The 54,811-nt window shown below is 71.2% G+C and carries 58 protein-coding genes and 1 pseudogene; 22 read left to right on the top strand and 37 right to left on the bottom strand.

Features of this window, described 5'->3' with window-relative positions; translation table 11 throughout:
• Positions 1-101 precede the first annotated feature (101 nt).
• From SGA01_RS20185 to SGA01_RS20175, 3 genes are read right to left on the bottom strand one after another with little or no spacing between them, the layout of a single operon-like run.
• Entirely contained in the window at positions 102-467 is a 366-nt protein-coding gene (locus SGA01_RS20185; protein WP_141297846.1) for an iron chaperone, read from the bottom strand.
• Positions 468-476: 9 nt separating this feature from the next.
• Complete coding sequence (locus tag SGA01_RS20180; protein WP_141297845.1) at positions 477-824, bottom strand: hypothetical protein; 348 nt, start codon at positions 822-824, stop codon at positions 477-479.
• Complete coding sequence (locus SGA01_RS20175; RefSeq protein WP_141297844.1) at positions 821-1,135, bottom strand: hypothetical protein; 315 nt, start codon at positions 1,133-1,135, stop codon at positions 821-823. Before SGA01_RS20175 ends, SGA01_RS20180 begins: the two co-directional genes overlap by 4 nt.
• A 165-nt stretch (positions 1,136-1,300) precedes the next feature.
• Between SGA01_RS20175 and SGA01_RS20170 the strand changes: the two genes are divergently transcribed.
• A complete protein-coding gene (locus SGA01_RS20170; protein ID WP_141297843.1) occupies positions 1,301-1,567 on the top strand; it encodes a GntR family transcriptional regulator in 267 nt (88 codons plus the stop codon).
• A gap of 11 nt (positions 1,568-1,578) precedes the next feature.
• On the opposite strand, the gene SGA01_RS20165 is transcribed toward SGA01_RS20170, so the two are convergent.
• Positions 1,579-1,830, bottom strand: coding sequence for a hypothetical protein (locus tag SGA01_RS20165; RefSeq protein WP_141297842.1), 252 nt, complete (start codon positions 1,828-1,830; stop codon positions 1,579-1,581).
• Positions 1,827-2,180: a hypothetical protein gene (locus tag SGA01_RS20160; RefSeq protein ID WP_141297841.1), complete on the bottom strand. Its 354-nt coding sequence runs from the start codon at positions 2,178-2,180 to the stop codon at positions 1,827-1,829. Before SGA01_RS20160 ends, SGA01_RS20165 begins: the two co-directional genes overlap by 4 nt.
• Positions 2,181-2,304: 124 nt before the next feature.
• On the opposite strand from SGA01_RS20160, the gene SGA01_RS20155 reads away from it, so the two are divergent.
• The 5 genes from SGA01_RS20155 (at position 2,305) to SGA01_RS20140 (ending at position 7,495) form a co-directional block, all read left to right on the top strand.
• The gene (locus SGA01_RS20155) at positions 2,305-2,760 is read left to right on the top strand and encodes a nucleoside deaminase (RefSeq protein ID WP_141297840.1); all 456 of its coding nucleotides are present in this window, start codon (positions 2,305-2,307) and stop codon (positions 2,758-2,760) included.
• Between the two features lie 106 nt (positions 2,761-2,866).
• Positions 2,867-2,992 carry a hypothetical protein gene (locus SGA01_RS42150; protein WP_255325226.1) on the top strand — a complete coding sequence of 42 codons (126 nt, stop codon included), beginning with the start codon at positions 2,867-2,869 and terminating at the stop codon, positions 2,990-2,992.
• A 238-nt stretch (positions 2,993-3,230) separates the two neighbouring features.
• Positions 3,231-3,698 carry a group II truncated hemoglobin gene (locus SGA01_RS20150; RefSeq protein WP_141297839.1) on the top strand — a complete coding sequence of 156 codons (468 nt, stop codon included), beginning with the start codon at positions 3,231-3,233 and terminating at the stop codon, positions 3,696-3,698.
• Positions 3,699-3,882: 184 nt separating this feature from the next.
• Positions 3,883-5,943 (top strand): hypothetical protein, encoded by a 2,061-nt coding sequence (locus SGA01_RS20145; RefSeq protein WP_141297838.1) that lies wholly within the window; start codon positions 3,883-3,885, stop codon positions 5,941-5,943.
• 4 nt (positions 5,944-5,947) lie between these two features.
• Entirely contained in the window at positions 5,948-7,495 is a 1,548-nt protein-coding gene (locus tag SGA01_RS20140; RefSeq protein WP_229918159.1) for a type 1 periplasmic-binding domain-containing protein, read from the top strand.
• A gap of 13 nt (positions 7,496-7,508) precedes the next feature.
• On the opposite strand, the gene SGA01_RS20135 is transcribed toward SGA01_RS20140, so the two are convergent.
• The 8 genes from SGA01_RS20135 to hemL all read right to left on the bottom strand — a co-directional run bounded on the left by SGA01_RS20135 (position 7,509) and on the right by hemL (position 15,903).
• Positions 7,509-8,039, bottom strand: a complete 531-nt coding sequence (locus tag SGA01_RS20135; RefSeq protein WP_141297837.1) for an SRPBCC domain-containing protein — start codon at positions 8,037-8,039, stop codon at positions 7,509-7,511.
• A 49-nt stretch (positions 8,040-8,088) separates the two neighbouring features.
• Positions 8,089-9,168: a c-type cytochrome biogenesis protein CcsB gene (gene ccsB / locus SGA01_RS20130; RefSeq protein ID WP_141297836.1), complete on the bottom strand. Its 1,080-nt coding sequence runs from the start codon at positions 9,166-9,168 to the stop codon at positions 8,089-8,091.
• Complete coding sequence (resB, locus tag SGA01_RS20125) at positions 9,165-10,871, bottom strand: cytochrome c biogenesis protein ResB (protein ID WP_141297835.1); 1,707 nt, start codon at positions 10,869-10,871, stop codon at positions 9,165-9,167. Before resB ends, ccsB begins: the two co-directional genes overlap by 4 nt.
• A gap of 5 nt (positions 10,872-10,876) precedes the next feature.
• On the bottom strand, positions 10,877-11,614 hold the full coding sequence (locus SGA01_RS20120; RefSeq protein WP_141297834.1) for a cytochrome c biogenesis CcdA family protein: 738 nt from the start codon (positions 11,612-11,614) through the stop codon (positions 10,877-10,879).
• Between the two features lie 4 nt (positions 11,615-11,618).
• Positions 11,619-12,224, bottom strand: a complete 606-nt coding sequence (locus tag SGA01_RS20115; RefSeq protein ID WP_141297833.1) for a TlpA family protein disulfide reductase — start codon at positions 12,222-12,224, stop codon at positions 11,619-11,621.
• A 90-nt stretch (positions 12,225-12,314) separates the two neighbouring features.
• Positions 12,315-13,565, bottom strand: a complete 1,251-nt coding sequence (locus tag SGA01_RS20110; protein ID WP_141297916.1) for a polysaccharide deacetylase family protein — start codon at positions 13,563-13,565, stop codon at positions 12,315-12,317.
• 209 nt (positions 13,566-13,774) lie between these two features.
• Complete coding sequence (locus tag SGA01_RS20105; protein WP_141297832.1) at positions 13,775-14,479, bottom strand: histidine phosphatase family protein; 705 nt, start codon at positions 14,477-14,479, stop codon at positions 13,775-13,777.
• Positions 14,476-15,903: a glutamate-1-semialdehyde 2,1-aminomutase gene (gene hemL, locus SGA01_RS20100; RefSeq protein WP_229918156.1), complete on the bottom strand. Its 1,428-nt coding sequence runs from the start codon at positions 15,901-15,903 to the stop codon at positions 14,476-14,478. Before hemL ends, SGA01_RS20105 begins: the two co-directional genes overlap by 4 nt.
• Positions 15,904-16,052: 149 nt before the next feature.
• Between hemL and SGA01_RS20095 the strand changes: the two genes are divergently transcribed.
• Positions 16,053-16,673, top strand: coding sequence for a hypothetical protein (locus tag SGA01_RS20095; protein ID WP_141297831.1), 621 nt, complete (start codon positions 16,053-16,055; stop codon positions 16,671-16,673).
• Positions 16,674-16,806: 133 nt separating this feature from the next.
• On the opposite strand, the gene SGA01_RS20090 is transcribed toward SGA01_RS20095, so the two are convergent.
• On the bottom strand, positions 16,807-17,376 hold the full coding sequence (locus SGA01_RS20090) for a hypothetical protein (protein WP_141297830.1): 570 nt from the start codon (positions 17,374-17,376) through the stop codon (positions 16,807-16,809).
• Positions 17,377-17,443: 67 nt separating this feature from the next.
• Positions 17,444-19,446 (bottom strand): annotated as a pseudogene (locus SGA01_RS20085) (APC family permease).
• A 108-nt stretch (positions 19,447-19,554) separates the two neighbouring features.
• On the opposite strand from SGA01_RS20085, the gene SGA01_RS20080 reads away from it, so the two are divergent.
• A complete protein-coding gene (locus SGA01_RS20080) occupies positions 19,555-19,971 on the top strand; it encodes a MerR family transcriptional regulator (RefSeq protein ID WP_055642854.1) in 417 nt (138 codons plus the stop codon).
• 64 nt (positions 19,972-20,035) lie between these two features.
• Here the strand turns inward: SGA01_RS20080 and SGA01_RS20075 are convergent, their stop codons facing one another.
• Positions 20,036-20,872, bottom strand: coding sequence for a substrate-binding domain-containing protein (locus SGA01_RS20075; protein ID WP_141297829.1), 837 nt, complete (start codon positions 20,870-20,872; stop codon positions 20,036-20,038).
• Positions 20,873-21,136: 264 nt separating this feature from the next.
• On the opposite strand from SGA01_RS20075, the gene SGA01_RS20070 reads away from it, so the two are divergent.
• Complete coding sequence (locus SGA01_RS20070; RefSeq protein WP_141297828.1) at positions 21,137-21,385, top strand: hypothetical protein; 249 nt, start codon at positions 21,137-21,139, stop codon at positions 21,383-21,385.
• A gap of 28 nt (positions 21,386-21,413) precedes the next feature.
• Here the strand turns inward: SGA01_RS20070 and SGA01_RS20065 are convergent, their stop codons facing one another.
• Positions 21,414-21,998, bottom strand: coding sequence for a TIGR03086 family metal-binding protein (locus tag SGA01_RS20065; RefSeq protein WP_141297827.1), 585 nt, complete (start codon positions 21,996-21,998; stop codon positions 21,414-21,416).
• A 129-nt stretch (positions 21,999-22,127) separates the two neighbouring features.
• Here SGA01_RS20065 and SGA01_RS20060 point away from each other — a divergent pair, with 129 nt between their 5' ends.
• Together SGA01_RS20060 and SGA01_RS20055 are read left to right on the top strand one after the other, a co-directional pair.
• Positions 22,128-22,982, top strand: a complete 855-nt coding sequence (locus SGA01_RS20060) for a helix-turn-helix domain-containing protein (RefSeq protein ID WP_141297826.1) — start codon at positions 22,128-22,130, stop codon at positions 22,980-22,982.
• 15 nt (positions 22,983-22,997) lie between these two features.
• Positions 22,998-23,537, top strand: coding sequence for a GNAT family N-acetyltransferase (locus SGA01_RS20055; protein ID WP_141297825.1), 540 nt, complete (start codon positions 22,998-23,000; stop codon positions 23,535-23,537).
• Here the strand turns inward: SGA01_RS20055 and SGA01_RS20050 are convergent.
• On the bottom strand, positions 23,534-23,983 hold the full coding sequence (locus SGA01_RS20050; protein WP_141297824.1) for a GNAT family N-acetyltransferase: 450 nt from the start codon (positions 23,981-23,983) through the stop codon (positions 23,534-23,536). The two genes, SGA01_RS20055 and SGA01_RS20050, sit on opposite strands and share 4 nt — an antisense overlap.
• 123 nt (positions 23,984-24,106) lie before the next feature.
• On the opposite strand from SGA01_RS20050, the gene SGA01_RS20045 reads away from it, so the two are divergent.
• On the top strand, positions 24,107-24,958 hold the full coding sequence (locus tag SGA01_RS20045; protein ID WP_141297823.1) for an NAD(P)H-binding protein: 852 nt from the start codon (positions 24,107-24,109) through the stop codon (positions 24,956-24,958).
• An 81-nt stretch (positions 24,959-25,039) separates the two neighbouring features.
• Positions 25,040-25,777: a Mut7-C RNAse domain-containing protein gene (locus SGA01_RS20040; RefSeq protein WP_141297822.1), complete on the top strand. Its 738-nt coding sequence runs from the start codon at positions 25,040-25,042 to the stop codon at positions 25,775-25,777.
• Between the two features lie 33 nt (positions 25,778-25,810).
• Here the strand turns inward: SGA01_RS20040 and SGA01_RS20035 are convergent, their stop codons facing one another.
• On the bottom strand, positions 25,811-26,296 hold the full coding sequence (locus SGA01_RS20035; protein ID WP_055642846.1) for a MarR family winged helix-turn-helix transcriptional regulator: 486 nt from the start codon (positions 26,294-26,296) through the stop codon (positions 25,811-25,813).
• Between the two features lie 34 nt (positions 26,297-26,330).
• Positions 26,331-26,780: a hypothetical protein gene (locus SGA01_RS20030; RefSeq protein ID WP_141297821.1), complete on the bottom strand. Its 450-nt coding sequence runs from the start codon at positions 26,778-26,780 to the stop codon at positions 26,331-26,333.
• 229 nt (positions 26,781-27,009) lie between these two features.
• Between SGA01_RS20030 and SGA01_RS20025 the strand changes: the two genes are divergently transcribed.
• Positions 27,010-27,774, top strand: a complete 765-nt coding sequence (locus SGA01_RS20025; protein ID WP_057950471.1) for an SDR family NAD(P)-dependent oxidoreductase — start codon at positions 27,010-27,012, stop codon at positions 27,772-27,774.
• Positions 27,775-27,826: 52 nt separating this feature from the next.
• Here the strand turns inward: SGA01_RS20025 and SGA01_RS20020 are convergent, their stop codons facing one another.
• Positions 27,827-29,020: an RtcB family protein gene (locus SGA01_RS20020; RefSeq protein ID WP_141297820.1), complete on the bottom strand. Its 1,194-nt coding sequence runs from the start codon at positions 29,018-29,020 to the stop codon at positions 27,827-27,829.
• Positions 29,021-29,194: 174 nt separating this feature from the next.
• On the opposite strand from SGA01_RS20020, the gene SGA01_RS20015 reads away from it, so the two are divergent.
• The 3 genes from SGA01_RS20015 (at position 29,195) to SGA01_RS20005 (ending at position 32,407) form a co-directional block, all read left to right on the top strand.
• A complete protein-coding gene (locus SGA01_RS20015; RefSeq protein WP_141297819.1) occupies positions 29,195-30,145 on the top strand; it encodes a DUF3558 domain-containing protein in 951 nt (316 codons plus the stop codon).
• Positions 30,146-30,267: 122 nt separating this feature from the next.
• On the top strand, positions 30,268-31,005 hold the full coding sequence (locus SGA01_RS20010) for a DUF3558 family protein (RefSeq protein ID WP_141297818.1): 738 nt from the start codon (positions 30,268-30,270) through the stop codon (positions 31,003-31,005).
• 121 nt (positions 31,006-31,126) lie between these two features.
• Positions 31,127-32,407 (top strand): DUF2637 domain-containing protein, encoded by a 1,281-nt coding sequence (locus tag SGA01_RS20005; RefSeq protein WP_174867392.1) that lies wholly within the window; start codon positions 31,127-31,129, stop codon positions 32,405-32,407.
• 82 nt (positions 32,408-32,489) lie between these two features.
• Here SGA01_RS20005 and lysS read toward each other — a convergent pair whose 3' ends face one another.
• Positions 32,490-34,214 (bottom strand): lysine--tRNA ligase, encoded by a 1,725-nt coding sequence (lysS, locus tag SGA01_RS20000; RefSeq protein ID WP_141297816.1) that lies wholly within the window; start codon positions 34,212-34,214, stop codon positions 32,490-32,492.
• Positions 34,215-34,387: 173 nt separating this feature from the next.
• Here lysS and argS point away from each other — a divergent pair, with 173 nt between their 5' ends.
• Positions 34,388-36,166: an arginine--tRNA ligase gene (gene argS, locus SGA01_RS19995; protein WP_141297815.1), complete on the top strand. Its 1,779-nt coding sequence runs from the start codon at positions 34,388-34,390 to the stop codon at positions 36,164-36,166.
• Positions 36,167-36,224: 58 nt separating this feature from the next.
• On the opposite strand, the gene SGA01_RS19990 is transcribed toward argS, so the two are convergent.
• Positions 36,225-36,494, bottom strand: a complete 270-nt coding sequence (locus tag SGA01_RS19990; protein WP_141297914.1) for a DUF1876 domain-containing protein — start codon at positions 36,492-36,494, stop codon at positions 36,225-36,227.
• Between the two features lie 109 nt (positions 36,495-36,603).
• On the opposite strand from SGA01_RS19990, the gene SGA01_RS19985 reads away from it, so the two are divergent.
• The gene (locus SGA01_RS19985) at positions 36,604-37,380 is read left to right on the top strand and encodes a DUF4253 domain-containing protein (protein WP_141297814.1); all 777 of its coding nucleotides are present in this window, start codon (positions 36,604-36,606) and stop codon (positions 37,378-37,380) included.
• 22 nt (positions 37,381-37,402) lie between these two features.
• Here SGA01_RS19985 and hemB read toward each other — a convergent pair whose 3' ends face one another.
• The 6 genes from hemB to SGA01_RS19955 form a co-directional block, all read right to left on the bottom strand.
• Positions 37,403-38,407, bottom strand: a complete 1,005-nt coding sequence (gene hemB, locus SGA01_RS19980; RefSeq protein WP_141297813.1) for a porphobilinogen synthase — start codon at positions 38,405-38,407, stop codon at positions 37,403-37,405.
• Between the two features lie 157 nt (positions 38,408-38,564).
• On the bottom strand, positions 38,565-40,235 hold the full coding sequence (locus SGA01_RS19975; RefSeq protein WP_055642836.1) for a bifunctional uroporphyrinogen-III C-methyltransferase/uroporphyrinogen-III synthase: 1,671 nt from the start codon (positions 40,233-40,235) through the stop codon (positions 38,565-38,567).
• Positions 40,232-41,218: a hydroxymethylbilane synthase gene (gene hemC, locus SGA01_RS19970; protein ID WP_141297812.1), complete on the bottom strand. Its 987-nt coding sequence runs from the start codon at positions 41,216-41,218 to the stop codon at positions 40,232-40,234. The genes SGA01_RS19975 and hemC overlap by 4 nt, the downstream gene beginning before the upstream one ends.
• Complete coding sequence (locus SGA01_RS19965) at positions 41,215-42,579, bottom strand: glutamyl-tRNA reductase (RefSeq protein WP_055642834.1); 1,365 nt, start codon at positions 42,577-42,579, stop codon at positions 41,215-41,217. Before SGA01_RS19965 ends, hemC begins: the two co-directional genes overlap by 4 nt.
• Positions 42,576-43,370 carry a redox-sensing transcriptional repressor Rex gene (locus SGA01_RS19960; protein ID WP_141297811.1) on the bottom strand — a complete coding sequence of 265 codons (795 nt, stop codon included), beginning with the start codon at positions 43,368-43,370 and terminating at the stop codon, positions 42,576-42,578. Before SGA01_RS19960 ends, SGA01_RS19965 begins: the two co-directional genes overlap by 4 nt.
• 272 nt (positions 43,371-43,642) lie before the next feature.
• On the bottom strand, positions 43,643-43,921 hold the full coding sequence (locus SGA01_RS19955) for a glutaredoxin family protein (RefSeq protein ID WP_055642832.1): 279 nt from the start codon (positions 43,919-43,921) through the stop codon (positions 43,643-43,645).
• A 91-nt stretch (positions 43,922-44,012) separates the two neighbouring features.
• Between SGA01_RS19955 and SGA01_RS19950 the strand changes: the two genes are divergently transcribed.
• From SGA01_RS19950 to SGA01_RS19940, 3 genes are all read left to right on the top strand, one after another.
• On the top strand, positions 44,013-44,975 hold the full coding sequence (locus SGA01_RS19950) for an HAD family hydrolase (protein ID WP_141297810.1): 963 nt from the start codon (positions 44,013-44,015) through the stop codon (positions 44,973-44,975).
• Between the two features lie 474 nt (positions 44,976-45,449).
• Entirely contained in the window at positions 45,450-46,241 is a 792-nt protein-coding gene (locus SGA01_RS19945) for an ECF subfamily RNA polymerase sigma factor, BldN family (RefSeq protein WP_055642830.1), read from the top strand.
• A 312-nt stretch (positions 46,242-46,553) separates the two neighbouring features.
• A complete protein-coding gene (locus tag SGA01_RS19940; protein ID WP_141297809.1) occupies positions 46,554-47,816 on the top strand; it encodes a DUF5667 domain-containing protein in 1,263 nt (420 codons plus the stop codon).
• 154 nt (positions 47,817-47,970) lie between these two features.
• Here the strand turns inward: SGA01_RS19940 and SGA01_RS19935 are convergent, their stop codons facing one another.
• The 8 genes from SGA01_RS19935 to SGA01_RS19900 form a co-directional block, all read right to left on the bottom strand.
• Positions 47,971-49,047: a lysophospholipid acyltransferase family protein gene (locus SGA01_RS19935; RefSeq protein WP_141297808.1), complete on the bottom strand. Its 1,077-nt coding sequence runs from the start codon at positions 49,045-49,047 to the stop codon at positions 47,971-47,973.
• 15 nt (positions 49,048-49,062) lie between these two features.
• Positions 49,063-50,121, bottom strand: a complete 1,059-nt coding sequence (locus SGA01_RS19930; RefSeq protein ID WP_057950472.1) for an NAD-dependent epimerase/dehydratase family protein — start codon at positions 50,119-50,121, stop codon at positions 49,063-49,065.
• A gap of 138 nt (positions 50,122-50,259) precedes the next feature.
• The gene (locus tag SGA01_RS19925) at positions 50,260-50,358 is read right to left on the bottom strand and encodes a 30S ribosomal protein bS22 (protein WP_003948845.1); all 99 of its coding nucleotides are present in this window, start codon (positions 50,356-50,358) and stop codon (positions 50,260-50,262) included.
• 165 nt (positions 50,359-50,523) lie between these two features.
• A complete protein-coding gene (locus SGA01_RS19920) occupies positions 50,524-50,733 on the bottom strand; it encodes a helix-turn-helix domain-containing protein (RefSeq protein WP_015034391.1) in 210 nt (69 codons plus the stop codon).
• A 127-nt stretch (positions 50,734-50,860) separates the two neighbouring features.
• On the bottom strand, positions 50,861-51,676 hold the full coding sequence (locus SGA01_RS19915) for a phosphatase (RefSeq protein WP_141297807.1): 816 nt from the start codon (positions 51,674-51,676) through the stop codon (positions 50,861-50,863).
• Positions 51,677-51,762: 86 nt separating this feature from the next.
• The gene (locus SGA01_RS19910; RefSeq protein WP_141297806.1) at positions 51,763-52,938 is read right to left on the bottom strand and encodes an acetoin utilization protein AcuC; all 1,176 of its coding nucleotides are present in this window, start codon (positions 52,936-52,938) and stop codon (positions 51,763-51,765) included.
• Positions 52,907-54,109: an MFS transporter gene (locus SGA01_RS19905; RefSeq protein ID WP_141297805.1), complete on the bottom strand. Its 1,203-nt coding sequence runs from the start codon at positions 54,107-54,109 to the stop codon at positions 52,907-52,909. Before SGA01_RS19905 ends, SGA01_RS19910 begins: the two co-directional genes overlap by 32 nt.
• A 43-nt stretch (positions 54,110-54,152) precedes the next feature.
• Entirely contained in the window at positions 54,153-54,800 is a 648-nt protein-coding gene (locus tag SGA01_RS19900; protein ID WP_141297804.1) for an HAD family hydrolase, read from the bottom strand.
• Positions 54,801-54,811: the final 11 nt, after the last annotated feature.

Raw genomic sequence — 54,811 nt, 5'->3', positions numbered from 1 at the left:
CTCACCCGGCCCCGCCAAGGGCCCCACACCCGCCGAGCCGCCCGCCACGCGCCCCCTGACCGCCCCCGCGCGCCGGTTCACTCCCCCGGGAGGCCCTGAGGTCAGCAGACGGCGCCCGGCGCCGTCGCCACGGCCCTCAGCAGGTCCCGCACCAGATCGAGATCGACGTCCTCCGGCTTACGGAAGCGCAGACAGCCCTTGCCCATGTCCCGGCCGGCCAGCCGCTCCTCGAACGCCTCCCGGACGTCGCTCCGCATGAGGTAGAAGGAGATGTACTGCTTCTGGCTCGCGAAGGCGATCTCGGCGGCGCCCTCGCGCATGTACGTGGGCATGCCGTACGCCATGACCTCGTCGAACCCCTTGAGCTCGGCCCGGCACAACCGCCGCAACCCGGCCAGCGCGTCCCTGCGCCCCTCCGGCACCTCGGCCAGATACGCGTCGACGTCCACCGCACTGCTCTGCACCATGCGGCGAGCCTATTCCAGCCGGTTGAGCGCCGCCGGATGGCAGAGACACCCGCACACGAGGTATCGGACTCCCTGTACGCCGCTGTCGCGCGGTTCGTGGTCCCCGCAGCGGTCGTGGCGGCCGACGATGCAGCGGGGCGACCGGAACTCCGGCTCGGGCGGGGACGCGAGGGCACGGGCCAGCAGGGACACGGTCACCGCGTCGACAATCTCCGGTGTCACCCACCAGCCGTCGCCCGCCCGGTCGCGGTGCGGACCGTCGTGCCCCACGGCGAGCACGCAGACGGAGCCGCCCCACACCGGCCGCACCGCCTCGGCGACGTCGCACACGGACCGCCGTGCGCCGCAGCGGCTCATCGGGCGCTCCCGGCGTGGATGTTGCGCTGGTCGACGTCCACCCCGACCGTCGCCAGCCACAACGCACGCCGCCGCCTGCGCTGCTCCGCCCGCAGGTAGGGCCGTTCCAGCGGCGACCGGGAGCCGTCGAGGAGCTGCGTCTGCTCCTGGGCGTAGGGAGACCGCCGGGCGGACGCACGATGCCGGGGTGCGCGCGCCGATGCCGCGGGGCGGGGCCGGTGGCGGCCGGTGGGCGGGAGGGTGAGCATGAGCAGCCCGAGCAGTACGGGGATCAGCGCCCTGCCCAGTAGGCGCGCGATAGGGTTCCGCACGTCATCAACTCCGTTGGTAGTTGGTGGCCATGCCCCGGGAGGTCTAGCCACCTCGCCGGGGTCTTCGCTTGCCCGAGGAACCTAGCGCTTCCTCACAGCCCTCTGTAGACAAGTAGAGAGAGATCCATCCGATCGTGTAGATGCACATCGCTCTAGGTTGGACACATGAGCGATAACTCCGCGCCGACCGGCCCCCTGGACCCCCAGAGCGCCACCCCGCTCTACGTCCAGCTGGCCGAGATCATCGCCAAGCAGATCGCCTCCGGCGCTCTCGCTCCCGACCGCCCCATCCCCTCCGAGAACCGCTTGGCCGAGGAGTACGGCGTAGCCCGGCTCACCGCGCGGCGCGCCACTCAGGAGCTCCGGGATCGCGGGCTCGTGATCACCGTGCGCGGCAAGGGCTCCTACGTCACCCCCACCAGCGGCGGCTGAGGGCGCGCGCCTCAGACGTACGTCACCTGGAGGACGTATCCGCATTCGTGGCGCGGGACCAGAAGGAATACGAACATCCCGCCGGGTACGCGCACGTGTTCGCTCCTCGGGTTGTCCCCCTGGAACGAGGAGCCGTCGAGGTAGAGGGCTTCCGCGGCTCTGACCAGCTCATCGGCGCTCTTCTCCACTTCGGCGACGAAGGCCGGCGGCGCTCCCCCGATCACGTACTCCTCGTCGGGGTCGTACTCCCACCTCCAGCTCACCCGCCTACCGCCTTGTGCGCGGCACGGATGATGTCCCCGGCCGTTCGTACGTACCGGCGGCTCTCCTCCGGGTCCTCGGAGATCCGGGCCAGGTATTCGGCGCGGCGCAGTTCGCGCGCGGTGTCGGGGAACCGCTCGATCTCGATGACGGCGGCCCACTGGATCAGGAACATGCGCAGGGGCGTGATGCCGCTCTGCTCTATGGCCTCCGTCACGGCGGCGCGCTGGCTGGCGTCCATCTCCGGCAGCCGCTCGGGAGCGACGACCGCGAGGGCTGCCCGCAGAGCGGAGGGAGTCTGCTCGGGGCGCGGGATGAGCTCTCCGGTGTGGTCAGGCTGTGTCGTCACCATGTCCTCCAAGGGGTGCCCCGGTCAGCGTATCCAGCCGCAGCGTGACGCTCGCGCCGACCGCGCGACGCGATGCGCGGAGCCGAGCAGGCGTGATGCCTCCCGACCGGCGGGGAAGGGTTCCCGCATGGACCAGGAACTGGCACGGCAATGGCTGACCACCGCCCTCGACGAAGCCCGGGCCGGGCTCGGCGAAGGCGGGATCCCCATCGGGGCCGCGCTCTACGGGGCCGACGGGGTGCTCCTCGGGCGGGGGCACAATCGGCGGGTGCAGGACGGGGACCCCTCCCTGCACGCCGAGACCGCCGCCTTCCGGGCCGCCGGGCGGCAGCGCTCGTACCGGGGGACGACGATGGTGACCACCCTGTCCCCGTGCTGGTACTGCTCCGGTCTCGTCCGGCAGTTCGGGATCTCGCGGGTCGTCGTCGGCGAGGCGGAGACCTTCCACGGCGGGCACGACTGGCTGGCGGCGCACGGCGTCGAGGTGGTCGTGCTCGACGATCCCGCGTGCACGGCCCTCATGCGGGACTTCATCGCCGCGTACCCCGCCCTCTGGCACGAGGACATCGGGGAAGAGGCTTAGGGCCTCTCACGAAAGCCTCGGCCACCTTGCCGTGCGACCACCGCTCAACCTTCCGGGCCGTAGCGAAGTCTGAAGGGGAAACGCAGGCCGAGGAAAGAAGGATTCGATGGACGAGATCCTGATGACGGCATTGAAGTGGGCCGCTCGCGGCGTGGGACTCGCACTCGACTACATCAACCTGCGCGCGGGGATCGAGCAGTTCCGACGCGACGCGCGAAGGAACGGACGCTAGATCCCACCCTCGACCGCGTGCCGCTGCTCGCGGTCGCCCTTGCCGCACTTCGGTGCCGGCCCGCCGCGCGAACCGCGCTTCCGCCGGTCGCGGACCGCGTCCCTCCGGCGGTCCGGAGGGGCAGTCGGGGCGCCCCGGGCGGAGGGACACCCGCCCCGCCGAGAGCGAACATCCTTGGATTCAGGGCAAGTTGGGTGAAAGCTGAGGTCCCGCGTCCCGGATTCCGGAGGTCGTCCGCATGAGCACCGATCCCGCACAGCACCCCACCACCCTGTACGAGGCCGTCGGCGGCGCCGACGCGCTGCGGCGGCTCTCCGAGAGGTTCTACGAGGCGGTCCTCGCCGACCCCCTCCTCGCACCCGTCTTCGCCGACTTCACCGCCACCCACGTGGAGCACGTGGCCGTGTGGCTCGCGGAGGTCTTCTCGGGGCCGGCCGGCTTCACGGCCGAGCACGGCGGGCACCAGGCCCTGCTCCGCGCCCACCTCGGGCTCGGCATCACCGAGGAACAGCGGCTGCGCTGGATGGAGTTGATGACGGCGGCCGTGGAGAAGGAGCTGCCGGACGACGACCTGCTGCGCCGCCGGGTCGTGGAGTACTTCGACTGGGGCACGAAGATCGCGAAGGACGTCTCGGCCTCGGCCCCGGGCACCGACCTCGGCGACCCCGGCCCCACCCCGCGCTGGGGCTGGGACGGCCTCGCCTGATGCGCCCGCCCCGGTGAGAACCCGCACTCCACCGGGCACATCCTTGGCGGGAGCACCCTGAAGCGCGGCCCGCACGGCAACCTCGCAAAGGCTGGCGTGTTCCCAACACCCTGTCGATATCCTGGACTTGAGATGTGACGGGGCGCATCTCGTGGGGTAGCAGGGGGAAGCAGGGGGGTGGCGGGTGGACAGGGAGCTCTACGGCCGCGAGGCGGTCCTGCACGACAGCGGTCTCGTCGCACGGCTCAGCGGGCTCACCCGGCACGGTGCCACGCGGGTCGCGTACGAGCACGGCGACGATCCGCCGGTCACGGTGTTCACGGGCGGGCGCGGCATGGGGAAGACCGCCCTGCTCAAGGAGGTCCGCAACCGGTACAGGGGCTACACACCGCTGGCCCTGCTCGACTGCGCGCACGTCGAGCCGCCCGCCGACCACGGCCCCGGCTGGAGCCAGGTCACCGGGGCGCTCACCGAGCTCGCCGTACAGCTGTCGCCGAAGGTGCTCGCCGCGAAGCCCGTGCAGTTCCCGCGGCTCTCGCTCGGGCTCGTCGCCGTCGCCTCGCTCGGCTGGTCCCAGGAGGACGACGAGCGGGCCAGGAACGACCTCCTCCGGCTCGGACCTCTGCTCGCGACCGTCGACGCGACGAAGGGCGCCGCCGGGAACTGGGTCGCCAAGGTCCTCTCCAAGCTGGCCGCCAACTTCGCGGAGGCCACCGCCCCGATGGCCGGGGTGCTCGCCGAGGCGACCGTGGAGACCGTCCTCGAAGAGGTCTTCGGCCGCTTCCAGCGCGCCTCCGAGAACTGGTACGGCAGCTATCGCAACGCCGGCGGCCGGGGCAAGGCCGGCCTCCGCCAGCTCGCGATCGACTTCGAGCAGGGCGGCCGGCGCCGCCGCGAGGCCGAGGACTTCCTCGTCGGCGCCCTCACCGAGGACCTGCTCCACGCCTATACGGGCCTCCGGCGCGGCACCCGGATCGGCAGACCGCTGCTCCTCCTCGACAACGCCCACGAGGAGCTCGGCCGGCAGCTCGTCGAACCGATCCTGCGCGCCCGCGCCGACGGCCGCCGCGACCGCGTCGTCGTCCTCGCCGCCTCCCGGGTGCGCGAGCACGAGGGGCTGCGGCACGCCACCCGGACCCGGCTGCCGGAGACCGCGCACCGCGCGCCCTGTCCGCGCGGGACGAGCGTCGGCTCCGGCATCCTCGCCGTCGAGCTCACCCCGCTCTCCCCCGCCCAGACCCGCACCGCCTTCGACCGCCAGGACCCGGCCGGCCGCACGCCCGCCGAACTGTCCCGCGCCGTGCACCGGTTGACCGGCGGACGGCCGCTCGGCGTGGCGCTCCTCGGCCGGGCCGCCGGCGAGGCCCCCGCGGAGCTCAGGGCCGGCCTCACGCCGGGCGGGCTCCTCGACCTGACGGTGGAGCTGCGCGAGGACGCCCCGCCGGTGCCCGTCGCCCCCACCCTCCTCGCCGAGCTGCTGCCGGTGCGCCGCCCCGGCCCGTACGCGGTGCTCGCCGCCGCCCACGACGAGGAGTCCGCGCGGATGCTCGCCCACGCCCGGCTCCAGGGCGAGTCCCTGGACGGGGACGTGGCGCTGCGCGTCCGCGACACGCTCCGCTCCGAGGACTGGCAGGAGGGTCCGCGCCACTTCGTCGCCGACCCCCTCCTGCGCACCCTGCTCCTGCACCGGCTCCGCTTCGAGGACGACGACGACCCGCGGTACGCGGCCTGGCGCGCGGTCCACGAGACCCTGCACCGGCACTACGGCCCCGAGCCGGGCCCGTACCGGCTGCACCACGACCTCGCGCTCGGCCGCACCGAGGAGGCCGTCACCCACCTGCGGGCCACCTTCCCCGAGCAGGACGTCCTCGGCTGGCTCGGGCGGCTGCGGTTCGTCGCCGCCGCCCCGTACCCGCGCGAGCGGAACCGGCCGGGGCCCGACCCGCGCCGGGCCATCGCCCTGGGGCAGGCCCCGTCCGGCGACCTGCCCGCCGGGCTCGACGCGGACGGCACCGAACTCCACCTTTCCGTACGGCGGTTGCTGCACGCCGTATGGCTGCTCACCGATCCGCTCGCACTGCCCGACGACGACGTGGCCGACCGGCTCGCGCACGAGCTGCGCAGGCTCTCCGGCCGCCATCTGACGGGCAGCGGTTCGCTCTGGGACGCGGCCACCCACTGGCCGCGCGACATCCGCGCCTGGCGGGAGCTCTCGCTGCCGCCGGGCCGCGAGGACGGAGTCTGACGCCATGCCCGACCGTCTGACCGACCGGCTGCGCCGCCGCGTCCGCACGCCCCGCCAGAAACTCGTCACCGGCCTGCTCGGGACCGTCCTCGTCGTCGGCCTCGGCGGATACGGGATCGCCCGGCTCACCACCCCGGAGGACCGTTCCTGCGCCGCCGGCGTCGAACGCCCGGAGGGCAGCTCCGAGTGCGTCGGCGTCAACGGCGACGGCCACGCCTTCGGCATACCCGAGCTCGCCGAGGTCGCCGGGGCCATCGGCAGCGAGAACGCCACGCTCAAGCCCGGCGAGTACGCGACCGTCGCCCTGCTCCTGCCCCTGACCTCCCCCGACGGAGGCATGCGGACCAAGGTCCTCCACGAGGTCCAGGGCGCCTACGCCTACCAGTACCGCGCCAACCACGAGTCCAACAGCCAGACCCCGAAGATCCGGCTCGTCCTCGCCAACACCGGCCGGGGCAACGCCCACTGGAAGGCCACCGCCCAGCAGCTCTCCTCGATGACCGGCGCGCCCGACCGCCTGCGGGTCGTCTCCGGCGTCGCCACCTCCTCGACCGAGATGCGGGAGGCGGTGACCGCGCTCACCGGAGCCGGGATCGCCGTCGTCGGCACCACCATCACCGCCGACGACATCGCCAACGGCCCCGGCGCCGGGAAGAACCGCTACCCCGGCCTCGCCCGCGTCTCCCCCACCAACAGCGACGAGGCCAAGGCCCTCGCCCACTTCGGCCGGGTCGACGCAGCCAAGGCGCTCCTCGTCCAGGACACCCGCAGCGGCGACCACTACACGGACACCCTCAAGTCCGCCTTCGCCGCCTCCCTCAAGGGCGCGCCCTACGAGCCGCAGCTCTTCACCTCGCCGCCCGACCCGACCGACGAGGGCACCACCGCCAACACCTTCCGCCAGATCACCCACCTGATCTGCGACACCCGCGCCGAGACGGTCTTCTTCGCGGGCCGCCACACCCAGCTCCGCCAGTTCATCAACGCGCTGGGGTCGCGCGGCTGCACCGACCGCGCCTTCACGATCCTGACCGGCGACGAGGGCTCGTACCTGGGCGCCGACAAGAAGCTCGACCGGGACGCGCTCAGGACGAAGCTGACCGTCCGCTACGCCTCGCTCGCCCACCCCGACGCGTGGAAGCCGGCGCCGGGGCGGCCCGTCCCGGCGACGGGCGGTTCGGTGGTCGCGTACTCGACCTTCGAGACGGACATCGCCCGCGCCTCGAAGAAGCCGGTGGCGCTCGCGGACGGGCAGGCCATCGTCGCGTACGACGCGATGGCGACGGCGGTCCACGCGATCCGCCAGGCCACCCCGCGCGACGCCCAGTACCCGGAGCTCTCGGACGTGGTCACGCAGTGGCCGCAGGTGAAGGGCTCGCTGCGGGTGCAGGGCGCGAGCGGCTGGATCTGCCTCGACAACTACGGCAACCCGTACAACAAGGCGGTCCCGATAGTGGAGCTGGCCCCGGACGGCTCGCAGCGCTTCGTCCAGATCGCCTGGCCGGAGAAGAACCCCCCGAGCACGTCCTGCCTGCCGCCGAAACGGGGCTGACGAGGACCGTCCGTCACGGCACCCACTTCGGCCAGGGCGCCTCGTCGCGTTCATAGAGCGCCCGCAGTTCGCGCCAGCGCTCGGGCGACCACGCGGCCCAGTCCGTCCGGCGGCCGTCCAACGCGGCGGAGAGCCGCTCGAAGTGGTCGTGCCACCCCGCCAGGCAGTCCAGGCGGTACTCCCGCGTCCCCCGGAACTCGTTGGTGAAACGCAGCACGGTCGACCCGCCGCCGCCGGACCCCGGCTCCAGATGGAACCGGATCCGGCCGTGCGGCGGATCGACCGTGTACTCGGCGACGTATTCGGGGTCCCAGGCGGTCACCGACCCCGAGACCTCCGTCTCGCTGTTGAGCCAGCGGAGCGTGACCCGGCCGCCGAGCCGGGGCTCCAGCGGATCCGCCGCGCACAGCCAGCCCGGCAGGCCCTCGGCAGTGGCGACGGCTCCCCAGACCTCCGCGGGCGGATGCGGGAGCTCCATCACGTACCGCAGCAGATGCGTGTCGCCGTCGTGGGTCTCGCACCTGCCCCGGGGTATCTCGCTCATACCTCAAGCGTGGCCCCGGGGTCCCCCACCCGCTACTCCACTCCCGCCGCTACTCCACGCCCGCGTAGGAGTGCTTGCTGGTGACGAAGATGTTGACGCCGTAGTAGTTGAAGAGGAAGCAGCCGAAGGCGATGAGCGCGATGTACGCGGCCTTCCGCCCCTTCCAGCCGGCCGTGGCGCGCGCGTGCAGGTACGCCGCGTAGCCGACCCACGTGATGAAGGACCAGACCTCCTTGGCGTCCCAGCCCCAGTAGCGGCCCCACGCGTCGCCGGCCCAGATCGCGCCCGCGATGATCGTGAAGGTCCACAGCGGGAAGACGGCGGCGTTGACCCGGTACGAGAACTTGTCGAGGGAGGCCGCCGAGGGCAGCCGCTCCAGGACGGAGCGGGCGAAGGCGCTCGGCGTGCCGCCGCTCGCGAGCTTGTTCTCGTACGAGTCGCGGAAGAGGTACAGGGCGGTGGCGACGGCCGCGAGGTAGAAGACCGCGCCGCAGAAGATCGCGGTGGAGACGTGGATCCACAGCCAGTACGAGTCGAGCGCCGGCACCAGCTGGTCGCTGGGGGTCTTCAGCCAGGTGGTGGCCAGGCCCAGGTCGAGCAGGACCGTCGTGACCAGCGGGAGGCCGATCCAGCGCACGTTCTTCTTCGCGAGGAGGAAGGCCAGGTACGTGCCGACCGCCACCGTGGAGAAGGTGGTGGAGAACTCGTACATGTTGCCCCAGGGGGCGCGCTGCACGGCGAGGGCCCGGCTGACCACGCCCGCCGCCTCGACCGCGAAGGCGAGGACGGTGAGGGAGACGGCGATCCGGCCGTAGAGGTCGCCCTGGACCGTGCCGCCGGCCGCGCCGGGGCCGTCCGGGACGTCCCGGGTGCCGGCCGCGGAGCGGGTGACGATCTTCGGCTTGTCGAGGACGGACGTGGTGCCGCCCTGCTTGACCTGGACGGTCACCGAAGGGGTCGACGCCTGCTGCGTGAGGGCGGCGGCGGTGCGGCCGACCTTGCTGCGGCTGCCGAGGACCCACTCGGCGATGTGCGCGAAGAAGGCCAGGGTGTAGACGGCCATGGAGGAGTAGATGAGCAGGTCGCTCATCTTCGCCAGGCTCTCGTTGGTGGTGGCGGCGAGGATCACTTGTCGGCCTCTTCCGAAGGGGCAGGGTCTTCTGCGGGTTCTTCCGCGGGTTCCGGTGCTGGGGCGGAGGGCGGCGTCTGCGCCGCGAGCGTGACCGCGAGGTCACCCAGCTCCTCGGGAAGCTTGGCGGACTCGCTCCGGCCGAGGCCCGCCATCTCGACGACGGTCACGCCGTCCTCGCCCCGTACGGCCCGGACCCAGACCCGGCGCCGCTGGATGAAGAGCGAACCGGTCAGACCGGCGATCGCCGCGATCGCGCCCGCGAGGGCGAGGCCGTTGCCCGGCTGCTGCGAGATCTGGAAGCTCGCCCACTCCTTGATGTCCTTCTCGAAGGTGATCGAGCCGGCACCGTCGGGGAGCGTCATGCTCTGGCCGGGCGCGAGCCGCTTGGCGAGCTTGTTGCCGGACTCGTCCGTGAACTGCTTCAAATTGGACTTGTCGAGCTGGTACACGTTCTGCGGCAGACCGGAGTCCACGCCCAGGCTGCCGTAGTAGGCGGTGAGTGCCATGGCCGGGGAGACGAGCGCCGGGAACTGCGAGAACATCGTGCCCTGGCCGGCGCCGGCGAAGGTCGGCACGAAGAAGGCCTGGAAGCCCAGCTGGTCCTTCTTGCCGTTCTTGTCGCGGTAGCCGTCCATCACCTTGATCGCGCCGGTGGACGTGATGTTGTTGTCGATCGGCAGGAGCGGCACGGCGCCGTGGAAGACGGTCTTGCCGCGGCCGTCCTTGACCGTGACGACGGGCGCGTATCCGTGGGCGATCAGATAGACCTTGGAGCCGCCGACCTTGAGCGGCTCGTTGACCCGGATGACGGCCTTCTTCTCCGTGCCGCCGCCCTCGGAGTACCTGACGGCCGCCTCGAAGGTGCGGGGGGTGCCGCGCTGCGGGCCCTTCGTCTCGTACGTGCCGTGGAAGGAGTCGAGGGTGAAGCCGAACGGCTCCAGCTCGTCGAGGCCGAACTGCGAGCCGGACTTGAAGTCGTCGTACTGCGTGAGCGTGTTGGAGAAGCCGTCGCCCTCGACGATCAGCTTGCCGCCCTCGGACTTGAAGAGCTGGCCCCAGGCGAAGGCGACGAGGATCACGATCAGGGCGACGTGGAAGAGGAGGTTGCCCGCCTCGCGCAGGTAGCCCTTCTCGGCGGCGATCGCGTCCCCGGCGGTGTGGGCGCGGAAGCGGCGCCCCTTGAGGACGGCGAGCGCGGCCTCGCGGACCTGCTCGGGCTCGGCCTCGGTGCGCCAGGTGGTGTACGCGGGGAGCCGGTCGAGGCGCCGGGGGGCGCCCGGCGGGCGGCTGCGGAGCTGGCCGACGAACTGCCAGGTGCGCGGCACGATGCAGCCGATGAGGGAGACGAACAGCAGGATGTAGATCGCGGAGAACCACACCGAGCTGTAGACGTCGAAGAACTGGAGCTTCTCGTAGACCGGCGTGAGCGTCTCGTGGGCCTCCTTGAAGGCCTGCACCTTGAGCTCGTCCGCGCTGGTCTGCGGGATGAGGGAGCCGGGGACGGCGCCCAGGGAGAGCAGGAAGAGCAGGATCAGCGCGACCCGCATGGAGGTCAGCTGCCGCCAGAACCAGCGGATCCAGCCGACGACCCCGAGGACGGGTCCGCCGATGGCGGTCTCCTCCTGGGGGGCGGTGGAGAGCTGGGCGCCGGCCGCTTCGTCGCGGCTGCGCTCGGTCTCCGTCGTATCGGTCTTGCTCATGGAACTCAGATCCCCACCGTGAAACCGCTGGACCAGCCCTGCATCGTGGCGACCATGTCGTCCCACGCGCCCGTGAGGAGCAGGACGCCGGTGACGATCATCATGCCGCCGCCGATCCGCATCACCCACGCGTAGTGCTTCTTGACCCATCCGAACGCGCCGAGCGCCTTGCGGAAGGCGACGGCGGCGAGCACGAACGGTACGCCGAGCCCGAGGCAGTACGCGAAGGCGAGTATCGCTCCGCGTCCCGCGCTGGCCTGGTCCAGGGCGAGGGCGTTGACCGAGGCGAGCGTCGGGCCGATGCACGGCGCCCAGCCGATGCCGAAGAGCGCGCCGAGGATCGGCGCGCCGACCAGACCGGCGACGGGCTTCTTGTGGAAGCGGAACTCGCGCTGGGTGAACCAGGGCATCAGGCCGAGGAAGAACACGCCCATGAGGATCATGAGCGCGCCGAGGACCAGGTTGAGCGTCTCGCTGTACTTCTGGAGGTACGTCCCGAAGTAGCCGAAGAGGGCGCCGCCGGAGACGAACACGGCGCTGAAGCCGAGGACGAAGAGGAGGGCGCCGGCGGTCATCCGGCCGCGGCGGCTCTCGGCGAGGTCGGTGCCGGTGACCCCGGTCACGTACGACAGGTAGCCCGGGACCAGCGGGAGCACGCACGGCGAGAAGAAGGAGACCAGGCCGCCGAGGACCGCGAGGGGCACGGCGAGCAGCAGGGCTCCGCTGGTGACCGTCTCGTTCACGGACTCACTTCTCCTTGAGGAGAGGCTCGATCATCGACCGGAGCTTCTCCTCGTCGAGCGCCATGAGGGAACGGGCGGCGATCTTGCCCTCCTTGTCGAGAACGACAGTGGAGGGGATGCCCTGGAGGCTGAGGGTGCCCTTGGGGAAGCCGAAGAGGATCAGCTTGCCCTGCGGGTCGTAGAGGCTGGGGTAGGGCACCCCGTAGTCCTCTTCGAAGGCGAGCGCCGGCTGCTTGTTGGGGTCGCGGGTGTTGAGCCCGACGAACTCGACGCCCTTGCCCTCGAAGTCCTTGGCGACCTTCGCGAAGTGGGGAGCCTCGGCGCGGCAGGGGGCGCACCAGGAGCCCCAGGCGTTGAGGACGACGACGTTGCCCTTGAGGCCGGCGACGTCGAGCTGCTTGCCGTCGAGGGTTTCGCCCGCGAGCTTCCCGGGGGTCGCCCGCTCGCCCTTGGCGGCGGTGGAGATACCGCCCGTGTTGGTCACGAAGTTGGTGTTGCCACCGCCGCCGGACTTGCCGTTGCTGTCGCCGCTGCAGGCCGAGAGCGCGAGGGCGGCGGACAGCACTCCGACGGCGAGCAGGGTGCGTCGTGGGGCACGGCTAAGGCTCATGTGAAAAGTTTCGCATGGGCGTTTGGGGGATCTTGGGCGCCCCCCTACGTGCCCGTAAAGCCCCTTGTCAAGATCGCCTAAGCGATCTGACTACACAGCCTTCAGGAAACTGTTCCAGCCGCCGGCCGGCTTCTGGCCGACTTCGAGGGTACGCAGCTTGGCCAGGATCTTCGGGTCCTGGACGTCGAGCCAGTCCACGAACTGCTTGAAGGAGACGAGCCGGACGTCCTTCTTGCCGGCCATCCCCTTGAGCGCGTCCTCGACGGCGTCCATGTAGATGCCGCCGTTCCACTGCTCGAAGTGGTTGCCGATGTAGAAGGGCGCACGGTTCGAGCCGTAGGCGCGGTCGAAGCCGCCCAGGAGGGCGTCGGTGGCCTGCTTGCGCCAGCCCGGGTAGCGGGACGGCATGCCCTTCGTCGTGTTCTTCGACTGGTTGGCGAGCATGTTGTAGTCCATCGAGAGGACCTCGAAGGAGTGCCCGGGGAAGGGCACGGCCTGCAGCGGGAGGTCCCAGATGCCCTGGCGCTTGACCGGCCAGGTCTGGCGGCCGCCGGGCGAGCTGGCGTCGTAGCGCCAGTTGAGGCGCTTGGCGGTGGGGAGCAGGTTGTCCTGGCCGAGGAGGCAGGGGGTACGGCCGCCGACGAGCTCCTTCGAGTAGTCGAAGGGCAGCGGGTCGAGGTCCGTCCAGCCGCTGTTGGTCTTCCACTCGGTGACGAACTTCATCGCCTGGTCGATCTCGCTCTGCCACTGGGCCGGGGTCCAGTTGCCGACGGAGCCGGAGCCACCGCAGAAGTGCCCGTTGAAGTGTGTGCCGATCTCGTGGCCCTCGAGCCAGGCCTGCCGGACGTACTTCAGCGTGTCCTTGATGTGGTCGTCGGTGAGGTAGCCGATGTCGGAGGCGCCGACGCGGTTGTTCGGCGGGCGGTAGAGGTTCTTCTTCGACTCGGGGAGGAGGTAGATCCCGGAGAGGAAGAAGGTCATCGCCGCGTCGTGGTTCTTGGCGAGTTCGAGGAAGCGGGGGAAGAGGCCGTTGCCGACCTCTCCGGCGCCGTCCCAGGAGAAGATCACGAACTGCGGCGGGGTCTGGCCGGGTTCGAGCGGCACGGGGGTGTCGGGCTGGTGCGGCTGCTTGCCGGTGTCGGCGGTGGAACCGTCGCCGATGAGCTTGGCGTCGTCCTTGGTCGGGGCGGGTGTGGTCGGCTGCGCCGAGGCGTCACCACCCTTGCCGGGTCCGGAACGTCCCGGCTTGTCGCCATTGCCGCTTCCGCAGCCGGCGATGCCCACGGCCGCGGCGGCACCGACGCCCGCCCCGAGAAGCCCCCTTCGACTGATACCGCTGATCCCGCGCATGACATCCCCATTCGCGCTGACGTATGAACTCACCGTCATCCAAACCGACAATGAGTGAGATGCCGGGCGGAACACGGAGGTTCCGGAAATTCGCACATAAATTTCAGGAAGAGGTCCAGGCATGACTCAGGGCGGCCCGATGGCATGTACACCACCTGACCGCCCTGACTACCCCCTCACGGGGTACGGCGTCTAGAGCGCTACGCCCCGAAGGCCTTCGACTTCCCCTTGACCGGCTTCGCCCCGGCCAGCAGGTGCGCCGGGACGAGGTCCCGGGCCGGCTCGCTGTACCCGACCGAGACGATCTTGTCGCCCCGGTACGTGAACGAGGTCAGCGAGGCGAGCGTGCACTGCCGCCGCCGCGGGTCGTGCCACAGCCGCCGCTTCTCCACGAAGCTCCGGACGATCCAGATCGGCAGCTGGTGGCTGACACAGACCGCCTCGTGCCCGCGCGCCGCGTCCTTCGCCGCGTCCAGCGCGCCCATCATGCGGACGACCTGCTCGACGTACGGCTCGCCCCAGGACGGCTGGAACGGATTGGTCAGGTGCTTCCAGTTCCCCGGCTTGCGCAGGGCCCCGTCCCCGACCCCGAAGGTCTTGCCCTCGAAGACGTTCGCCGCCTCGATGAGCCGCCCGTCGCTCGCCAGGTCCAGACCGTGAGCCTTGGCGACCGGCTGCGCCGTCTCCTGCGCCCGCTCCAGCGGGGAGGCGACGACATACGTGACGTCCCGGTCGGCCAGGTGCTCGGCGACCCGGTCCGCCATCTGCCGGCCGAGCTCGGAGAGGTGGTAGCCGGCGCGGCGGCCGTAGAGGACCCCGTCCGGGTTGTGGACCTCGCCGTGCCGCATCAGGTGGACGACGGTGACGTCCTCGTCGCTCTTCGGGGAGCTCGTCACGTCGCTCATGCCGTGGCCTCCGCGGCGGCGCGGGCGGCGGCCGGCAGCGCGGCGGCGATCCGCTCGATCGCCCGCTCGTCGTGCGCGGCCGACACGAACCAGGACTCGAAGGCGGACGGCGGCAGGTAGACGCCGTCGGCCAGCATCGAGTGGAAGAAGGCGTTGAAGCGGAAGGCCTCCTGCTGCTTCGCCTCGTCGTAGTTCCGCACCTCGTCGGCCGTGAAGAAGACCGAGAACATGTTGGAGGCGGTCTGCAGCCGGTGCGCGACGCCCTCCTTCGCCAGGGCGCCGGTGACGAGCCCCTGGATCTCCTTCGACACCGCGTTCACCTTCTCGTACGCGGCGTCGTCGAGCAGCCGCAGCTGCGCGAGCCCGGCGGCGGTGGCGATCGGGTTACCGGAGAGCGTGCCCGCCTGGTAGACCGGCCCGGCCGGGGCCAGGTGGCCCATGACGTCGGCGCGGCCACCGAACGCGGCGGCCGGGAAGCCGCCGCCCATGACCTTGCCGAAGGTCAGCAGGTCCGCCTTGACGCCGTCGACGCCGTACCAGCCGGCCTTCGAGGTACGGAAACCGGTCATCACCTCGTCGGAGATGTACAGCGCGCCGTTCTCCCGGCACGCGTCCGCCAGGCCCTGGTTGAAGCCCTCCGCCGGCGGCACGACGCCCATGTTGCCGGGCGAGGCCTCGGTGATCACACAGGCGATCTCGCCCGGGTGCGCGGCGAAGGCCGCCCGCACCGCTTCGAGGTCGTTGTACGGCAGCACGATCGTGTCCCCGGCCTGCGCGCCGGTCACACCGGGCGTGTCCGGGAGGCCGAGGGTCGCGACCCCGGAACCGGCCGCGGCAAGCAGCGCGTCCACGTGACCGTGGTAGCAGCCGGCGAACTTGACGACCTTGGCGCGCCCCGTGAAGCCGCGGGCGAGCCGGATCGCGGACATCGTGGCCTCCGTACCGGAGGAGACGAGCCGGACCTGCTCGACGGGCTCGACGCGCGCGACGATCTCCTCCGCGAGCGCGACCTCGCCCTCGCCCGGCGTGCCGAAGGACGTGCCGCGGGCCACGGCGGCCTGCACCGCGGCGGTGACCTCGGGGTGCGCGTGGCCGAGAATCATCGGCCCCCACGAGCAGACCAGGTCGACGTACTCACGACCGTCCGCGTCGGTGAGGTACGGACCGGTACCGGAGACCATGAACCGGGGCGTACCGCCCACGGCTCGGAAGGCACGCACCGGTGAGTTCACGCCGCCGGGCGTCACGAGGGACGCGCGGTCGAAAAGCGTCTGTGAGACTGGGGCTTCGTATGAATACGGCACTGTGATCCTGACCTGCGAGTACGGCTGCGAGTACGGCTTCGAGTACAGAGGAACGGTGTGGGCACCCTGAGAATCACGCCGGGGCGGCTGTCGGCCGCGTCTGCGAAACTGGGGCGTCATAGGGATGGCTCACGGAATCCATGGTGTCAGAGGCCACGGCGTTCTTGCGGACAGGTGTTTCACCGTACGAACGCGGGGGAGGTCACTGACACGATGATCGGGTTGCGCGGCGGGGTCGTGTTGCCGAGAAAAAGCAGTCGGGTGGAGATATGCATCGCGGTGGCGGACCGGGCGAGGGGACGGACGACCTGGGTCCGGAGTCTGCCCGGCGGGGGAGGCACCGGCGCCGGCGGGCGGACGGGCCGACTCCCGGCGCGCCCGGCACTCCGGGAGGCCCCGGCGGCCAGGGACCCGAGGCGGATTCCTCGTCCGGAAGCGGGAGTGGCCGGTCGTTGGGAGTGACGTACAAGTACTTCGGCGCGCCCGACGGCGCCACGGCGGCCCGCGTCCCGATCTCGATGCGCCCGGAGGAGCTCGGTGGCGACGAGCTCGGCATGGGCGGCATGTTCACCAAGATCAAGCCGGAGACGATAGCGGCGATGGTCCTCACGGGCATCCAGGGCATGCCCCTGCACAAGGTGCCCCCGCTGGAGCTCGTCGTGCTGCACCCGGACTACGCCGTAGTGAAGCTGCAGATGACCGTGGTCGACCCGCTGCGCGGGATCGGCGAGGAGTCGGTCGGCGCCGCCGCCTTCATCTGGTCCACGGTCCCCGACCGCGGCGGCCCGCGCGACGCCTTCGACGTCTACCAGCTGCTCCACGAATGGCAGGACTTCTCGGTCCGCCTCCACGAAGCGGGCCACCAGCCGTACTGCCTGGTCTGGCCCTGACCCCGAAGAGACAGCACGGGAAGGCCCGCCGGCCGGCACGATCACCGGCGGCTTTCCCGCTCTCTACGGGGCCTGCCCTCGGGTCCTGCCCGCTCCTAGGGGGCCTTCCCGCTCCTACGGGGCTATCCCGCTCTTACGGGGCCTTCTCGCCGCCACCGCAGTCGATGAGCTCGTCGAGCTCCCGGCCCGTCCTGACCCCCTCGGGAGTCCAGTACGAGCCGGCGGGCAGCGCGGCGGCCCGTACGGCCGCCGTGTCGAAGACCGCGCCCGCCCCGTCCTCCGGCCCGTAGCCGACCGACACGGCGAGCTGCTTCGGCAGCTCCGCCGGACGGGTGGCCGGACGGGACGTCCGGTAGTCCTCCGCGGCCCACAGCCTCAGCAGCCCGCCGCGCCCCTCCTCGGTCAGCGGCCCGTCGGCCCGCCACACGAGCTTCTCCGAGTCACCGTCCCGGAGCTCCACCCGCCGCACCCGCTCCGACGGGCACTGGGCGGCCTTCACCGTGACCGTGTCCCCGTCGATCCGCAGCCCGAGGAGACTGGGCCCGCCGGGGTCGGACATGCCGATCACGACGGCCGCCCAGAGACCGACGACGGCGGCCGGCACGGCCAGGACCGCCACCACGATCAGACCGATGACGAGGGCCTTACGGACTCCTCGCCGCTCGGCGACACCACTCGTCGTCGGCCTGTGTACCGGAAGCACGTCCCGTTCCCCCATCCCGCCCGCCGTTCCCACGGCGGGAACGCTACCCCTGACAGGTGGAGCGCCCCTAGGGACCTTGTCGTTCCCGCTGCTCCCCCTGTTCCCCCTGTTCCCGCTGTTCCCGTCGCTGCTCGGCGAGCTCGCGGGCGGAGGCGAGCCGGTACGGCACGTCGATGACGACGACGTTCTTCATGAACAGGAGCCGGGTCTTGAGGCGCAGGGCGCTCTGGTTGTGCAGGGGCTGCTCCCACCAGTGCCCGACCACGTACTCGGGGATGACCACCGAGACCACCGAGTCCGGCGTCCGCTCGGGCGCCTCCCGGACGTACCGCAGGATCGGCTGGACGAGCGAGCGGTACGGGGAGCTGAGCACCCGCAGGGGTACGTCGATGCCGTGGGCCTCCCAGGTCGCGCGGAGCACCTCCGCCTCCGCCGGGTCCTCGGCGACGGTGACGGCCGTGAGGGAGGCGGGCCGCAGGGTCTTCGCGTAGGACAGGGCGCGCAGGCTGGGCGCGTTGACCGAGGCGACCAGGACGAGGACGTGGTTCGCGGCGAGGGCGTGGGCCCTTGCGCCGGCGCCGACCGCGACCTCGGCGGCGACGGCGTCGTAGTGCCGGCGCACCCCCTTCATCCCGGCGAAGAGCACCGGCATCGCGATGACGACGAGCCAGGCGCCGTGCGTGAACTTGGTGATCAGGACGATGACGAGGACGACCGCGGTCAGACAGGCGCCGAAGGCGTTGATCGCGAGGCGGCGCCGGATGCTGTGGCGGTCGGCGGCCCCTCCGGGGCTGTTCGCCGTGGCGGGCCTGGCGAGTTCTCGCCGCCAGTGCTTGACCATGCCGGCCTGGGAAAGGGTGAAGGAGACGAAGACGCCGATGATGTAGAGCTGGATCAGTCGGGTCAGCTCCGCGTCGAAGGCGACGATCAGGGCGATGGCGGCGAGCGCGAGGAGGACGATGCCGTTGGAGTGGACGAGCCGGTCCCCGCGGTGGAAGAGCTGGCGGGGCGCGTAGCGGTCGCGCGCGAGGACCGAGGCGAGCATCGGGAAGCCGTTGAAGGCGGTGTTGGCCGCCAGGATCAGGACGCCCGCGGTGACGGCCTGGAGCGCGTAGAAGAGGACGTGCCAGTCGCCGAAGGTCGCCCGGCCGATCTGGGCCAGCGCCGTGGACATCGGGGTGCCGGGGGCGAGCCCGAGTTCGGTGGGGTCCTCGGCGACATGGACCTCGTAGACCATCGCCAGCACGGTGATCCCGAAGAACATGGTCACCGAGAGCGCCCCCATGATCGCCAGGGTCATGGCCGCGTTGCGGCTCTTCGGCTCGGCGAAGGCCGGGACGCCGTTGCTGACGGCCTCGACACCGGTCAGCGCGGTGCAGCCGGAGGCGAAGGCGCGCAGGGCGAGGAAGAGCAGCGCGATCCCCGAGTAGGTCGAGACGGCGTTCACGGGCAGGTCGGCGGACTCGGCGCGGATCGTCGCTCCGGTCGCCATGCGCACGCGGCCACGGCGAACATGACGTAGATGACGGCGATGAAGGCATAGGTGGGCATCGCGAACCAGCGCCCCGACTCCCGCACCCCGCGCAGGTTCAGCCAGGCCAGCACCGCCACGAAGCCCGCCGACATGGCCACGGCGTGCCCGTCGAGCGAGGGGACGGCCGAGGTGATCGCGGCGACCCCGGAGACGACGGACACCGCGACGGTCATCACGTAGTCGATGAGCAGGGCGGAGGCGGCGGTGAGCGCGGCGGTCTGTCCGAGGTTCTCGGCGGAGACGACATAGGCCCCGCCGCCGCCCGGGTAGGCGTAGCAGGTCTGCCGGTAGGACGCGACGACGACCAGCAGCAGGACGACGATGCCGACCGCCGCGTACCAGGCCAGATGGAGCACGGCGAGGCCGCCGAGAGCGAGGATCAGCAGGATCTCCTCGGTCGCGTAGGCGACGGAGGAGAGCGGGTCGCTGCAGAAGATCGGCAGTGCGAGCTTCTTGGGCAGCAGGGTGTCACCGAGCCGTCCGCTGTCCAACGGACGTCCCACGAGCAGGCGTTTCGCCGCACTTCCAGCTCTCATAAGTGCTGAAGTTAGGACGAATGGTATGTAATGCGCCGAAGACGCGCCCTGCCGGATCCCCTACAAGGAAGGACGTCACGCGTGAGCGGAGTACGGAGCGGAGTACGGATGGCCGGCGAACCCATGCAGATCGGCGAGGTCGCCGCGCGGACGGAACTGTCCCTGCGCACGATCCGCCAGTACGAGGACAACGGCCTGGTGGTGCCGTCCGCGGCCTCGCCCGGCGGCTTCCCCCTCTACACGGACGCGGACGTCGCCCGGCTGATGGTCATCCGCCGGATGAAGCCGCTCGGCTTCACCCTCGACGAGACCCGCGAGCTGCTCACGGCCGTGGACCGGCTGACCGAGGACCGCCCGGGCACGGACACGGAGCTCGCGCCGGAGGACCGCTCGACGCTCGTGACCCGCGTCCGCCGCTACGAGCAGGCGGCCGCGGAGCGGGTCACCGAACTGCGGACCCAGCTGGCCCGAGCGGAGGAGTTCGCCACGTCCCTCCGCACCCGGCTGTCCTCGACCCCGGCGTGACCGGCGCGATTCTGTGTGCCGCGACGTGATCTGGCCTGATCCCGCCTGATCGACGGGACACGCCCTACGCCGCCAGGGCCTCGGCCAGCTCGCGGAAGAACCGCGCGTAGGCGGCGGGGCTGGGCGGCGTCTCGGGGTTCCAGGCGGCGAGGCGGGTGCCGGGCGGGGTCTCGTACGGCGGGACGGCGTGGAACCGGTTGTCGAAGAGGATCAGCTCGGGACGGAGCTCGGCGACCCGGTCCCAGTCGGCGGTGAGCCAGTTGGCGCCGGGCCCCGGGCCCGGGTCGAGCAGCCGGACGCCGAGCGCCGCGAGCCGCGCCAGCTCGGGCCAGGCCTGCGGACGGGCCAGATGGACCTGGTCGGGACCGGCGCCGGAGAGCGCGAGGACGGTGCGCCCGGTCCGCCCGGCGACCTCCCGCAGGACGGCCTCGGCCTCCCCCGTGCCCGCCGGGTCCCCCGACTCCCGCACCCCGGCACGGAGCGAGGTACTCAGCTCCCCGAAGCGGTCGAGGATCGCCGGAAGGGTGAGCTCGTTGCCGACGGAGAGCGCGACGAGCGGCACCCCGAGCCGGTCGGCGACCGCCTCGTCCAGCGCGTAAGGGCTCTTCCCGTCGTACGTGACGTCGACGATCAGGTCCGGCCGCAGCTCCCGCAGCGGCCCCTCGTCCAGGGCCCGGCCGGGGCCGAGGTACGGGACCCCGGCCGCGTCGAGGCCGCCCGCCTTGGCCGGGTCGTACCCCGGGCCGTCGTGCCCGGAGCCGTAGACGGCGACCGGCGTCACCCCCAGGTCGAGCAGCGCCGCCCCGGCCCGTACGTACGCGACGACCCGCTCCGGCACACGGGCCGCCACCCGCTCGGTACCCCTGTCGTCCGTGAATCCCCATGGCTGCGCTCCGGACATACGGCTGCTCCCTCCCCGGCCGAGACTGCCTGCTCCGTCACCTTGGAGCGGTTCCCCGGCCCGCACAAGAGGGCCTGCGGCGGCCCCGGACGACCGCCACCGCCCGGCAGGGACATTGGTCCCGGACCCCCTGCCGAAAGTCCCCCAGGTTGGTGTTAACTGAACGGGTCGGGAGGAAGCAGTAGGAATCGCCGACCTCCGTTCACGCGCGCCACCTGCCGGGGCGCGGCGCGCACGGGCGGCCCTCACGTCCTGGAGTGAGCCATGTCGTTGCCCGACCAGTTCTCCGACCCCCGTGTCCTCACGCTCTTCGGCCTGCTCGCCGTCTCGACGGCCGTGTGGCTGACGCTGGGCCTGAGGGCCCGCGCCCGGGCGCGCCGCGACCGGGCGGTCGGTCCGCTGGAGCGCGTCTGGCACCCGCAGGAGTCGGTGCAGCTGACCCCCGCCGAGGAGCACGCCTTCGGCCAGGTCGTCTCCCGCCTCTCCTTCGGCTCCCCGGGCCGCCTGCGCTGAACCCGGGGCCGCCGCGGGCACGCGGGCCTCAGACCGCCCAGGCGCGCGGGTCGCGCCCCGTCACGGCGAGGAGCCGCTCGAACGCGCTCGCCCCCTCGGGCAGGTCGACGCTCTCCCCGAAGACGTTCATCTTCCGGGCCATCGGCGCCATGCTCTCCACCTCCTCCGCAAGCCCGGCCACCACGGCCGGATCCGGTTCGAAGCCACGCCCGGTGGCCCGCGCCAGGTCCCAGGCGTGCACGGTCAGATCGAGCAGGACCATCGAACCGACCGTCCGCGCCGGCAGCCCCATGGCCCCGGAGGTCCCCTCCTCCGCGCCGGGCGCCGACCAGGCGGTGACCAGCTTCCCGGTCTCCACCGAGAACCGCTCGCGCCAGCCGTCCTCCGCCAGCCGGTCCGGGGTCTCGGAGAAGTCGGCCGACTCCTTGGCCGCGAGGGCCTGGAAGTTCACGACGACGGCGAAGAGATGGTTCAGCAGGGCGCGCACGTCGTACTCGGCGCAGGGCGTGGGCGCGCCGAGCGATTCGTCGATGGTGGCGGCGACCAGGGGTTCGGCGTGGGCGGCGGCGGAGCGGAGCAGATCACCGATGCGGGGCGGGGCTTCGTACGTCATGCGTCGACGCTAGGGGAAGCTGCCCGCCCCGGTCTTGAAGAAACGCGCCGACTCTCCCCCTCACCCCTGAGATCTCCCCGAGGGGATCTCCCCGAGGGGATCTCCCCGAGGGGCCCTAACATGCGGACCATGTCCGCCGCCGCCCCGTCCCCGCGCCGGGACACCCGGGGCATCGTCGACCCCGCCGAGCTGCTCACCCGCGTCCGCTTCCGCCGCCACACCCCGGCACCGGAGCTGCGGCCCTATCTGGAGCACTACTGGCTGATCGACTGGGAGCTGACGGAGCCGTACGTGACCCAGGTCGTCCCGCACCCGTCGGTGAACGTCGTCTTCCAGCGGTACGGCCCGCTCGAAGGACCGCCGGAAGCGGCCGGGTCGTCGGCCGAGGTCTCCGGGGTCGGGCTCGGCGTGTTCACCCAGAAGCTGACCGGCCTGGGCCGGGTCTGCGGGATCCAGTTCCGCCCCGGCGGCTTCCGGCCGTTCGCGCCCGCGTGGCCGGTCTCGGCGTGGACGGGCCGCCGGGTCCCCCTCACCGAGGTGTTCCCGGCGGCGCCGAGCGAGGACACGGTCCTGTCCCCCGACGGCGACCACGCGCGCGTGGCGGCGCTCGACGCGTTCCTGCTGGCCCACGGCCCCGCGCCCGACCCGGCCGCCGAGCAGGCCATGGAGCTCGTGGACCTGATCCGCACGGACCGGGAGCTCCGCAGGGTGACCCGGCTGGCCGCGGCCTCCGGCCTGTCGGTGCGCTCGCTCCAGCGCCTCTTCGCCGGCCACGTCGGCGTCGGGCCGAAATGGGTCATCCTGCGCTACCGCATCCACGAGGCCCTGGAGCGCGCCGAGTCCGCGGGAGCGGCGGGAGCCCCGGACTGGTCCCGTCTCGCGGACGAGCTCGGCTACAGCGACCAGGCGCATCTCGTACGGGACTTCACGGCCACGATCGGGGTGCCGCCGACCGCGTACGCCCGCGCGGTGTCAGTGCCCTGACCTACCGTGCGGAGCATGGACGACGACACCGCAGGCACCTCTCCCGTACGCCTGGAGCCCTGGTCCGAAGAGGACGCGGGGCTGCTGCGCGCACTGAACGCACCGGAGCTGATGGAGCACCTCGGCGGCCCGGAGACGGAGGAGCAGCTCATCGGCCGCCACCGGCGGTACGTGGCGCTGAGCAGCGACGGCACTGGCGCGGGACGGATGTTCCGGATCCGGCTGCTGCCGGAGGACGTGGTGGTGGGCAGCATCGGCTTCTGGGCGCAGACCTGGGACGGCGAGCCGGTGTACGAGACGGGGTGGACCGTACTGCCGGGCTTCCAGGGCCGGGGCGTCGCGACGGCCGCCACGCGCGCGGTGGCGGCCGAGGCCCGGGCCGCGGGCACCCGCCGCCACCTGCACGCCTTCCCGTCGTCGGACAACACCGCGTCGAACGCGGTGTGCCGGAAGGCGGGTTTCGAGCTGCTCGGGGAGCGCGCCTTCGAGTACCCGCCGGGCCGCCCGATGCGCTGCAACGACTGGCGGCTCGACCTGCGGCTCGACCTCGACTAGGAGGCGTCGGCCGGGCCGCCGAGGAGCCGGCTGAAGTGGAAGGCCACGATGTCGAAGCGCTCGCGCAGGTAGAAGCGGTGGGCTCCGGTGCGGTGGGTGCCTGAGTCGAGGTTGAGCTCGTGGCAGCCGGCCGCGCGGGCGTGGCCCTCCAGGTGGGCGATGAGCTCGTGGCCGACGCCGGTGGAGCGGTCGGCGGCGGCGGTCACCAGGTCGTCGACGTAGAGCTTGCGCAGCGAGCTGGTGTTGTTGATGATCCGCCAGCCGGCCGCGCCGACGCAGCGCCCGGCGTCGTCGTAGGCGGCACTGAACCGCAGCCCCTCGGCGTGACCCGCCTCGTACACCTCGCGGAAGAGCTCCGGGGTGAGGTGGGGGCGGAGCTCGGAGAGGACCGGCAGGAGGTCGCTCTCCAGCCGGGGATCGCCCGGCTCAAGGTCGATGATCTTCATGCGGGGACGGTACCCCAGGTTTTTTCAGGGTTGACGGATGGGCCACTCCCCCGGATATTTATCTGCGTCACGCAGATTATTCTCGACACAGCAAAGCATCACCCCCTCCGGAAGGACACCGTCATGACCGTTCTCGTCACCGGCAGCCGCGGCCGCGTCGCCTCCACCCTGATCGGCCTCCTCGACGCCGCGGGCGTCGAGGTCACCGCAGCCTCCAAGAACCCCGCGGACCTGTCCCCACCCCCCGGCGTCGGCACCGCACACTGCGATCTCACCGATCCGACCACCTTCGACGCCGCCCTGAAGGGCGTCGACTCCGTCTTCCTGTACGCCGAGGCCGCACACATCGACACCTTCGCGGACCGGGCCCGGGCCGCCGGCGTCGACCACGTCGTGCTTCTCTCCTCCAGCTCCGTCCTCGCCCCGGACGCCGCCCGGAGCGCGATCGCCGCGCCCCACCTGGCCGCGGAGCGCGCCCTGTCCACCGCCGCGGACACCGGGGCCTTCGAGGCCACGCACCTCCAGCCCGGCGCCTTCGCCTCCAACGCCCTCCAGTGGTCGCGGTCCCTCCGGAGCGGGCAGGCGCCGGCCCTCCCCTACCCGCACGCGTACGGCGATCCGATCCACGAGCGCGACATCGCCGAGGCCGCCCTCGCCGTGCTCACCGAGCCCCGGCTGCGCGGCTCCTCGTACCTGCTGACGGGCCCCGAGTCACTGGACTTCACCGAGCAGCTCGCGATCCTGGCCGAGGCGACGGGCCGGCCCGCACCCCACACCGTGCCCACCCCCGAGGAATGGAAGGCCTCGGTCGCCGGCTTCATACCGGAGACCTTCGCCGACGCCCTCCTCGCGTACTGGGCCTCGCACGACGGCCGGCCGACACCGCTGACCCGCACCGTCGAGGAACTGACGGGCCACCCCGCCCGCACCTTCGCCACCTGGGCCGCCGACCACGCGGACGCCTTCCGCCCCTGACCACCCGCCCCTCCGGGCCCCCTCCCCGCCCCAGGACGAATTCCCTGGCCCCCTGCCGAGCCCCGATGCGATCCTGTCCCCGTGAACGGACCGGAGATCCACATCAGATTCGCCCCCGGCCTGCGGCTCTTCGTCTCGGCGGAGCGGCGCTCGGGACACACCTCCGTGACCACCGACGGCGCCTCCTCGCTCGGGCACGTGGTGGAGTCGCTCGGCGTACCTCTCACTGAAGCGGGACGACTCCTCGTCGACGGCCGGACCGTGACGTCCGCGCACGTCCCGGCCGCGGGCGAGACGATCGAGGTGGAGGAGGTCACCCGCCCCCAGCCGGTGCCGGGCGCGCCGCTCCGGTTCCTTCTCGACGTGCACCTCGGCACGCTGGCCCGCCGGCTGCGCCTGCTCGGCGTGGACGCGGCGTACGAGAGCGAGGACATCGGCGACGCCGCGCTGGCCACGCTCTCCGCGCGGGATCGGCGGGTCATGCTCTCGCGCGACCGCGGCCTGCTGCGCCGGCGGGAGCTGTGGGCGGGCGCCTATGTCTACAGCGACCGGCCGGAGGAGCAGCTCCGTGACGTACTGGAGCGGTTCGCGCCGCCCCTGGCGCCCTGGACCCGCTGCACGGCGTGCAACGGACAGCTGTCCGACGCCGACAAGGACGCGGTCCGCGAGCGACTGGAGCAGGGCACGGAGAAGACGTACGACGTCTTCGCGGAGTGCGTGGAGTGTGGCCGGGTCTACTGGCGCGGCGCCCACCACGCCCGCCTGGAGGCGATCGTCTCCGAAGCGGTCCGCGAGTTCGGCGGCGCGACGGCCCGCTAGGGGACGTCGCCGAGGGCAGGCCGCCCCCCGCGGTCAGTCGAGTTCGCCGCCGCGCAGCCGCTCGATCTGTACGGCGCTGACCTCGACGGTCCGCCGCATATGGGCGATGAGCAGGGCGACCTCGGCGTCGCTGTAGACGTCGAACATCGTGCCCCAGGTGCCGTTGAGCTTCCGCCACAGAGCGGCGAGCTCGGCCATCCGCTCGGGCACGAGCGCCACCAGGACCCGGCGCCGGTCCTCGGTGTCCCGCTCGCGCGTCACGTACCCGGCCCGCTCCAGCCGGTCGACGAGCCGGGTCGCCGAGCCCGTGGTGAGCCCGGTCAGCTCGGCCACCCGGCCGGTGGTCACCGCCCCCTCCTCCAGGCTGAGCAGGTTCAGGCACTGCACATCGGTCGGGTGGAGCCCCAGATGATCGGCGACGGCCTGGTTGAACAGGGCGTAGGAGGCCATGTAGCGGCGGGCTTCCCCGTACAGCTCGGTCATCAGCGCGTCGCGCCGGGCGGAACTCTTCTGCGGCATGCAGAAATTGTACGAACCAGCCACCACCCGGGAATCAGAAGACGTACGGATCCCCGGTGGCGAGCACCAGCACACGATGCCGGTCGTTCCCCGGATTCCGGTCGGCCGCCCCGTCCCGCCAGGCCGTGGTGATCTCCACGGTCAGCTCGTCCGGAAGGCCCGCGGTCCGCAGGTCGAGCGCCAGCTCGCCGACGTTCCCGGCGGCCCGGAGCTCGCCCGTCCGGCAGGACACCACCCGGTCGCTGCTCCACAGACAGGCCGTCGGCAGCTCCTGACCGCCCGCCATCGGCTCGGAGAAGGCGAGCCGGACCGTCGCCTGGGAGAGATCGGAGGGCCCGTGGTTCTCACTGACCAGCCAGACACCGACCCGCCCGTCCCACAGGGAGACATGCCCGTGATGGGCAAGATCCGCCTCGACCCCCACGGCACCGGCACTCGCACCCGCACCCATGACCGCCGAGACCGCGAGCACAACCCCAAGCACAACCTTCGGCATTCTGCGCATCACCACAAAATACCTACATCACACCAAAACACCTGACACCCCATCAGTCAGCGTGTCCCATGGCACCCCTCTCCCCCGCCGGCCGCCGCCGCGCAACCCGCCCCGGCATGGCCGTGATCACGTACGCCCCACACGGCCGCCGACCTCCGCCCCCACCTATCCTGACCGGGCGATCCACGTAATCGACCACCTGCGCGAGGAGCACGCCATGACCGCCCCCGGTACCCCCATCGCCGTCATCACCGGAGCGAGCAGCGGAATCGGCGCCGCCACGGCGAAGCAGCTGGCCGCCGCCGGCTACCGCGTCGTACTCACCGCCCGCCGCAAGGACCGCATCGAAGCCCTCGCCGCCGAGATCAACGACGCCGGCCACCAGGCCGCCGCCTACGCCCTCGACGTCACCGACCGCGCCGCCGTCGACGAGTTCGCCACCGCCTTCCGCACCCTCGCGGTCCTCGTCAACAACGCCGGCGGCGCACTCGGCGCCGAATCCGTCGCCACCGGCGACCCCGAGGACTGGCGCCAGATGTACGAGGTCAACGTCCTCGGCACGCTCCACATGACCCAGGCCCTGCTCCCGGCCCTCACCGCGAGCGGCGACGGCACCGTCGTCGTCCTCTCCTCCACCGCGGGCCACTCCACCTACGAGGGCGGCGCCGGCTACGTCGCAGCCAAGAACGGCGCCCGCGTCCTCGCCGAGACCCTCCGCCTGGAGATCGTCGGCACCCCGGTCCGCGTCATCGAGATCGCCCCCGGCATGGTCAAGACGGACGAGTTCGCCACGACCCGCTTCCGCGGCGACACCGAGAAGGCCGCCAAGGTCTACGCCGGCGTGGCCGAGCCCCTGACCGCGGACGACGTGGCCGACACCATCACCTGGGCCTGCACCCGCCCCCCGCACGTCAACATCGACCTCCTCGTCGTCCGCCCCCGGGCCCAGGCCTCCAACACCAAGGTCCACCGCGAGCTGTAGAGACACGGGAAAGGGGCCGGTGCTCAGCACCGGCCCCGAGTCCCCGCGAAGGTCACCCCTTCACGCAGACGACCTGCTTCAGCTTGGCGACGACCTCCACCAGGTCCCGCTGCTGCTCGATCACCTTCTCGATCGGCTTGTACGCGCCCGGGATCTCGTCCACGACGCCGGAGTCCTTACGGCACTCCACACCCCGCGTCTGCTCCTCCAGGTCCCGCGCCGTGAAGCGCTTCTTCGCCGCGCTCCGGCTCATCTTCCGGCCTGCACCGTGCGAGGCAGAGTTGAACGACGCCGCGTTCCCCAGACCCTTCACGATGTACGAGCCCGTGCCCATCGAGCCCGGGATGATCCCGAACTCCCCGGAGCCGGCCCGGATCGCGCCCTTCCGCGTGACCAGCATGTCCATGCCCTCGTACTGCTCCTCCGCCACGTAGTTGTGGTGGCAGGAGATGACCTGGTCGAAGGTGACCCGCGCCTTGCGGAACTCCCGGCGGACGACCTCCTGGAAGAGCGCCATCATGATCGCGCGGTTGTACTTGGCGTACTCCTGCGCCCAGAAGAGGTCGTGCCGGTAGGCCGCCATCTGCGGCGTGTCCGCGACGAACACCGCCAGGTCACGATCAATGAGACCCTGGTTATGGGGCAACTTTTGGGCTTCACCAATGTGAAACTCTGCGAGTTCCTTGCCGATGTTCCGCGAGCCCGAGTGCAGCATGAGCCATACTGAATCGGACGTATCGACACAAAGCTCCACGAAATGGTTTCCCGCTCCAAGGGTTCCCATTTGCAAAGCAGCGCGTTCTCGACGGAACTTGACCGCATCCGCGACCCCGTCGAACCGCGACCAGAAGTCGTCCCACCCGGCCGTCGGGAACCGGTACAGCCGCCCCGGGTCCACAGCCTCCCGGTGCAGCCCCCGCCCCACCGGGATCGCCTGCTCGATCTTCGACCGCAGCCGTGACAGATCGCCCGGCAGGTCGTTCGCCGTCAGCGAGGACTTGACCGCCGACATGCCGCAGCCGATGTCCACACCGACCGCCGCCGGACACACCGCCCCCTGCATCGCGATCACCGAACCGACCGTCGCGCCCTTGCCGAAGTGCACGTCCGGCATCACGGCCAGGCCCTTGATCCACGGCAGCGTCGCCGTGTTCCGCAGCTGCTGCATGGCGCCGTCGTCCACCGTGGAAGGATCGGTCCACATCCGGATGGGTACTTTCGCCCCCGGCACCTCTACGTACGACATACTTCCTCAATTCCCCCGAAAAGTCTGATAACGCAAAAACCGGAGCCAAAGCCCGTACAGGTGACAGCGGACCGGCATCAACAGCTGCGTGTGCGATAGACATTGTGTCCACCGGCCGGGTTCGCGCGGCAAACAGTTTTCGGGAAAGACTTCGGGCGAAGGGAGCCTGGGACCGTGCAGCGAAAGAGGTACGCACCTGGTCGCACCGGGTCCACGGCGCGCACCGCCGTCGTCCTCACCAGCGTCCTCGGACTGGGCCTCGGGCTCGGTCTCACCGGGTGTTCGGCAGGCCCCACGACCGACGACATCGCCGTCGACGCCAAGGCCGGCCCCGCCTCACCCGTCGCACCCCCCGGCCGCTACCGCACGCTCTTCGAGCCCTGCGGCTCCGTCCCGCAGAGCACGCTCAAGGACCTGCTCCCGGGAGCCGCCGCCCTGCCCGACGCCGAGCGCGGCAAGGCGTACCGCGGCGTCGCGGCCGTCACGTACGACACCGACCGGCGCGTGGGCTGCACCTGGAAGGCCGACAGCCCGGAGACCTCCCACCGGCTCGCCCTCGACATCGAGCGGGTCGTGTCGTACGACCCCGCCGTCAGCGACGACGCCCGGGCGCAGGAGGTGTACCTCCGCAAGCAGCTCGCGGTGGGCATCCCCGTCCCCCCCACGACCCCGCCCACCCCCACCGGCACGGCCACGGGCACCGCCTCCGGCACGGCGACGCCTCCCTCGACGGGCGCGACCGCCCCCGAGAACACCCAGAACACCGAGAACACCACGAGCACCCCGAGCCCCACCGCGACGACGGGCAAGCCCTCCACGGCCCCGACCTCGGGAGCGCCTTCCGGCGGCACGCCGACGCCCACCCCCACGCCCACCTCCACCGGCCTGGAGCCCCGCGTCCTCGACGGTCTCGGCGAGATCGCGTACCTCGACGACACCCTGAGCACCGTCGGCGCGAACGGCCATCAGCGCGTCGTCAGCGTGGTGTTCCGCACATCCAACGTCATCGTGACCGTCTCCTACCGGGAACAGACCACCGGTTCAGTGGAGGCCCCCGACAGCAAGGAACTGCAGGAAAAGGCCCGGAATCTGGCCCGGATGCTCGCCGAGCGCCTGGAGGAGTAGCCGTTCCGCTCCGATCCGTGAGCGGACGGCGACCACGTAACGTGTCGGCGTACCCGTGGCCGCCCGATGGCCGGGGCCGCCGACCGGCCGGCCGGACCGTACGACAAGCGACTGAAGGAACCATGCAGCGATCAGCCTCGCGACTCCCCCGCATACTCGCCTGCGCAGCCGTCCCGGTGATGCTCGTCGTCGCCGGCTGCTCCTCGGACTCGGGCAGCAGCGGCGACTCCGGCAAGAAGGGGACGCAGGACAAGACCAACGCGTCGGCCTCCGCCACCCCCACCCCCTCGCCGACGCCGACGGTCGAGCCGGCGAAGTTCGCGAAGCTGCCCGAGGTCTGCAAGGCGATCTCGGCGAAGACGACCGCGTCGCTGGTGCCCAAGGCGAAGACCAAGAAGGGCACGCCCGCGGCCTCCAGCGACCTGGCCAGCCGCGGCGGCTGCTCCTGGAACGGCCTGGACGACAACGGTGTGGACGGCTCGCAGTACCGCTGGCTCGACGTGTCGTTCTACCGGTACGCCTCGGACGTGTCGCTCGGCAGCGGCGAGGAGCGCGCGCAGGAGAACCTGACGAAGGAGCTCGCCAAGGTCCAGGAGACGCCGGGCGCGAAGAAGCTCAAGACCACCACGGCCTCGGGCATCGGCGAGGAGGCGAAGGCGGTCGCGTACAAGCTGCGCAAGACGGACGAGGACTTCGTCTACGCCTCGGTCGTCGCGCGTACGGGCAACGTCCTGGTCCTCCTCTCGTACAACGGCGCCGGTTACGCGGGCGCCGACGCCCCGTCCGAGAAGAAGATCATGGACGGCGCGGTGAAGGCGGCCAAGGAGGCCGTGGCCGCCGTCGCGGCAGCCAACAAGTAGTCACAAACCTGCGCAGACGGACACGTCCGCGCGGAGCCCGTCCCTCCCCCGAGGGCCGGGCTCCGTGTGCATGTGCCACTCTGTGCGCGCGAGATGTCGTTTGACGGGGAGGGGATCGCGGGTGGCCGCGATGCAGCTGACACGCACACACCGAATACTCATCGGCCTCGTCATCGGCGGTGCGCTGATCATCGCGGGGATCGGATTCGCGGGTTCGTACGCCGCGGTCCGCGAGCTCGCGCTGGACAAGGGCTTCGGCACCTTCTCGTACTTCTTCCCGATCGGCATCGACGCGGGCATCTGTGTCCTGCTCGCCCTGGACCTGCTTCTGACCTGGCTGCGGATTCCGTTTCCGCTGCTGCGTCAGACCGCCTGGGTCCTGACGGCGGCGACGATCGCCTTCAACGGCGCGGCCGCCTGGCCGGACCCGCTGGGCGTCGGGATGCACGCGGTGATCCCGATCCTCTTCGTGGTGGCCGTGGAGGCCGCGCGTCACGCGGTGGGCCGCATCGCGGACATCACGGCCGACAAGCACATGGAGGGCGTGCGGCTCACGCGCTGGCTGCTCTCCCCGGTGCCGACGTTCCGCTTGTGGCGCCGGATGAAGCTCTGGGAGCTCCGCTCGTACGAGCAGGTCATCAAGCTGGAGCAGGAGCGCCTGATCTACCAGGCCAGGCTCCAGGCCCGTTACGGCCGTAGCTGGCGACGCAAGGCTCCGGTGGAGGCACTGATGCCGCTGCGGCTGGCCCGCTACGGGGTGCCCCTGGCGGAGACGGCGGCGGCGGGCCTCGCGGCGGCGGGCATCGAGCCCGCGGTGCTGCCCCCGCAGCCGACGGCGGTCCCGGTGGCGGTCGGAGCGCCCGTGCCCCAGCAGCTTCCCCAGCCCCAGCACCCGCAGCAGCCCCAGCTGCTCCAGGGCGTGCCGGGTCAGCCGGGTCCGGCCGGACAGCCGGGTCAGCCCGGACAGCCGGGTCAGCCCGGTCAGGCCGGCGAGCCGAATCACGAGAGCCAGTGGTTCGCCGCGCAGCAGGTCTCCCCGGAGTCGTACGAGGGCACCTACAACCCGCAGATCGTGGAGGGCCTTGAGCCCACCCCGGTCCCGGTGCCGCAGGGACCCGAGGACGTCCCCGCGCCGGGCCCCGAGCAGTTCGTCGAGTACCCGGAGTACGTCGAGCGGCAGGAGCCGCAGGCCGACGAGTTCGAGGACGTCGTCTACAAGGTCCTCGGGGCGTACGTGATGGAGCACGAGCGGCTCCCCGCCGAGGCCGAGCTGGCCCAGCTGGTGGCCGAGCAGTACGGCCTCCAGGAGTTCCCCGCCACCGACATCGACCTGCTGCGGCAGGCGGTACCGAGGGCGCAGGAGCGGGTCCAGCAGGCGCGGGCCGACGTCGACATCCCGTAGGGCCACGGGCCACCTGAACACGAAAGGGCCGCCACCCGGATTCCGGATGGCGGCCCTTTCACGCACTCACACGCTCATACGCTTAAGCGCCGAGCAGCTTCCGCACCCGCTCCGCCCCCACCGCGAGGAGCAGCGTGGGCAGACGCGGCCCGGTCTCACGGCTCACGAGGAGCTTGTAGAGCAGGGCGAAGAAGGCGCGCTGGGCGAGCTTCAGCTCGGGCGTCGGCTTGGCCTCGGGGTCGAGCCCGGCCTGGATCTTCGGGACGCCGTAGACGAGCGTGGTGAGCCCGTCGAGCGACCAGTGGGTGTCCAGGCCCTCCAGGAGGAGACGCAGCGACTCGCGGCCCTCGTCGTCCAGGGTGCCGAGGAGCTCGGTGTCGGGCTCGTCGCGGACGATGGTGCGCTGGTCGGCCGGGACCTGGTTGGTGATCCAGTTCTCGGCGCGGTCGAGGCGCGGCCGGACCTCGTCGAGGGAGGTGACCGGGTTCTCCGGGTCGAGCTCGGTCAGGATCCGCAGGGTCTGCTCGTCGTGGCCGGCCGTGATGTCCATGACCGAGGCGAGCGTGCGGTACGGCAGCGGGCGCGGCGTGCGGGGCAGCTCGCCGGCGGCGGTGCGGGCCGCGCGGGTGTGGGCCGCGGCGTCGGCGGGGAGCACGGTGCCGTCCGCGACCTTGGCCTCCAGCTTGTCCCACTCGTCGTAGAGCCGCTGGATCTCCTGGTCGAAGGCGATCTTGAAGGACTGGTTGGGCTTGCGGCGGGCGTACAGCCAGCGCAGCAGCGGCGCTTCCATGATCTTCAGCGCGTCGGCGGCGGTCGGTACACCGCCGCGCGAGGAGGACATCTTGGCCATGCCGCTGATGCCCACGAAGGCGTACATGGGGCCGATGGGCTGGACGCCGTCGAAGATCTCGCGGACGATCTGGCCGCCGACGACGAAGGAGGAGCCGGGCGAGGAGTGGTCGACGCCGGAGGGCTCGAAGATGACGCCCTCGTAGGCCCAGCGCATCGGCCAGTCGACCTTCCAGACCAGCTTGCCGCGGTTGAACTCGCTGAGCTTCACAGTCTCGGCGAAGCCGCAGTTCGTGCAGGTGTAGGCGAGCTCGGTGGTCTCGTCGTCGTACGAGGTGACCGTGGTGAGGTCCTTCTCGCACTGCCCGCAGTACGGCTTGTACGGGAAGTAGCCGGAGGCGCCGCCGGAGCCGTCGTCCTCGGCGGCGGCGCCGGAGCCCTCCTCGGCCTCCAGCTCGGCCTCGTCGAGAGGCTTCTGCGACTGCTTCTTGGCGGCCTTCTTCGTCCGGTACTGGTCGAGGATGCCGTCGATGGCACCGCGGTGCTTCATCGCGTGCAGGATCTGCTCGCGATAGGTGCCGGCGGTGTACTGCTCGGTCTGGCTGATCGGGTCGTACTCGACGCCCAGCTCGGCCAGCGACTCGACCATGGCGGCCTTGAAGTGCTCGGCCCAGTTCGGGTGGGGCGAGCCGGCGGGCGCCGGGACGGAGGTCAGCGGCTTGCCGATGTGCTCGGCCCAGGACGCGTCGATGCCCTCGATGCCGTTCGGCACCTTGCGGTAGCGGTCGTAGTCGTCCCAGGAGATCAGGTGCCTGACCTCGTGCCCGCGGCGGCGGATCTCGTCGGCGACCAGGTGCGGGGTCATGACCTCGCGGAGGTTTCCGAGGTGGATGGGGCCGGACGGGGAGAGGCCGGAGGCGACGACGACCGGTTTGCCAGGCGCACGTCGCTCCGACTCGGCGATGACCTCGTCCGCGAAACGGGAGACCCAGTCGGTCTCGGTGCTGCTCTGAGCCACGGTCGGTACGTCCTTCTTCCTGAGGGGTTCTGCCTGACAGCCCTACGCGAGCCATTCTCCCAGACGGAAGGACGCGCTCCGAGGTTGTCCACAGGCGGAGAAAACACGTTGCTCTCCCATGGGACACTTGACAAGCGAAATAGACCTGACGAACTCAACAGGAACGGAAGCTCATGGCCTCGGTCCCTTCCCTCGCTTCGACCGTGCAGCAGCGCCTCGCGGACGGACTCTCGGCAGCCCTGCCGGAGGCCGCGTCCGCCGACCCGCTGCTGCGACGAAGCGACCGGGCCGATTTCCAGGCCAACGGCATCCTGGCGCTGGCCAAGCAGCTCAAGGGCAACCCGCGTGAGCTGGCGACGAAGGTCGTCGACGCCATCCCGGCGAACGACGTCCTGAAGGAGATCGAGGTCTCCGGCCCCGGCTTCCTGAACATCACCGTGACGGACTCGGCGATCGTCGAGACCCTCGCGGCGCGCGCCGCCGACGCCCGGCTCGGCGTGCCGTTCAACGAGTCGGCCGGCACGACGGTCATCGACTACGCCCAGCCGAACGTGGCGAAGGAGATGCACGTCGGCCACCTGCGCTCCGCCGTGATCGGCGCCGCGATGGTGGAGATCCTGGAGTTCACGGGCGAGAGCGTCGTCCGCCGGCACCACATCGGCGACTGGGGCACCCAGTTCGGCATGCTCATCCAGTACCTGATCGAGCACCCGCACGAGCTGGACCACAAGGCCGAGGACAAGGGCGCCGACGTCTCCGGTGAGGAGGCCATGTCGAACCTCAACCGGCTGTACAAGGCCTCGCGCACCCTCTTCGACGCGGACGAGGAGTTCAAGACGCGGGCGCGTGCCCGGGTCGTCGACCTCCAGGCGGGCGAGCCGGAGACGCTGGCCCTGTGGCAGCGGTTCGTGGACGAGTCGAAGATCTACTTCTACTCGGTCTTCGAGAAGCTCGACATGGACATCGACGACCCCGACATCGTCGGCGAGTCCGGCTACAACGACATGCTGGCGGAGACCTGCCGCATCCTCGAGGAGTCGGGCGTCGCCGTCCGCTCCGAGGGCGCGCTGTGCGTCTTCTTCGACGACGTGAAGGGCCCGGACGGCAACCCGACCCCGCTGATCGTCCAGAAGTCCGACGGCGGCTTCGGGTACGCGGCGACGGACCTGTCCGCGATCCGCGACCGCGTCCAGAACCTGAAGGCGTCGTCCCTGTTGTACGTGGTGGACGCCCGTCAGTCGCTGCACTTCAAGATGGTCTTCGAGACGGCTCGGCGGGCCGGCTGGCTGAACGACGACGTGAAGGCCGTCCAGCTGGCGTTCGGCACGGTCCTCGGCAAGGACGGCAAGCCGTTCAAGACCCGTGAGGGCGAGACGGTCCGGCTGGTGGACCTGCTGGACGAGGCCGTGGACCGGGCGACGACGGTCGTGCGCGAGAAGGCCGAGAAGGTGGGCCTGAGCGAGTCGGAGATCGTCGAGAACGGCCGGTACGTGGGCATCGGCGCGGTCAAGTACGCCGACCTGTCGACGTCCGCCGCGCGCGACTACAAGTTCGACCTGGACCAGATGGTGTCGCTGAACGGCGACACGTCGGTGTACCTGCAGTACGCGTACGCGCGGATCAGGTCGATCTTCGGGAAGGCCGGCGACCGCACGCCGCTGGCCCACCCGGAGCTGGAGCTGGCCCCGGCGGAGCGCGCGCTCGGCCTGCACCTGGACCAGTTCGGCGAGGTCATCGCCGAGACGGCCTCGGAGTACGCCCCGCACAAGCTCGCCGCGTACCTGTACCAGCTCGCGTCGCTCTACACGACGTTCTACGACCAGTGCCCGGTCATCAAGCCGGCGCCGGCGCAGGAGGTCGCGGAGAACCGCCTCTTCCTCTGCGACCTGACGGCCCGCACGCTCCACCAGGGCATGGCTCTCCTGGGCATCCGCACCCCCGAGCGCCTCTGACCTGACATCTCTCGAAGCGAAGCCCCCGATACGGATCCCCGTATCGGGGGCTTCCTCGTCAACGAATGGCGCGCGAGGTCCTGCCCGAGACCTCGTCGATCTCCGTGTGGGCCTTCTGGAGCAGCTGGGAGGCGAGATCCATGAGCGCGCGGGCGCCCGCGATCTCCTCGCCGACCCGCAGCTGGTCCGGATCGGAGGGGTGCCGGTTGGCCGAGCCGTGGGCACGGAACTCGGTGCCGTCCGTGAGCCGGACCATCGCCGCCGCCCTCGTCCGGTCGCCCTCCTCCTGGAACTCCATCTCCACGTGCCATCCGACAAGCGTGTGCATCATGAGGACCACCTCCAGCGAGGACCTGTCGGCTACCTCTCCAGAGTGCGCCGCCCGGTGCCGCCGCACCACTCGCCCCGTTGTCAGTGGCGCCCCGTACGTTCTCGGCATGGCGATGATCCCGAACCAGCTGCCCCAGCTCGTCTCCGATCCGACCGGCCGTTCCCTCGGTCTCGACCTGCCGCCCGGCGCCGTCACCGGCCCGGCGGACGCCCCGTACCTCTGGTCGGGACACGGCGCGGCGGGGCCCGCCGCCTGGGCCGCGCTGCGCCCGGCGGCCCGCACGGCGGGGCTGCTGCCGGTGCTGCTGGGCGGCGAGTGGGGCCTGGACCGGTGGGAGCTGATGCCGGAGCGGATGAGCGATCCGGCCGACCACGAGGCCGACGAGGTCCTCGCGGACTTCTGGGACGCGAACGCGTCCGACGAGATACCCGGGAGCGCCGGCTGGCCGGGCCTGGCCCCGGCGCAGCCGTACGACACGGACCCCGACGCGGCGGCGGCCACGGTCGCCGAGATGCTGACGGAGCCGGGCTTCTGGCTGGAGGACGCCCGCCCGGCCCTGGTTCCGGCACGGCGCAGCGCCGACATCCCGGCGGTCATCGGCTGGACCGGGCCGCTGAACCACGAGAACGACGTGGCTCGTCTGTCCGCGGTGCTGCGCTCCTGGGAGGACCGTTTCGGGGCCCGCGTCGTCGCGCTCACCTTCGACCAGCTGGTGGTCTCGGTGGCGTCCCCGCCCCGGACCGTCGAGGAGGCCGAGGCGGTGGCGGCGGAACACTTCGCGTTCTGCCCGGACAACATCACGCAGGGCCACCACGACAACCTCCGCGCCTACGCCCGCAAGGCTCTCCTGGACACCCCGGTGTGGAGCTTCTGGTGGGACTAGCCCACCAGAAGCAGACCCGGACCTACCGGCGTCCGGCGGACAGCTTCTGCCCGACCTCGGTGGCCCAGTAGGTGAGGATCATCTGCGCGCCGGCCCGCCGGATGCCGGTGAGGGTCTCGAAGATCGCCCGGTCGCGGTCGATCCAGCCCTTCTCGGCGGCGGCCTCGACCATCGCGTACTCACCGCTGATCTGGTAGGCGGCGACCGGCACGTCCACGGACTCGGCGACCTTCGCGAGCACGTCCAGGTAGGGGCCGGCGGGCTTCACCATCACCATGTCCGCGCCCTCCTCCAGGTCGAGGGCGAGCTCGCGCATCGACTCGCGGAGGTTGGCCGGGTCCTGCTGGTAGGTCTTGCGGTCGCCCTGGAGGGAGGAGCCGACGGCCTCGCGGAAGGGGCCGTAGAAGGCGGAGGAGTACTTCGCGGTGTACGCGAGGATCGACACGTCCTCCTTGCCGATGGTGTCCAGGGCGTCGCGGACCACCCCGACCTGCCCGTCCATCATCCCGGAGGGCCCGACCACGTGAACGCCCGCGTCGGCCTGCACCTGCGCCATCTCGGCGTACCGCTCGAGCGTGGCGTCGTTGTCGACCCGCCCGTCCCCGTCGAGAACACCGCAGTGCCCATGATCCGTGTACTCGTCGAGACACAGGTCGGACATGATGACGAGGTCGTCGCCGACCTCGGCCTTCACGTCCCGGATGGCGACCTGCAGGATCCCCTCCGGGTCGGTGCCCGCCGTCCCTGCGGCGTCCTTCTTCGCGTCCTCGGGAACACCGAAGAGCATGATCCCGGAGACCCCGGCCTCCAGCGCCTCCACGGCGGCCTTCCGCAGGGTGTCCCGCGTGTGCTGCACTACGCCGGGCATGGCCGCGATCGGCACGGGCTCGGTGATCCCCTCGCGCACGAACGCGGGAAGGATCAGATCGGCCGGCTGCAACCGCGTCTCGGCAACCATGCGCCGCATGGCGGGCGTCGTCCGCAGCCGCCGCGGCCGCGCCCCGGGAAAGGATCCGTACGAGTTCATAATCCCGAGGCTACGCCCGCCCAAACAGTGCTCTTACCGACACCTTGTTGCCGCCGAACCTGCCGCCGACCAGAACGCCGCACGCATGGTGCGCCCGAAACGCACCAGGGCGCGGGCCCCAAAAAGGAACCCGCGCCCCGACCGGGCAAACACCCACCTACGTGGTCCGCCGCCTCCGCGCCCCCGGCCGCCGCTCACTCGGCCGCGTCACCGGATCCCCGGCCTCCAGCGCGGCCTCCCGCCGCCGCAGCCCGAAGTCCGCCAGCGCCTCCGCCAGCTTGTGCACGGACGGCTCGGGCGACAGCACGTCCACCCGCAGCCCGTGCTCCTCGGCCGTCTTGGCCGTAGCGGGACCGATGCACGCGATCACCGTCACGTTGTGCGGCTTCCCGGCGATACCGACCAGGTTCCGCACGGTCGACGACGACGTGAAGAGAACGGCGTCGAACCCGCCCCCCTTGATCGCCTCGCGCGTGTCCGCCGGCGGCGGCGACGCCCGTACGGTCCGGTAGGCGGTGACGTCGTCGACCTCCCACCCGAGCTCGATGAGCCCGGCGACCAGCGTCTCGGTCGCGATGTCGGCCCGCGGCAGGAAGACGCGGTCGATCGGGTCGAAGACCGGGTCGTAGGGCGGCCAGTCCTCGAGAAGCCCCGCCGCCGACTGCTCACCGCTCGGCACCAGGTCCGGCTTCACACCGAAGTCGACCAGCGCCGCGGCAGTCTGCTCGCCCACCGCCGCGACCTTGATCCCGGCGAAGGCACGCGCGTCGAGCCCGTACTCCTCGAACTTCTCCCGTACGGCCTTCACCGCGTTCACCGAGGTGAAGGCGATCCACTCGTACCGTCCGGTGACGAGCCCCTTGACCGCCCGCTCCATCTGCTGCGGGGTCCGCGGCGGCTCGACGGCGATCGTCGGCACCTCGTGCGGCACCGCTCCGTACGAACGCAGCTGGTCGGAGAGCGAGGCGGCCTGCTCCTTGGTGCGCGGCACGAGCACCCGCCACCCGAAGAGCGGCTTCGACTCGAACCACGACAGCTGGTCCCGCTGCGCCGGGGCGCTGCGCTCGCCGACCACGGCTATGACGGGTCGGTGGCCCTCGGGCGAGGGGAGGATCTTGCCCTGCTTGAAGACCTGGGCGATCGTGCCGAGCGTCGCGGTCCAGGTCCGCTGCCGGGTGGTCGTGCCCGCGATCGTGACGGTGAGCGGGGTGTCCGGCTTACGGCCTGCCGCCACCAGTTCACCGGCGGCCGCGGCCACCGAGTCGAGCGAGGTGGACACGACGACGGTGCCGTCGGAGGCGCCGACCTCGGCCCAGCACCGCTCGTCGGCGGTCCTGGCGTCGACGAACCGCACGTCCGTGCCCTGCGCGTCACGCAGCGGGACACCGGCGTAGGCGGGCACGCCGACGGCGGTGGCGACACCGGGGACGACCTCGAAGGGGATGCCCTCGGCGGCGCAGGCGAGCATCTCGGCTCCCGCGTTCCCGTCGAGACCGGGGTCGCCGGTCACCGCACGGACGACCCGCCTGCCGCCCCTCGCGGCCTCCATGACAAGATTGGCGGCATCCCTCAACACGGGGACTCCGGCGGCTGTTGACGCCTCGTCAACAACCGTCAGCTCAGGCGTGCTCACCCCCGCACGCGCATGGTCGCGAACGACCTCGAGCACCTCCGGCTCGGCGATCAGGACGTCCGCGCCCGCGAGGGCCTCGACGGCCCTGAGGGTCAGCAGTCCGGGGTCTCCCGGTCCTGCGCCGAGGAACGTGACGTGCCCGTGGCCGGTGAAGGCCGAGGACACAGGGCTGGTGGTCGGGCGGGTGGGGTTCAAAGTGCTCGCTCCCCCATAAGACCAGCCGCACCCTTGGCGAGCATCTCGTCCGCGAGTTCGCGTCCGAGCGCCATCGCCTCGTCGTGCGAGGTGGGTACGGGACCGGTGGTGGACAGCTGCACCAGCGTCGAGCCGTCGGTGGTGCCGACGACGCCGCGCAGGCGCATTTCGGTGACAACCTGCCCGTGACCGGGGTCGTCGGCCAGCAGGTCGGCCAGCGCACCCACGGGTGCGGAGCAGCCGGCCTCCAGGGCGGCGAGCAGGGATCGCTCGGCGGTCACGGCGGCCCGCGTGTGCGGGTCGTCGAGAGCGGCGAGCGTGGCGACGAGCTCGGCGTCGGACGCCGGGCATTCGATCGCCAGGGCCCCCTGACCGGGGGCGGGCAGGACCGAGTCGACCGACAGGTGGTCGAGCGACAGGGAGCCGGTCAGCTCCGCGGTCCCGCCGATGCGGTTGAGACCGGCCGCGGCGAGTACCACCGCGTCCAGTTCACCGCTGTGTACGTAGCCGACACGGGTGTCGATGTTCCCCCGGATCGGGACACAGGTGATCTCCAGGCCGTGGCTGCGCGCATAAGCGTGGAGCTGGGCCATGCGCCGCGGCGAACCGGTGCCGACACGGGCACCCTTGGGCAGCCGGTCGAGCGTGATGCCGTCCCGTGCGATCAGTACGTCGCGCGGGTCCTCGCGCTTCGGGATCGCGGCCAGCACCAGCTCGGGGTGCTGCGCGGTCGGCAGGTCCTTCAGCGAGTGGACGGCGAAGTCCACCTCACCGGCGAGCAGCGCGTCGCGCAGGGCGGCGACGAAGACGCCGGTGCCGCCGATCTGCGCGAGGTGCTCCCGGGAGGTGTCCCCGTACGTCGTGATCTCCACGAGCTCGACGGGCCGGCCGGTCAGCTGCCGGACGGCGTCGGCCACGTGCCCGGACTGGGCCATGGCGAGCTTGCTGCGCCTGGTCCCGAGCCTCAGTGCCCTCTCGGTCATACTCGCCCTCGGTTCTTGACGTCGGCGTCATTCAGGTCGGCCCGGCTGACGGATGCGACCGTCTCCGGGTCGAGGTCGAAGAGTGTCCGCAGCGCGTCCGCGTACCCGGCACCGCCGGGCTCGCTGGCCAGCTGCTTGACCCGCACGGTCGGCGCGTGCAGGAGCTTGTCGACCACGCGTCGCACGGTCTGGGTGATCTCGGCGCGCTGCTTGTCGTCGAGGTCGGGCAGTCGGCCTTCCAGCCGGGCGACCTCGTTGGCCACGACATCGGCGGCCATCGTGCGCAGGGCGACGACGGTCGGGGTGATGTGCGCGGCGCGCTGGGCGGCGCCGAAGGCGGCGACCTCGTCGGAGACGATGCCCCGGACCTGGTCGACGTCGGCGGCCATGGGCGCGTCGGCGGAGGCCTCGGCGAGCGACTCGATGTCGACGAGCCGGACACCGGGGATCCGGTGCGCGGCGGCGTCGATGTCGCGGGGCATGGCGAGGTCGAGCAGGGCGAGCGGGGCACGGCGGCCCTGTACGGCGGTCTCGACGGCCTCGGCGGTGAGGACGAGTCCGGTGGCGCCGGTGCAGGAGACGACGACGTCGGCACGTGTCAGTTCGTCGCCGACGGCAACCATCTCGACCGCGCGTGCGGCCACTCCCGTACCACCGGGCTCGCTCAGGATCTGGGCGAGCCGCTCGGCGCGGGCCAGGGTGCGGTTGGCGATCACGACCTCGGAGACGCCGGAGCGCGCGAGGGTGGCCGCGGCCAGCGAGGACATCGATCCGGCCCCGATGACGAGCGCCCGCTTGCCCTTGGCCCAGGTGTCGACGTCGGCCTCGCCCTCGCCGCCGGCGATCTGCTCGAGGCCGAAGGTGACGAGCGACTGCCCGGCCCGGTCGATCCCGGTCTCGCTGTGGGCGCGCTTGCCGACCCTCAGGGCCTGCTGGAACAGGTCGTTGAGGAGGCGTCCGGCGGTGTGCTGCTCCTGGCCGAGCGCGAGCGCGTCCTTGATCTGGCCGAGGATCTGGCCCTCGCCGACGACCATGGAGTCGAGCCCGCAGGCCACCGAGAAGAGGTGGTGGACGGCCCGGTCCTCGTAGTGCACGTAGAGATAGGGAGTGAGCTCGTCCAGGCCGACGCCGCTGTGCTGCGCGAGCAGCGTGGACAGCTCGGCGACACCGGCGTGGAACTTGTCCACGTCGGCGTAGAGCTCGATGCGGTTGCAGGTGGCCAGGGCGGTGGCCTCGGCGGCCGGTTCGGCGGCGAGGGTGTCCTGGAGGAGCTTGATCTGGGTGTCCTGCGGCAGCGCGGCCCGCTCCAGGATGGAGACCGGGGCGCTGCGGTGGCTCAGCCCGACGACGAGGAGGCTCATGCCGGCATCACGGCGGGGACGTCCCCGTCGGGTCCCTTACGGCTGCCGCCCGCGGTGCGGGCGGCGGGCGGCGCGGTGGGCGCACCGGTGTCCGTGCCCGAGTCCGGGCCGCCCTCGGCGCCCGCCTCCTCGCCGGCCTTCCGCTGCTCGTGGAAGGCGAGGATCTGGAGCTCGATGGAGAGGTCGACCTTGCGCACGTCCACGCCGTCGGGCACGGAGAGCACGGTCGGGGCGAAGTTCAGGATGGAGGTGACTCCGGCGGCCACGAGCCGGTCGCAGACCTGCTGGGCGACGCCGGCCGGTGTCGCGATGACGCCGATGGAGACGCCGTCCTCGTTGATGATCTTCTCGAGGTCGTCGCTGTGCTGGACGGGGATCCCGGCGACCGGCTTGCCGGTCATGGCGGGGTCGGCGTCGATCAGCGCGGCGACCCGGAAGCCACGGGAGGCGAAGCCGCCGTAGCCGGCGAGCGCGGCGCCGAGGTTACCGATGCCGACGATGACCACGGGCCAGTCCTGGGTGAGCCCCAGCTCACGGGAGATCTGGTAGACGAGGTACTCGACGTCGTAGCCGACACCACGGGTGCCGTACGAGCCGAGGTAGCTGAAGTCCTTGCGCAGCTTCGCGGAGTTGACGCCCGCGGCGGCCGCGAGCTCCTCGGAGGAGACCGTGGGTACGGAGCGCTCCGACAGCGCGGTCAGTGCGCGCAGATACAGCGGAAGCCGGGCGACGGTGGCCTCGGGAATTCCTCGGCTACGGGTCGCCGGTCGGTGAGTTCGGCCAGTTGCCACGGTGCTCCTGCGGGATGAGCGGGGCTGCAGGCGGCCATATGTCCCAAGACCGCCCCGTCGAATGCAGGCTATGTCTTTGTGAACGCGTGCACAAAGATGGTGTCCGTTTTGTCCGGCCAAAGTGACCGGGGTCACGCGGCTGGTTCCCATCGTCGCGGAACCGCGGAGCAGGTCAGAGCGTTGAGATCCCGAAGGGGGCAAAACCGCACACACTCCTCACGACGCCGCCCCCGAAACCCAACAAAACGTCCATGATGGTAACCGCCTTTCGGTCACGCACCCAGTTCGCGCCGGAGCCGCTGAGGATCCACGCGCCAGAAGGTGTGCTGTTCACCGTCGACGAGAACGACGGGGATCTGCTCCCAGTACGCCCTGTGGAGCTCCTCGTCGAGCGTGATGTCCTTCTCCTCCCATCGTGCCCCTGTTTCAGCACACACGGCCTCGATCACCGCCCGGGCGTCGTCACAGAGATGGCAACCCGGCTTGCCGATCAGCGTCACGGTGCGCGATGCGGCGTCCTTCTTCTTCGTCCGTCCGAACATGACGTCCATTCTGTCCAATTAACAGGGGAGCCCCGCAGTGTTCACGCCCCGGCATCGTCACAAGTCGGGAAGTACCGAACAGACTGGCTATGCTCACGACATGGCCGCTCTGGGATGGCTCACCCCTCGTAGGCGCTCCGCCACCGCGCGCAGCGTCCTCGCAGGCGAGGCCGCTGCCGAGGCAGCGCGGAAGTCCTCGCTCCAGCTGGAACGCGAGCGGGAGGAGGCGGCTGCCGAGACCGCGGCCACCGAACCCGCCGCCCCCGCCGAACCCGAGTTCCCCGTCGTCGGCGACGAAGAGGCAGCGGCCTTCTTCGACCTCGACAACACCGTGATGCAGGGCGCCGCGATCTTCCACTTCGGCCGCGGCCTGTACAAGCGGAAGTTCTTCCAGCGCCGCGAGCTCGCCCGCTTCGCCTGGCAGCAGGCCTGGTTCCGGCTCGCCGGCGTCGAGGACCCCGAGCACATGCAGGACGCCCGCGACAGCGCCCTGTCCATCGTCCAGGGCCACCGCGTCTCCGAACTGATGTCGATCGGCGAGGAGATCTACGACGAGTACATGGCCGACCGCATCTGGCCCGGCACCCGCGGCCTCGCCCAGGCCCACCTGGACGCGGGCCAGAAGGTCTGGCTCGTCACGGCCGCCCCGGTCGAGACCGCCACGATCATCGCCCGGCGCCTCGGCCTGACCGGCGCGCTCGGCACGGTCGCCGAGTCCGTCGACGGCGTCTACACGGGCAAGTTGGTCGGCGAACCCCTGCACGGACCGGCCAAGGCCGAGGCCGTACGCGCCCTCGCCGCCGCCGAGGGCCTCGACCTGAGCCGCTGCGCCGCCTACAGCGACTCGCACAACGACATCCCGATGCTCTCGCTCGTCGGACACCCGTACGCGATCAACCCGGACACCAAGCTCCGCAAGCACGCAAAGGCCCGGGAGTGGCGTCTGCGCGACTACCGGACCGGCCGCAAGGCCGCCAAGGTCGGCATCCCCGCCGCCGCGGGCCTCGGCGCGCTCGCCGGCGGCACCGCCGCCGCGGTCGCCCTGCACCGCCGCCGCCGCTGACCCGACCGGCCACCGCGCACCGGCAGCACCCTCGGCACTCTCCGCAGCAGAGGCCTCACCCCGGCGCGCCACGGGTCTGCCGATACGTTTCGGCTGCGATCATCTGCGACAACCCCGGACCAGGCCCCCTCACCCGTCCGTGGTCGAACACCCCCGCACAGGTCGACTCCCAGGCATTCCGGGCTCCTTACCCAGCAGCGGCCCCGATCACTCACCCGTTCTGCACTTGAGCACAACGCAACGCCCGCGCAGTCACACTCGGAAGCAATTCGATCAACAACCGGTCACGAACAGTGGCCAGTTACGACTGCAAGCAGTAACGGAAACGACGTAATCGGTGATTTGAGCAACTGGGTGTAGCGCTGCCTGTACGAAGCGTTATTCTCCTCAGACGCACAAAGGACCCCTCCCGTCGCCACGACGAGTGAACGGTCCTGTACTGCACGTGATGGAAGCTCTGCCTCTGGGAGTCCCGTGTACCCACACGTCGGGGTTGACACCTCGGGCCTGGCTACGCTGCGCGCAACGGTCCTCGACCACTTGCGCGGCTTCGTCCCCACCGCGTACGCCGGCCCTGTCCCCGCCTTCGCCTTCGCCTCACCGGCACCCGCCGGCCCTTGCTATGCCCTGGCCGACGGCAGCGCCGCCGTGGGCAGACGGGGAACCCGCGGCGGCGCCGGAACCTCGACCGCCGCCCGCCGCCCCACCGCCGACAGCGACAGCGCTCGCATGATGGACCTCGTCGAGCGGGCCCAGGCCGGCGAGGCCGAGGCCTTCGGCCGCCTGTACGACCAGTACAGCGACACCGTCTACCGCTACATCTACTACCGCGTCGGCGGGAAGGCGACCGCGGAGGACCTGACCAGTGAGACGTTCCTGCGCGCCCTGCGCCGGATCTCCACCTTCACCTGGCAGGGCCGCGACTTCGGCGCCTGGCTCGTCACCATCGCCCGCAACCTCGTCGCGGACCACTTCAAGTCCAGCCGCTTCCGCCTCGAAGTGACGACCGGCGAGATGCTCGACGCCAACGAGGTGGAGCGCAGCCCCGAGGACTCCGTCCTGGAGTCCCTCTCCAACGCGGCACTGCTCGACGCGGTACGCCGCCTCAACCCCCAGCAGCAGGAGTGCGTGACCCTGCGCTTCCTCCAGGGCCTCTCGGTCGCCGAGACCGCCCGCGTCATGGGGAAGAACGAGGGCGCCATCAAGACCCTCCAGTACCGGGCCGTCCGCACCCTGGCCCGCCTCCTCCCGGACGACGCCCGCTGACCGGTGCGCGCCCCCCACACGCGCCCCCGCATCCCGGTCCGAGTCCCACCGGTCCTCGCCCCATGCCCCGCACCTTCCCCCACATCCCACGACCCCCGCACAACTCACAGTCGGTGACGCCTCGGTGACGCACTGGTCCGATCATCTTTCGCGCGTAACCCAAGTGCCGCGCCGCTCGTTGTGCGGAATGCAGGCTCCCTGTGGTCACGCCATGCCCGCAGCCACTCACTCGTTCGTGTGGATGCGTTCAAGGTGTGCAACCTTCCGGACACCCCGGGGAGTCGACCGTCATGACGAGAGGAGGTGCCGCCAGTGATCGCGAACGTATCGGCGCACCGGCGGGCGAACGCCTTCGCCCAGGCCCTGGAGGACCGGGCGGCCGAGGGCGCGGCAGCCGAACAGCCCGATGCTCCGGCCGAACCGGCCGAGCATGGACGGCTGTTGGCCCTGGCGAACGGCCTCGGCGAACTGCCGAAGCCACAGCTGGACCCCGAGGTCAAGGTGGTGCAGCGAGCGCAGCTCGTCGCCGCCATGGAAGCGATGCTCATGGAAGGGAGCGCGGCAGCGGGACCAACGGTCCCGGAGCAACGGGCCCCGGGCGGCAAGGGAGCCCACCGGGCCTCCCCGCTCCGCAAACTCCGCCCACGCTCCCGCTGGTCCAAGGGCCTCGCGGCCGGCGGCCTCACGGTCGGTGTGGCCGCGGGAGCCTTCGGCGGAGTGGCCGCAGCCAGCTCGGACGCCCTCCCAGGTGACTCGCTGTACGGGCTCAAGCGGGGCATGGAGGACATCAAGCTCGGCATGGCGGACGACGCCGCGGACCGCGGCGGCATCTACCTCGACCAGGCGTCCACCCGGCTCAGCGAGGCCCGCAGACTCATGGAGCGAGGCCGCTCGGGCGACCTCGACCACGAGTCGCTCACCGAGATCCGCCGTGTCCTGGGCGGAATGAAGCACGACGCCAGCGAAGGCCACCGCCTGCTCCGCGAGGCGTACGAACAGGACGGCGAGATCGGCCCGATGGCCCGGCTCAACTCCTTCGCCCAGGCCCACCGGGACACCTGGAACGGCCTCCGCGACCGACTCCCCGTGCAGCTCGCGGACGTCGGCAGCGAGGTGACCGGGGTCTTCGACGCCATGGACGAAGAGGTGGAGCCGCTCCAGTCGGTGCTTCCCCGCACCCTGGAGAAGGAGAGCATCACCACCGAGCGCCCGAGCAGCCGGACCAGCACCCCGCAGGACACCCGGCAACCGGACGCCCAGCGTCCGCCGTCCACCCAGGAGGCGTCGCCCACAGGCAGCTCCTCCGCCCCGCCCCGCCCGACCGGTCCCACCCCGAGCACCGGTACGAGCACCAGCGCGAGCACGGACAGCGGCAGCACCACCTCCCCGGAGGACGACGGTCTCCTCGGCGGCAACACCGGGGGGCTACTCCAGCCGCCTTCCCCGACCGGCCCGCCGACGGCACCCTCACCCACGACCCCGGCACCCCCCGACGTGCCGGAGGACGTGACCCTTCCGCCACTCCTGCCGGGCCTGCTTCCAGGCCTCGGCATCGACAGCGAGGACGCTCGCTAACAAGGGAGAAGGGGCGCCCCACGGACGGGGGCGCCCCTTCTCTCCTTCCTCACGCCTCCCTCGCACCGCTCGGCCCCAGGGGGCCTCACGGGCTTCGGAAGGCTGCTCCGGACTCCTTCCGTCGGGCGGGCGATCCCGGCGGCCGGCCGCACCGTCAGAAGAACACCGACCGCCGCTGCACCAGCAACTTGTAGAGCGTGTGCTGTATCTGCTCCCTGACCTGGTCCGTCAGGTTGAACATCAGCATCGGGTCCTCCGCCGCCTCCGGCGCGTACCCGTCCGTCGGAATCGGCTCCCCGAACTGGATGGTCCACTTCGTCGGCAGCGGCAGCGCCCCGAGCGGCCCCAGCCACGGGAAGGTCGGGGTGATCGGGACGTACGGGACGCCGAGCACCCTCGCCAGCGTCTTGGCGTTCCCGACCATCGGGTAGATCTCCTCGGCCCCCACGATCGAGCAGGGCACGATCGGCACCCCCGCCCGCAGCGCCGTCGAGACGAAACCACCCCGCCCGAAGCGCTGGAGCTTGTACCGCTCCGAGAACGGCTTCCCGATGCCCTTGAAGCCCTCCGGCATCACGCCGACGATCTCGCCGGCCCGCAGCAGCCGCTCCGCGTCCTCCGCGCAGGCCAGGGTGTGCCCCGCCTTCCGCGCGAGCTCGTTGACCACCGGCAGGACGAAGACCAGATCCGCGGCGAGCAGCCGCAGGTGCCGCCCCGCCGGGTGCTGGTCGTGGACGGCGACCTGCATCATCAGCCCGTCCAGCGGCAGGGTCCCCGAGTGGTTGGCGACGATCAGGGCCCCGCCCTTGTCGGGGATGTTCTCGATGCCCTTCACCTCGACCCGGAAGTACTTCTCGTACAGCGGGCGCAGCAGCGACATCAGGACCTGGTCGGTGAGCTCCTCGTCGTAGCCGAACTCGTCGACCTCGTAATCGCCGGTGATCCGCCGCCGCAGGAACGCGAGCCCGCCCGCGAGCCGCCGCTCCCAGCCCCCGGCACCCGACACGGCCCCGGCACGACTCCCGGCCTCCACACCTGCACCGGTCTCGGCGACGCGTCCGCTCCCCGCCTCTGTGTCGGCCGGCCCCTCCCCGGCCCCCTCCGGCTCCTGAGGGCTCTGCTGCGCCCCGGGCAGGGCTCTTACGGCCGCCGCCTCCCCGTCGGCCCTGCTGGGCCGACGACGGGCCCGCGAACGGTCGTCGTCGAACGGAATGACCTTGGCGTCCGCCATCGCTGTCCGGTCCCCTCAGGCGCCGTGGTGAAGTGAGTCGGTGGCAGCCGGGGCGAGCCGGCCGGCGAGCCGGTCCACCGCCCCGGCCAGCATCTCCGGCGGCAGAAGGCCCGGCCCCCTGCTGCCCGCGAAGTCCGCGAAGGTCTCCGCTGTCGTGTAGCGCGGCGAGAACCCGAGGACCTCGCGCATCTGCACCGTCGAGACGACCCGGCCGTGGGTGAGCAGCCGGATCTGCTCGGGTGCGAAGTCGGTGATCCCGACCGTGCGCAGCGCCGTCCCCACCCAGGTGACCGCGGGCAGCAGCACCGGGACGGTCGGCCGTCCGAGCCGCCGAGCGCACTGCGAGAGCAGCAGCACCCCGTCCCCGGCCACGTTGAACGTGCCGCTGTTCAGGGTGGCCCTGCGGGGCTCGTGCGCCGCCAGGCGCAGGACGTCGATCACGTCGTCCTCGTGGACGAACTGAAGCCTCGGGTCGTAGCCGAGGACGGTCGGCATGACCGGCAGCGACAGGTACTCGGCCAGCGGCGAGTCCACCCGCGGCCCGAGGATGTTCGCGAAGCGCAGCACGCACACGGCCACGTCGGGCCGGCGCCGGGCAAAGCCCCGCACGTACCCCTCGACCTCGACGGCGTCCTTGGCGAAGCCCCCGCTGGGCAGCGACTTCGCCGCCGTGGTCTCGGTGAAGACCGCCGGGTCGCGCGGTGCGGAGCCGTAGACGCTCGTACTCGACTTGATCACGAGCCGCTGGATCCGCGGCGACTTCTGGCAGGCCCCCAGGAGCTGCATGGTGCCGATGACGTTGGTCTCCTTGACCGACGTACGGCCGCCGGCGCCGAGCGCCGTACCGGTGACGTCCATGTGGACGACCGTGTCGACCTCGTGCTCGGCGAGGACCTTCGCGATGGCCGGCCGGCGGATGTCCGCCCGGACGAACTCGGCCGCGCCGAGCTGGTGCGCCGGGTCGACCGCGTCCACCGCGATCACCCGCTCCACTTCCGGGTCCCGCTGGATCCGCCGTACGAAACGGCCCCCGAGGTGCCGGGCGGCACCGGTGACGAGCACGACCCTGCCCAAGATCAGCGCCTTCCGTCCGTCTTCCGTTGGTCGCCACCGTAGCGCCTCCGGATTTCGGCGCGAATAAGGCGTGGCCCTCCACCGCGAACGGTGAAGGGCCACGCCTGACGCACTGAACGCTGCGATGCAGCTGTCGCCTTACTTCTTGTTGCGACGCTGAACGCGCGTGCGCTTAAGCAGCTTGCGGTGCTTCTTCTTCGCCATCCGCTTGCGCCGCTTCTTGATAACAGAGCCCACGACTACCCTCGCTCACTTCTCGGAACATCCCCGCCTCCCGGCGGGGATCGGTGCGGGGCGTCTGGGCCCACACGACCTACGTCGGCCTAGCCTACCGTCCCGAGCACCACGCTTGTAATCCGAGGGCCGTACGCGACTTTCCCGGCGATACCGGCCGCGCGCTCGCTACGCGGTCCCCACCCCCACGAAGGACTCCCTCAGGTACTCGTGAACCGCCTGTTCCGGCACCCGGAAGGACCTGCCCACCCGGATCGCCGGCAGATGACCGCTGTGCACCAAGCGGTACACGGTCATCTTCGACACGCGCATCACCGAGGCGACTTCCGCCACGGTCAGAAACTTGACCTCGTTGAGAGGTCGCTCGCCAGCAGCCATGACCCACCTGTACCTTCCGCCGCGACGCCCACCGGCTTCCCCTCCGGTGACTCTTCGTCGCCGAGCGCTCACTCGCCAGACTAGGGGCGGGTGGTACGAGTGGGGAAGAGGAGCTGCCATCGGCCGTTTACCGTGACAGACACGCTCGATTGAGTACATAGCGTGTGAGCGGACGGTAGTAGTCGGAGCGCACGCCGTCATCAAGCGGAACGGCCACCGACACCTGCCCCTCCGCCTCACCGACGAACAGCGCCGGATCATCCGTATCGGCAAGACCGATGGCCTCGATACCCAGCTGACCTGCACCGCAGACCCATCCGTGGTCCCCGACCACCAGCTCGGGCAGCGGTCCGCCGCCCTCGGCCGCGCTTTCGAGCGCGGCCCTAACCGGCAGCGCGGAGTGCGAGTGCGCCCCCGGCTCACGGCCATCCCCCGACAGCCCGGGCTCACGCACCAGCGCGACCCCCCGTACGTAGTCGAGGAGGTACGTACGTACGCCGAACCGGGTCGTTATGTCGACACATCGCCCCTGCGCCGGGGTGAGGACAAGACATCCCGCCGCCGACAAAGCGTCTGCAAGCGCGACGTAGAAACCGAGCAGACGATGCGGATGCCCCGTCCCGAGCAGCACCGGAACCCGTCGCGCGGCCGCCGCCCCCAGCCTCGCCGCGAAGGCGTCGAGCCCTCTCAGCGTCCGCTCGGGATCGATGACGTCCGGCCCCGACCGGTGCTCCGGGTCCCCCGACACCCCGCACTTGTCGGCCATCAACCGCAGCAGATCGGCCTCGTCCCACCCCCAGGCGGGATCGAGCCCCAGCAGCACCCGCGGATCACGCGCGGCGAAGAGCCGATAGCTCCGCAGACTCTCCTCCCGCGACGTCGCCACCGTCCCCGCCAACCCCGCCGCCAAAAGATGCGCCCGCAGCGCCCCGGTACTCAACACCCTCCCGATGCTGCCGGAACACGCCGCCCCCGGAGCCGAAACCCCCGGGACAGCGCACAGTCGGCGTAACGACGACAAGCCACCCCCTAGGGAAGCAGCCCCCGCAGCGGGAAGGCAGCCTTCCGGGTCGCGAGCACCGCCTGGTCCAGCCGGTCCGCCGGGTCGTACCCCGCGGCCCAGTCCCGGAACTCCACCGGCCACCGCCCGTCCGTCATCCGCGCAGGCCCCAACTGCCGGGTCCGCGCGTACACCTCGTCCCGCCAGGACGACGGGATCACGGACTCCGGCTCCACCGGGGCATGCGCGGCGATCCCCACCAGATGCGTCCACGACCGCGGCACCACGTCGACCACCGCGTACCCGCCACCGCCGAGCGCGAGCCAGCGCCCCTCGGCATACTCGTGCGCAAGCTGATGACAGGCCTCCTGCACGGCCCGCTGAGCGTCCAGCGACACCGCCAGATGGGCCAACGGATCCTCGAAGTGCGTGTCCGCCCCGTGCTGCGTCACGATCACCTGCGGCCGGAAGTCCGCGATCAGCTCCGGCACCACCGCGTGGAAGGCCCGCAGCCACCCCGCGTCCCCCGTACCGGCCGGCAGCGCCACGTTCACGGCCCCGCCCTCACCCGGCCCGGCCGCACCCGTCTCCTCCGGCCACCCGGTCTGCGGGAACAACGTCCGCGGATGCTCGTGCAGCGAGATCGTCAGGACCCGCGGATCCTCCCAGAACGCCGCCTGCACCCCGTCGCCGTGGTGCACGTCCACATCCACGTACGCGACCCGCTCGGCCCCCAGCTCAAGGAGCCGGGCGATGGCCAGCGACGCGTCGTTGTAGATACAGAACCCCGACGCACTCCCCGGCATCGCGTGGTGCAGCCCGCCCGCGAAGTTCACCGCGTGCGCGGCCTCCCCGCGCCACACCGCCTCCGCCGCGGCGACCGACTGCCCTGCGATCAGCGCCGACACCTCGTGCATCCCGGCGAACGCCGGATCGTCGACCGTCCCGATCCCGTACGCCTGGTCGGCATGGCGCGGGTCCACCGACGCCGCCCGTACCGCCGCCACATAGTCCTCACGGTGCACAAGACGCAGCGTCGACTCCCCGGCCGGCTTCGCCGCCACCACGTCCACCGCCCGGTCGAGCCCGAAGGCCCGCACCAGCGACATCGTCAGCGCGAGCCGTACCGGATCCATCGGATGCTCGGACCCGAAGTCGTACTGCGTGACAGCTTCATCCCACATCAACAGTGCGCGGCCGCTCATGACCGCCACCGTATCGGGCCTCTCTCGAACCGAACGACGTGGCGTACACCACCGTCACCAGGACCAGCACCATCGGCACCAGCATCGCCCCCCGGTAACTCAACGCGTCCCCCAGCGCCCCCACCAACGGCGACCCGATCAGGAACCCGACGTAGTTGAAGACGTTGAGCCGCGCGACCGCCGCGTCGCTCGCCCCGGGGAACAACCGCCCCGCGGCGGCGAACGTCTGCGGCACGATCACGCTCAGCCCGAACCCCAGCACAGTGAACCCGGCGATCCCCACCCACGCACCCGGCGCGACCGCGACCACAGCGAACCCCAGTGCAGCGAGCACCGCCCCGCACCGGACGACCGCCACCGCCCCGAGCCTCCGCACCCCGAGATCGCCCACGGCCCGCCCGAGGAGCGTCGTCACCATGTACGCGTTGTACGGCACGGTCGCCACCTCCTCCGAACTGCCGAGCACGTCCTGGAGGTACTTGGCACTCCAGTTGGAGACGGTGGAGTCCCCTATGTACGCGAAGGTCATGACGAGACAGAGCGGCAGCAGCAGCGCGAAGGCGACCCCACTCCCCCGGCTCTCGCCCGCCTCACCCTTCACCGTCCGGTGCTCCCCGGCCCCGTACCACCGACTGCCCACGAGAGCCGCCGGCAGCAACACCACGACGACCGGCAGGTACGACACGAAAAGCGACAGGTGCCAGTGCGCCCCCACCCAGGCCAGCGAGGCACCCACGATCCCACCGAGGCTGTACGAGGCGTGGAAACCGAGCATGATGCTCCGCCCGTACGCCCGCTGAAGGTTCACCCCCAGCATGTTCATGGAGGCGTCCAAGGCACCCACCGCGAGCCCGAAGAGCCCGAGGGCGACCGCCGCCTCCCACAACTCCGTCCCGGCCCCCACCCCCAGGAGCGCGAGCAGGACCACGGGTTGCGCCCACCGCAGCACCACCGCGGCCCCGACCCGGGCGACGACCTTCTCGGTCGTCACGCTCGCCACACCGGCCAGGATCGGCACCGCGGCGAGGAACGCCGGCAGCAGCGCGTCCGAGATCCCGTACCGGTCCTGGATCCCCGGTATTCGGGTCACGAGCAGGGCGAACGTGACCCCCTGTACGAAGAAGCTGACCCCCAGGGATCCCCGCCCACGCCGCAACCGCGCATCTGTCATGGCGGCACAGCGTAGGGCCGGGACCTACCGATGGGTAGATGGATCACAGACCCAATGTCGCAGGCAGCTCGCCCATCGCCCCGAAGAACCCGGTGGCCCCGGCGAGCTTCTCCTGGGGCGTCATCGCCGTGAACCCGTACACGTCCATCCCGGCCGCGACGGCGGCCTGGACCCCGAGCCGGCTGTCCTCGACGACCACACACCGCTCCGGAGCGACCCCCATCCGGGCGGCGGCGTACAGGAACAGGTCCGGCTCCGGCTTGCCCCGCCCGACGTCCTCGGCGCTGAAGACGTTCTCGTCCCGGAACCACGCGTCGAGCCGGGTCTTCCGATGCCCCACCCGAATCCGCTCATGGCTCCCCGACGAGGCCACACAGTACGGAACGCCCGCCTCGGCCAGTCCCTTCAGCACCTCCGCGGCCCCGCGCACGGCCTCCAGCTCCCGCTCGAAAGCCGCGAAGACCCGTGCGTGGAACGTCTCGTCGAAGTCCGCGGGCAACCGCTCCCCGGTCCGCTCCTCGACCAGCTCGTGAATGCGGTGCATGGCGGACCCCATGTAGTCGCGCACGGACTCCTCGTACGAGGTCGGATGCCCGAGCTCCGTCAGATAGCCGGCGAGGAGCGTATTGGAAATCGGCTCGCTGTCCACGAGCACACCGTCATTGTCGAAGATGACCAAGTCGTATCGCATGAACGAAGCCT

The organism is Streptomyces gardneri (assembly GCF_006539185.1).
In the GTDB taxonomy this organism is placed as follows: domain Bacteria; phylum Actinomycetota; class Actinomycetes; order Streptomycetales; family Streptomycetaceae; genus Streptomyces; species Streptomyces gardneri.
The sequence above is the reverse complement of the archived record's forward strand: the minus strand, read 5'-3'. Positions and strand labels throughout refer to the sequence as shown.

Bases quoted from the DNA above. Each gene is read 5' to 3' on its own strand.
- SGA01_RS20185 (WP_141297846.1), bottom strand. From the start codon at position 467: ATGGTGCAGAGCAGTGCGGTGGACGTCGACGCGTATCTGGCCGAGGTG.
- SGA01_RS20180 (WP_141297845.1), bottom strand. From the start codon at position 824: ATGAGCCGCTGCGGCGCACGGCGGTCCGTGTGCGACGTCGCCGAGGCG.
- SGA01_RS20170 (WP_141297843.1), top strand. From the start codon at position 1,301: ATGAGCGATAACTCCGCGCCGACCGGCCCCCTGGACCCCCAGAGCGCC.
- SGA01_RS20160 (WP_141297841.1), bottom strand. From the start codon at position 2,180: ATGGTGACGACACAGCCTGACCACACCGGAGAGCTCATCCCGCGCCCC.
- SGA01_RS20155 (WP_141297840.1), top strand. From the start codon at position 2,305: ATGGACCAGGAACTGGCACGGCAATGGCTGACCACCGCCCTCGACGAA.
- SGA01_RS42150 (WP_255325226.1), top strand. From the start codon at position 2,867: ATGGACGAGATCCTGATGACGGCATTGAAGTGGGCCGCTCGCGGCGTG.
- SGA01_RS20150 (WP_141297839.1), top strand. From the start codon at position 3,231: ATGAGCACCGATCCCGCACAGCACCCCACCACCCTGTACGAGGCCGTC.
- SGA01_RS20140 (WP_229918159.1), top strand. From the start codon at position 5,948: ATGCCCGACCGTCTGACCGACCGGCTGCGCCGCCGCGTCCGCACGCCC.
- SGA01_RS20135 (WP_141297837.1), bottom strand. From the start codon at position 8,039: ATGAGCGAGATACCCCGGGGCAGGTGCGAGACCCACGACGGCGACACG.
- resB (WP_141297835.1), bottom strand. From the start codon at position 10,871: ATGAGCAAGACCGATACGACGGAGACCGAGCGCAGCCGCGACGAAGCG.
- SGA01_RS20115 (WP_141297833.1), bottom strand. From the start codon at position 12,224: ATGAGCCTTAGCCGTGCCCCACGACGCACCCTGCTCGCCGTCGGAGTG.
- SGA01_RS20105 (WP_141297832.1), bottom strand. From the start codon at position 14,479: ATGAGCGACGTGACGAGCTCCCCGAAGAGCGACGAGGACGTCACCGTC.
- hemL (WP_229918156.1), bottom strand. From the start codon at position 15,903: ATGACGCCCCAGTTTCGCAGACGCGGCCGACAGCCGCCCCGGCGTGAT.
- SGA01_RS20095 (WP_141297831.1), top strand. From the start codon at position 16,053: ATGCATCGCGGTGGCGGACCGGGCGAGGGGACGGACGACCTGGGTCCG.
- SGA01_RS20080 (WP_055642854.1), top strand. From the start codon at position 19,555: ATGGCCGGCGAACCCATGCAGATCGGCGAGGTCGCCGCGCGGACGGAA.
- SGA01_RS20075 (WP_141297829.1), bottom strand. From the start codon at position 20,872: ATGTCCGGAGCGCAGCCATGGGGATTCACGGACGACAGGGGTACCGAG.
- SGA01_RS20070 (WP_141297828.1), top strand. From the start codon at position 21,137: ATGTCGTTGCCCGACCAGTTCTCCGACCCCCGTGTCCTCACGCTCTTC.
- SGA01_RS20065 (WP_141297827.1), bottom strand. From the start codon at position 21,998: ATGACGTACGAAGCCCCGCCCCGCATCGGTGATCTGCTCCGCTCCGCC.
- SGA01_RS20060 (WP_141297826.1), top strand. From the start codon at position 22,128: ATGTCCGCCGCCGCCCCGTCCCCGCGCCGGGACACCCGGGGCATCGTC.
- SGA01_RS20055 (WP_141297825.1), top strand. From the start codon at position 22,998: ATGGACGACGACACCGCAGGCACCTCTCCCGTACGCCTGGAGCCCTGG.
- SGA01_RS20050 (WP_141297824.1), bottom strand. From the start codon at position 23,983: ATGAAGATCATCGACCTTGAGCCGGGCGATCCCCGGCTGGAGAGCGAC.
- SGA01_RS20045 (WP_141297823.1), top strand. From the start codon at position 24,107: ATGACCGTTCTCGTCACCGGCAGCCGCGGCCGCGTCGCCTCCACCCTG.
- SGA01_RS20035 (WP_055642846.1), bottom strand. From the start codon at position 26,296: ATGCCGCAGAAGAGTTCCGCCCGGCGCGACGCGCTGATGACCGAGCTG.
- SGA01_RS20025 (WP_057950471.1), top strand. From the start codon at position 27,010: ATGACCGCCCCCGGTACCCCCATCGCCGTCATCACCGGAGCGAGCAGC.
- SGA01_RS20020 (WP_141297820.1), bottom strand. From the start codon at position 29,020: ATGTCGTACGTAGAGGTGCCGGGGGCGAAAGTACCCATCCGGATGTGG.
- SGA01_RS20010 (WP_141297818.1), top strand. From the start codon at position 30,268: ATGCAGCGATCAGCCTCGCGACTCCCCCGCATACTCGCCTGCGCAGCC.
- argS (WP_141297815.1), top strand. From the start codon at position 34,388: ATGGCCTCGGTCCCTTCCCTCGCTTCGACCGTGCAGCAGCGCCTCGCG.
- SGA01_RS19990 (WP_141297914.1), bottom strand. From the start codon at position 36,494: ATGCACACGCTTGTCGGATGGCACGTGGAGATGGAGTTCCAGGAGGAG.
- SGA01_RS19985 (WP_141297814.1), top strand. From the start codon at position 36,604: ATGGCGATGATCCCGAACCAGCTGCCCCAGCTCGTCTCCGATCCGACC.
- hemB (WP_141297813.1), bottom strand. From the start codon at position 38,407: ATGAACTCGTACGGATCCTTTCCCGGGGCGCGGCCGCGGCGGCTGCGG.
- hemC (WP_141297812.1), bottom strand. From the start codon at position 41,218: ATGACCGAGAGGGCACTGAGGCTCGGGACCAGGCGCAGCAAGCTCGCC.
- SGA01_RS19965 (WP_055642834.1), bottom strand. From the start codon at position 42,579: ATGAGCCTCCTCGTCGTCGGGCTGAGCCACCGCAGCGCCCCGGTCTCC.
- SGA01_RS19955 (WP_055642832.1), bottom strand. From the start codon at position 43,921: ATGGACGTCATGTTCGGACGGACGAAGAAGAAGGACGCCGCATCGCGC.
- SGA01_RS19950 (WP_141297810.1), top strand. From the start codon at position 44,013: ATGGCCGCTCTGGGATGGCTCACCCCTCGTAGGCGCTCCGCCACCGCG.
- SGA01_RS19935 (WP_141297808.1), bottom strand. From the start codon at position 49,047: ATGGCGGACGCCAAGGTCATTCCGTTCGACGACGACCGTTCGCGGGCC.
- SGA01_RS19920 (WP_015034391.1), bottom strand. From the start codon at position 50,733: ATGGCTGCTGGCGAGCGACCTCTCAACGAGGTCAAGTTTCTGACCGTG.
- SGA01_RS19910 (WP_141297806.1), bottom strand. From the start codon at position 52,938: ATGAGCGGCCGCGCACTGTTGATGTGGGATGAAGCTGTCACGCAGTAC.
- SGA01_RS19905 (WP_141297805.1), bottom strand. From the start codon at position 54,109: ATGACAGATGCGCGGTTGCGGCGTGGGCGGGGATCCCTGGGGGTCAGC.
- SGA01_RS19900 (WP_141297804.1), bottom strand. From the start codon at position 54,800: ATGCGATACGACTTGGTCATCTTCGACAATGACGGTGTGCTCGTGGAC.